The organism is Streptacidiphilus rugosus AM-16, assembly GCF_000744655.1.
Lineage (GTDB): Bacteria > Actinomycetota > Actinomycetes > Streptomycetales > Streptomycetaceae > Streptacidiphilus > Streptacidiphilus rugosus.
On record NZ_JQMJ01000003.1, the window covers coordinates 1 to 57671 of the forward strand.

Sequence of the window (57671 nt, forward strand, 5' to 3'; positions counted from 1 at the left end):
CCTGCAGTACCATCGGCGCTGTGAGGCTTAGCTTCCGGGTTCGGGATGTAACCGGGCGTTTCCCTCACGCTATGACCACCGAAACACGGTGAAACAAGCGGTGATCGCTGTCTCAGAACAGCACAGTGGACGCGTAGCAACTATGGACAAGCCCCTCGGCCTATTAGTACCGGTCAGCTCCACCCCTCACAGGGCTTCCACATCCGGCCTATCAACCCAGTCGTCTACTGGGAGCCTTACCCCATCCAAGTGGGGTGGGAGTACTCATCTCGAAGCAGGCTTCCCGCTTAGATGCTTTCAGCGGTTATCCCTCCCGAACGTAGCCAACCAGCCATGCCCTTGGCAGGACAACTGGCACACCAGAGGTTCGTCCGTCCCGGTCCTCTCGTACTAGGGACAGCCCTTCTCAATACTCCTGCGCGCGCAGCGGATAGGGACCGAACTGTCTCACGACGTTCTAAACCCAGCTCGCGTACCGCTTTAATGGGCGAACAGCCCAACCCTTGGGACCTACTCCAGCCCAGGATGCGACGAGCCGACATCGAGGTGCCAAACCATCCCGTCGATATGGACTCTTGGGGAAGATCAGCCTGTTATCCCCGGGGTACCTTTTATCCGTTGAGCGACGGCGCTTCCACAAGCCACCGCCGGATCACTAGTCCCTGCTTTCGCACCTGCTCGACCCGTCGGTCTCACAGTCAAGCTCCCTTGTGCACTTACACTCAACACCTGATTGCCAACCAGGCTGGAGGGAACCTTTGGCGCCTCCGTTACATTTTAGGAGGCAAACCGCCCCAGTTAAACTACCCACCAGACACTGTCCCTGATCCGGATCACGGACCCAGGTTAGACATCCAGCACGACCAGAGTGGTATTTCAACGTCGACTCCACAACAACTGGCGTTGCTGCTTCAAAGTCTCCCACCTATCCTACACAAGCCGAACCGAACACCAATATCAAGCTATAGTAAAGGTCCGGGGTCTTTCCGTCCTGCTGCGCGAAACGAGCATCTTTACTCGTAATGCAATTTCACCGGGCCTATGGTTGAGACAGTCGAGAAGTCGTTACGCCATTCGTGCAGGTCGGAACTTACCCGACAAGGAATTTCGCTACCTTAGGATGGTTATAGTTACCACCGCCGTTTACTGGCGCTTAAGTTCTCAGCTTCGCCCCACCGAAATGGAGCTAACCGGTCCCCTTAACGTTCCAGCACCGGGCAGGCGTCAGTCCGTATACATCGCCTTACGGCTTCGCACGGACCTGTGTTTTTAGTAAACAGTCGCTTCTCGCTGGTCTCTGCGGCCACCCCCAGCTCTGGCAGCAAGTGCCGTCACCAGGCGTGGCCCCCCTTCTCCCGAAGTTACGGGGGGCATTTTGCCGAGTTCCTTAACCATAGTTCACCCGAACGCCTCGGTATTCTCTACCTGACCACCTGAGTCGGTTTGGGGTACGGGCCGCCATGAAACTCGCTAGAGGCTTTTCTCGACAGCATAGGATCATCCACTTCACCACAATCGGCTCGGCATCAGGTCTCAGCCTATTGTGTGGCGGATTTGCCTACCACACGGCCTACACCCTTACCCCGGGACAACCACCGCCCGGGCTGGACTACCTTCCTGCGTCACCCCATCGCTCAGCTACTACCCTGTTGGGCCGGCGGCTCCACCACTCCCCTTTGTCCGAAGACTCCGGGGCGGCTTCACGGCCTTAGCATTCAGAGGTTCGCCGTTGGCGCTTCAAAGCGGGTACGGGAATATCAACCCGTTGTCCATCGACTACGCCTGTCGGCCTCGCCTTAGGTCCCGACTTACCCTGGGCAGATCAGCTTGACCCAGGAACCCTTGGTCAATCGGCGCAAGAGTTTCCCACTCTTGTATCGCTACTCATGCCTGCATTCTCACTCGTGAACCGTCCACCACTGGATTCCTCCGCGGCTTCACCCGGCACACGACGCTCCCCTACCCATCCATGCACCCGTTGGGGCTATAGCATGAATGACACGGCTTCGGCGGTGTACTTGAGCCCCGCTACATTGTCGGCGCGGAATCACTTGACCAGTGAGCTATTACGCACTCTTTAAAGGGTGGCTGCTTCTAAGCCAACCTCCTGGTTGTCTCTGCGACTCCACATCCTTTCCCACTTAGCACACGCTTAGGGGCCTTAGCCGGTGTTCTGGGCTGTTTCCCTCTCGACCATGGAGCTTATCCCCCACAGTCTCACTGCCGCGCTCTCACTTACCGGCATTCGGAGTTTGGCTAAGGTCAGTAACCCGGTGGGGCCCATCGCCTATCCAGTGCTCTACCTCCGGCAAGAAACACGCGACGCTGCACCTAAATGCATTTCGGGGAGAACCAGCTATCACGGAGTTTGATTGGCCTTTCACCCCTAACCACAGGTCATCCCCCAGGTTTTCAACCCTGGTGGGTTCGGTCCTCCACACGGTCTTACCCGCGCTTCAACCTGCCCATGGCTAGATCACTCCGCTTCGGGTCTTGGGCGCGCGACTCATTCGCCCTATTCGGACTCGCTTTCGCTACGGCTACCCCACACGGGTTAACCTCGCCACACACCGCAAACTCGCAGGCTCATTCTTCAAAAGGCACGCAGTCACACCGAAGTGCTCCCACGGCTTGTAGGCACACGGTTTCAGGTACTATTTCACTCCGCTCCCGCGGTACTTTTCACCATTCCCTCACGGTACTATCCGCTATCGGTCACCAGGGAATATTTAGGCTTAGCGGGTGGTCCCGCCAGATTCACACGGGATTTCTCGGGCCCCGTGCTACTTGGGAGTTGCATAAGCGAGCCGAGAACGTTTCGTCTACGGGGGTCTTACCCTCTACGCCGGACCTTTCGCATGTCCTTCGACTACACTCTCGGTTTCTGACTCGCCCAGCCGCCGGCAGACGACTGAAACACAATCCCACGACCCCATGATGGCAACCCCTGCCGGGTCTCACACCACCATGGTTTAGCCTCATCCGGTTTCGCTCGCCACTACTCCCGGAATCACGGTTGTTTTCTCTTCCTGCGGGTACTGAGATGTTTCACTTCCCCGCGTTCCCTCCACACTGCCTATGTGTTCAGCAGCGGGTGACAGCCCATGACGACTGCCGGGTTTCCCCATTCGGACACCCCCGGATCAAAGCTCGGTTGACAGCTCCCCGGGGCCTATCGCGGCCTCCCACGTCCTTCATCGGTTCCTGGTGCCAAGGCATCCACCGTGCGCCCTTAAAAACTTGGCCACAGATGCTCGCGTCCACTGTGCAGTTCTCAAACAACGACCAGAAGGTTCAGACTGTCACCAGCCCGTTCCCTCAGGACCCAACAACGTGCCCGACCCGCGAGAATCAGAAGAAGGAGCGTTCCACGCCGAAGCAGTACTAGCCCTTGCCTTCATCTCGCGTGCCGAATAGTCAACGTTCCACCCATGAGCAACCGTGCGAGACATGCGCTCGCAAGCGGCTATGTGCTCCTTAGAAAGGAGGTGATCCAGCCGCACCTTCCGGTACGGCTACCTTGTTACGACTTCGTCCCAATCGCTGGTCCCACCTTCGACAGCTCCCTCCCACAAGGGGTTAGGCCACCGGCTTCGGGTGTTACCGACTTTCGTGACGTGACGGGCGGTGTGTACAAGGCCCGGGAACGTATTCACCGCAGCAATGCTGATCTGCGATTACTAGCAACTCCGACTTCATGGGGTCGAGTTGCAGACCCCAATCCGAACTGAGACCGGCTTTTTGAGATTCGCTCCGCCTCACGGCATCGCAGCTCTTTGTACCGGCCATTGTAGCACGTGTGCAGCCCAAGACATAAGGGGCATGATGATTTGACGTCATCCCCACCTTCCTCCGAGTTGACCCCGGCAGTCTCCTGTGAGTCCCCGGCATAACCCGCTGGCAACACAGAACGAGGGTTGCGCTCGTTGCGGGACTTAACCCAACATCTCACGACACGAGCTGACGACAACCATGCACCACCTGTACACCGACCACAAGGGGGCGCCCATCTCTGGACGTTTCCGGTGTATGTCAAGCCTTGGTAAGGTTCTTCGCGTTGCGTCGAATTAAGCCACATGCTCCGCTGCTTGTGCGGGCCCCCGTCAATTCCTTTGAGTTTTAGCCTTGCGGCCGTACTCCCCAGGCGGGGCACTTAATGCGTTAGCTGCGGCGCGGACCACGTGGAATGTGACCCACACCTAGTGCCCAACGTTTACGGCGTGGACTACCAGGGTATCTAATCCTGTTCGCTCCCCACGCTTTCGCTCCTCAGCGTCAGTAATGGCCCAGAGATCCGCCTTCGCCACCGGTGTTCCTCCTGATATCTGCGCATTTCACCGCTACACCAGGAATTCCGATCTCCCCTACCACACTCTAGCCTGCCCGTATCGAATGCAGACCCGGGGTTAAGCCCCGGGCTTTCACATCCGACGCGACAAGCCGCCTACGAGCTCTTTACGCCCAATAATTCCGGACAACGCTCGCACCCTACGTATTACCGCGGCTGCTGGCACGTAGTTAGCCGGTGCTTCTTCTGCAGGTACCGTCACTTGCGCTTCTTCCCTGCTGAAAGAGGTTTACAACCCGAAGGCCTTCATCCCTCACGCGGCGTCGCTGCATCAGGCTTGCGCCCATTGTGCAATATTCCCCACTGCTGCCTCCCGTAGGAGTCTGGGCCGTGTCTCAGTCCCAGTGTGGCCGGTCGCCCTCTCAGGCCGGCTACCCGTCGTCGCCTTGGTAGGCCATCACCCCACCAACAAGCTGATAGGCCGCGGGCTCATCCTGCACCGCCGGAGCTTTCCACCCCGGAGCATGCGCTCCAGGGTCGTATCCGGTATTAGACCTCGTTTCCAAGGCTTGTCCCAGAGTGCAGGGCAGATTGCCCACGTGTTACTCACCCGTTCGCCACTGATCCACCCCGAAGGGCTTCACCGTTCGACTTGCATGTGTTAAGCACGCCGCCAGCGTTCGTCCTGAGCCAGGATCAAACTCTCCGTGAATGTATTCCCGTAATCGGGCATTCGCGTTGAGCGGCACGACATCCCACCGGAATAAGGGGGACTCGTGCACAGCATCCTCGCTGATTTTAAAACATCTCAAAAGTAACTGGCGTTGACTTTTGGCACGCTGTTGAGTTCTCAAGGAACGGACGCTTCCTTCGGCCCCGTTTCACCGGGCCCTCCGGGCGCTTCCTTCGTTTTCCAGCTTATCAGAACTTCCGGCCTTTGCTTTTCGCTCCGGCCCGTTCCGACGAGTGAAACTCTAGCTGATTTCCTCGGTGCGAACCAAATCCATCAACCAGACCCGAAAATGGCAGCACGAATTGCTCATTCGTACGATCAGATTCCTGGGGTTTGGCTGCCTCCAGACCCGCTCAGCGGGCGTGGCAACTCGGAGAACACTACGCATCCCCCAGGGCCGTGTCAACCCTCCCGGAGCGGGAACTCGCACCAGACGGCCTTGCCGCCGTCAGGGGTCCGGCGGGTGCCCCAGTTGGACGCGATCGTCGCGACGATCGCGAGGCCGCGGCCGGACTCGTCGGCCGGCAGGGCGCGCCTGCGGCGCGGGAGGTGGTCGTCGGCGTCCGTCACCTCGACCGTGAGGCGGCGGTCGGTGCGGCGGAGGCGGAGGCGCATAGGGGGGTGGCCGTGGGTGAGCGAATTGGAGACCAGTTCGCTCACGGCCAGGACGCCGTTGTCCTTCACGTCCTCGCCCACGCGCCAGCTGCTCAGCACCCCCGTCGTGAAGGCACGCGCGCTCGACGCCGCCTCCGCGCCGCCCAGGAGGTCGAGCGAGGCGCTGCGGAACAGCTCGGCGGCCTCGTTCTCCCGCTGGGGGAGCTGGAAGACGAGTGCGGCCACGTCGTCGTCGTGCTCGGGGGTGACCCCCATGGCGCGCAGCAGGCGGGAGCAGATGACGTCCGGGGTGCCCGCCGCGCCGGCCAGCGTTCCCGCCAGGGCGTCGAGGCCGAGGTCGATGTCCTGGTCGCGGCGCTCGACCAGGCCGTCGGTGTAGAGGACGCCGGTGGCGCCGGGGCCGAAGGGCAGGTTGGCGGAGGTGTGCATCCAGCCACCCGTGCCGAGCGGCGGCCCGCCGGGTTCATCCGGACGAGTGACGGTGCCGTCCGGATGGCGGACCATGAGCGGCAGGTGGCCGGCCGAGGCGTAGCTGAGGCACTGCTCGCTGGGGTCGAAGACGGCATAGACGCAGGTCGCGATCTGGGTGGCGTCGATCTCGGAGGCGAGGCCGTCGAGGAGCTGCAGGACCTCGTGCGGCGGAAGGTCCAGGCGCGCGTACGCGCGGACGGCGGTGCGGAGCTGGCCCATCACGGCGGCTGCGCGCATGCCGCGCCCCATCACGTCGCCGATCACCAGGGCGGTTCGTCCGCCGCCAAGGGTGATCACGTCGTACCAGTCGCCGCCGACGGCGGTGTCCGCGCCGCCCGGTTGGTAGGTGGCGGCGACCCGCAGGTCGTCCGGCTGCTCCAGCTTCTGCGGCAACAGGCTGCGCTGCAGGGTGACGGCGGCCTCGCGCTGGCGGCGTTCGCTCTCACGGAGCCGCTCGGTGACCCTGACCTGGTCGGTCACCTCGGCGCCGAAGACCAGCACGCCGCAGACGTCGGACGCGCCGGTGCTGCGCCGGAGGGAGGCGAAGCTGCCCAGGCCGAGGGAGGAGAGGCCCAGTGCGCCCCGTGTGGACGACGGCGAGGTGGACGTGGTGGCAGGAGCGGAGGCGGGCGAGGCGAGTGCGCCGGAACCCACGACAGCCGGGGCGTGGGCGTGTTCCGGGCTGGCGACGAGTCCTGCCGTGAGGTGGGCGAGCTGCTGGCCGAGGTCCTCCTGCTCACGCACCGGCGCGCACACGAAGGTGTAGTAGCGGGGCAGCTCGTTGACGCCGCCGCCCAGAGTCGCGTGCTGGACCTTCCTGGCCTTGATCGTGCGCGGACGGCCGGTCCGGTAGACCTGGTCCATCAGCGGCAGCAGTCCCAGTTCCTCCAGCTCGGGCATCACCTGGTGCGCGGGGACGCCCGTGGGGCGGGGTCCGAAGACCTCCGTGTAGGCGCGGCTGAGGTAGCCGAGGCGGTGTCCTGGCCCGTAGCCGATGGCGACGAGGGCGGGCAGGTGGCCCAGGACGTCCTGGACGGCAAGGTGCTGGTGGCCTGCGTGCTCGTGGGCGATCCGGGCCTCGGTGAGTTCTCGACCGGTCGGAACACCGAGGACCGCACCTGGGTCGCTCGCCGGCGTCGCGGAGGCGCGCCGCTGTCCACCGGGGAGCCGGGCGCTCCAGCGTGTGAGGTTCAACGGAGTCCTTCGGGCCGCGGGCAGGCTTCACGACTTTGGATACGGCACCGTTCGGTGTCGGTCCGGTGTGAGACCGGTCCAGTGTGGCTGAAACCTCGCTCACGGGGAATCAGCTGCCCTGGGGTGTCTCGAAGATCGGCAAATCCGGCCGGAACGGACACACAGCCTTCACAAGCCTGCTATGCGATACCGGGACGGACGGGGACGCCTGCGACAGACCCGGACAGCAGGCGCGAACGCGGACGCCGTGGGACCGACGGGGCGGCCTCGCCGGTTCAGGGCGTGTCGTCGAGCAACTGCTCGAATCCGGCGCGCGGCTCCTCCAGCTCCCCCAGCGAGACCATCTCCCTTCCGGTGAGCCCGGACAGCAGCCAGTCCGACAGCACCCGGGCCTTGCGCTCCCAGGTCGGCACCCGGCGCAGGTGCACCGCGCGGTGCAGCAGCCAGGCGGGCCTGCCGTGCAGGGAGCGGCCGCGCAGCTGGGCGACGCCCATGTGCAGACCGAGGGAGGTGAGCGAGCCCTTCAGTTCGTGCCGGTACTCGGCGAGCGGTTCGCCGCGGAGCGTCGCGACGAGGTTGTCGGCGAGCACGGTCGCCTGGCGGACGGCGTGCTGCGCGTTGGGGCGGCAGGTCTCGCCGGGGCGGGTGAGGTCGGGGACGGCGGCGCAGTCGCCTGCCGCGAAGACGTGCTGGGAGCCGAGCACCCGCAGCTGGATGTCGCAGCGCAGCCGGCCCTGGGCGTCGACGGGCAGCCGGGTCTGCTTCAGCACGGGGTTGGCGCGGACGCCGGCGGTCCAGACGAGGGTGCGTGCGGCGAAGCGGCTGCCGTCGGTGAGCTGCACGACGCCGTCCTCGGTGACGGCGGCGAGCCTGGTGCCGAGGCGGACGTCGACGGCGCGTTCGCGCAGCTCGACGGTGGTGCGTTCGGCAGCCTGGGGCTCGGTCTCGCGCAGGATCCGCTTCTCGGCCTCGACCAGCACCCAGCGCAGGTCCTCGGGGCGGATGTTGTGGTAGTGCCCGACGGCGTGCCTGGCCATGTCCTCCAGTTCGGCCAGCGCGCCCACGCCCGCGTAGCCGCCACCGACGAAGACGAAGGTCAGCGCGGCCTGCCGCACCTCGGGGTCGCGGGTCGAGGAGGCGGCGTCGAGCTGGGAGAGCACGTGGTTGCGCAGCTTCACGGCCTCGGCGACGCTGCGGAACCCTATGCCGTGGCGGGCCAGGCCGGGTACCGGCAGGATCCGCGAGACCGAACCGGGCGCGAGCACGATCAGGTCGTAAGGGAGCGTCAGTTCGGTGATGGGCGGACCGTAATGGACCGGTGAGGGCAGCGCGAGGTGCGCACGCCTGCCGGCCTGGTCGAGCGAGACCAGACGCCCCTGCACCACGCGCACCCCCGGCAGGGCGCGGCGCAGCGGCACGACGACATGGCGCGGGTCGATCGCACCGGCCGCGGCCTCGGCGAGAAACGGTTGATACGTCATGTAGGAGGTCGGGTCGACGAGCGTGACCTCGGCCTCGCCGGGGCGAAGCCGCGACCGCAGCCGGAGGGCGGCGTTGACGCCGACCTGGCCGCCGCCGATGAGCAGGATGCGCGCGGGAGGGAGCACGCCACTATTCGGCACCCGCCAGTGGCCCCTCGTCCATACTCCGTACCTGAATGAGTGGACAGGACCACTGCGGAGTTCCGGCCGACGACCGCCGTGGCACCAGGGACGCGCGTGTCCGAAGGGGAACGCGACTCCATTGATCTGCGCAGATGCCCTACGCTGCGCTGCGACCGTCGTGTGCGCACGGTCGGTGCGGAGGGGGCGAATCATTCCGGACTCCCCTGTTCCCGCCGATGTGCTGTCAACTATGGTCGTTGGATCTGTCAAACGGGGGAGGACGAACCTCATGGTTCAGCAGGAGCAGGTATTGCCGCGCTCAGCGGACGGCAGCATTCCCGTCCAGCGGGGGCCGGTGGCGAACGGGGCTTCCCGGGGGGCGGGGGCCAACCGGCTGCGGGTGGACGCACGAAGGAACCTGGAGTCGGTGCTGCGCGCGGCGCGCGAGGTCTTCGGCGAGCTGGGTTACGGCGCGCCGATGGAGGAGGTCGCCCGCCGTGCGGGTGTAGGGGTCGGCACCGTCTACCGGCGCTTCCCCAGCAAGGAGGTGCTGGTCCGGCGGATCGCCTCGGAGGAGGTGGTCTGGCTGACCGAGCAGGCACGGGAGGCACTGGCCGCGCAGAGCGAGGGGCCGGGCGCGTGGGACGCGCTGGCGGCGTTCCTGGCCAGGGCGGCGACGTCCGGCGCGGGCCGGCTGCTGCCGCCGGAGACCTTCCGACAGGCCGAGGCGATGGTGCGGGTGCCGGCGCAGCGCGGCGCGGTGACGGCGGCGGCCGCAACGTCCGCGGTGGCGTCGGCCGACGCGGCGACGGACGAGTACGGCGCGGACGCCGATCCGGCGAACCTGCTGGAGCTGCTGGCCCAGCTGGTGGGGTGCGCCCGCGAGGCCGGTGAGCTGCGTTCCGGGGTGATGGTGTCGGACGTCGTCCTGGTGCTGACGGCGTCCGTGCCGCCGCACACCTCCTCGGACGGCAGCGCGTCGGGGCGCCTGCTGCAGCTGCTGCTGGACGGCCTGCGCGCCGTCTGACCTCGGGCGGCTCCGCAGAGCCTTCGTCGGCGGGGAGCGCTGCGAGGCGCTCCCCACCGACGCTGGAGGTCCGTTCCGGTCGAGCCCGTCGAGCCCTTCCCGACCGCGGTCGAACTGGCGGACTGGCCGGAGGAACCCGAAGGGGTGGCCTCGTGGGAGTTCGCTCCGCCGGGCGACCCCGTGGTGTGGGAACCTGACCCGGTCGAGTGAGCGGAGTGGGGGTCCAGGTCATGCCCACAGAGGAACCGGACGCAACGGCGGCGGCTGCCGCCAAGGTGCCGCCGCAGGGCGGCGGCGGCGGTTCGGCACGTCACCGCGCGAGCGACGCGCCTCGTGAGCACGAGGACGGCGCCGCGACGACCCCGACCGTCCCGGCACCCGGCGGCCCGGTCGACGAGGAGACACCGGCCACGTCGGACGCGGAGTTGACCGCTGCCGTCCGTGCGGGTGACGACGCGGCGTACGAGGAGCTGTACCGCCGTCACGTCGTCGCCGTCCGCCGCTACGCGCGGACCTGCTGCCGCGACTCCTTCACCGCGGAGGACCTCGCGGGCGAGGTCTTCGCCCGGACACTGCAGGCGCTGCGCGCCGGCAAGGGTCCCGATGTCGCCGTCCGTGCCTACCTGCTGACGGCGGTGCGGAACATCGCCGCCTCCTGGAGCCGCAGCGACCGCCGCGAACAGCTCGTCGACGACTTCCAGCTCTTCGCCACCACCAACGCCGTCGTCGCGACGGTCGACGTCACCGACCCCGGCGCGGACACCCAGGCGATGGTCGCGGCCGACCAGTCGCTGATCGTCCGGGCCTTCCGCAATCTCGACGCCGACGACCGGCTGCTGCTGTGGCACACCGAGGTCGAGCAGGAGCCGCCGCGCGAGGTCGCGCTGCTGATCGGCAAGACGGCCAACGCGACGGCCGTCCAGGCGCACCGCGCGCGCGAGCGGCTCGCCACGGCGTTCCTGCAGGCGCACATCTCCGACACCCAGGCCTCGGCCTGCGAGCAGTACGCGAAGCGGCTCGGCGGTTTCGCACGCGGGCAGCTCGGCAAGCGCGCGTCCGCGGAGGTCCGGGCCCACCTCCAGGACTGCGACCGCTGCTCGGCGGCCTACCTGGAGCTGGTCGACCTCAACCACAGCCTGCGCGAGCTGCTGCCTTCGGGACTGCTGGTCTGGCTGGGCTCCGGCTACTTCACCGTCATCGCGGCCGGCCTGGCCGGCGCGGCCACGGCGGGCGCGGCCGGGGTGGCCGCGACGACGGGCGGCGGTACGGCGGCGGGAGGTGCGGCGGGCGGCGGCGCCGCAGGCGGGAGCGCGGCGGGCGGCGGTGCGGCGTCCGAGGGGATCGGGCTGCCGGTGAAGATCGGCATCGCGACGGCGGTGACGGTCGCGGCGGCGGTGGGGCTGGCCTTCGCGCTCACCGGCAACGACTTCAAGCCGAAGCCCGCTCCCCCGGCGGCGGCGAAGCCCGCTCCCGCGCCGGTGGTCCTGCCGACCCCGAGCCCCAGCCCGACCCCGACCCCCGCGCCGGCCGTGGCCGCGGTCGCGCCGAAGCCGACGCCGACCCCGAGGCCGGTCCCGGTGGTGGCGAAGCCGATCCCGAAGCCGACCCCCACGCCCACCCCGACACCGACGCCCACTCCCACGCCGACACCCACCCCGCCGCCACCGCCACCGCCTCCGGTGACGTACACGCTGGACACCCTGCCGTTCGCGGGCGCGGGCACGACCACCGGTCCGGCGATCGAGCCGGACGCGTTCAACTGGGTCTGGCAGCGGCCGGACGGGGTCGGCGTCGGCGGGACGCCGTACCGGCGCGGCGTCACCGTGGTCGCGCCCTCGACCACGGTGATCGACCTCAACCGGACCTGCCGGGTGTTCAACGGCTCGGTGGGCATCGACGATCTGACGCTCGGCTGGGGCGCGGCGCGCTTCACCGTCGAGGACGGATCGACGGGCGCGGTGCTGTGGCGCTCCGACCAACTGCACGGCGGCGACGCCGCCGAGTCCTTCAGCGTGCCGCTGACCGGCGTGACCTCGATCAAGCTGGTGGTCCACGGCAGCCACGGCCACTTCGGCGGCCAGGTGGCCGACTGGGCCGACGCCGGCTTCACCTGCTGAAACGCTGCCTACGCCGGGCCAGTTGCACGACCTGAGGAGCGCGGGGAACTGTGCGAGAACCCACCCGGTGCGGATGGCGCTGCGCGTTGAGGACCATCCGCATGCCGGTGGCCTGACGCGCAGTTCCCCGCGCCCCTGAGGTCGTGCACCTGGCCCTCCGGTGAGCAGTGCCGCGCCCACGCGCCGGAGGCGCACATGAGCAGAGCCTCGCGCCCCTGAGGCCGTCCGCGGTGCTCAGGACTGGGCGACCTGGCGGAGGGCGGCGAGGAAGGTTTCGGTTTCCTGGGCGCCCTGGACGGCGTACTTGCCGTCGAAGACGAAGGTCGGCACCGCGCTGACGCCGATCGCCCTGGCGTGCTCGAGTTCGCGCTGGGTCTCGGCGACGCCCTCCGCGGAGGGAAGGAAGGAATCCACGCGGGCGCGGTCCATGCCGGAGGCGACCGCGACGTCGGTCAGCGCGGCGAAGTCGGCGATGTCGACGCCGTCGGAGAAGTGCGCGGCGAGCAGCCGCTCCTTGAGTTCCGTCTGGACGGCCGCGCCGTACTCGCGCTCGGCGAGCCAGAGGAGGCGGTGGCCGTGGATCGTGTTGACGTGCAGCGCGGCGTCGAAGTCGTAGTCGATGCCCTCCTGCCGGCCGATCGCGGCGACTCTGTCGTCCATCGCGCGGGACTGCGGGCCGTAGCGCTCCTCCAGCCACGCGCGGTGCGGGCTCGGCTCGGTGGGCGCGTCGGGCACGAGCTGGTACGGGCGGTAGACGACCTCGACATCGCCCGCGCCGTCGAATGCGGCCAACGCACGGTCGAAACGGCGCTTGCCGATGTAGCACCAGGGGCAGGCGATGTCGCTGTAGATCTCGACCTTCATGAGGCACGGCTCCCATCCGTTGTCTGCGCGCTCAGAAATTGAAACACGCATGCCGTGCCCGAAATTCCGCCTCCGAGTCCGCACGCTGGGCGGGCGCGGGGCGGGGGAGACCGGAACGGGGCGGCCGCAGGCAGCGCGCAGCGCCAGGCGCGGGGTGCAGCGAACCCGGGGACCGCAGGCCACGCGCGCAGCGCTAGGCGCGGTGCGGGCCGGGGACGAGGAGGACCGGGCAGAGGGCGTGGAAGGTCAGCGCGGAGGCGACCGAGCCGAGGAGGAGGCGGGAGAAGCCGCCGTTGCCCCTCGTCCCCAGGACGAGGGTGTGCTGGCGGGCGGAGGCGCGGAGCAGCAGGGCGATCGGATCGCCAGCGATCACGTGCAGCATGGGGGTGCCCGGGTCCGGCACGCGGGCGGACGCCGAGACGACACCGCGCTGGACGACGTCGGCCATGCCGGCGAGGAGCCGGCCCACGCTGTCCTGGGCCACGTCCTCCAGGCCGGCCGAGACACCGGCCGGGGTCGGGTTGACCACCGCCAGGACCCGCAGCGGGACCGCGTGCGCCTGGGCCTCGGCGAGGGCGCGCTCCAGTGCCCACAGCGAGCCGTCCGAGCCGTCGACGCCCACCAGCACGCCGGGCGCGGCGTCCGCCGGCGGCGGCTCATGGGAGACGGGCAGTGTGCGCATGGCACCCATCATGGGCGTCACGCTCCCCGGCGGGCCGTCAGGACACGTGCGAGGCCGTCACCGCCGGGCGCGGGACCGCGGGCAGGCCCGTCCAGCACGAGCCCCGGCGGGCGTGCAGGCGGCGGAGCCAGAGCTCCATGGCGACCACGTCGGCCAGGCCGTCCAGCGGCGCCGGCTCGTCCGCGGCGGCCGCGCGCAGCGCCTCGCGGACCCGGGGGGCGTCGACGAGGCCCCAGTCCCCCAGCAGCGGGGCGGCGAAGAGCCGGTCGAGCGCCTCGGCGGACTGCCGCAGTCCGGCCCGGACGCTCTCCGCGGCGGCGTAGGGGTCGGGCGCCGCGGTCGTGCCCCAGCCCTCGGGGATCTCGCGGACGCCCGCGCCCGCGAGCACCGCGCGCAGGATGCCGTGCCGCGCGCCGGGCTGGATCCTGGCGCGGTCCGGTACGAGACGGCAGGCCCGGACGACCTGGTTGTCGAGGAACGGCGCGTGCAGCCGCTGTCCGTGGGCGTCCGGCGCGGACTCGACGACCTGGGCGAGCACCCGGAAGTCCGCCGCCCGGCGTTGCAGCGCATGGCGGGCACGGCGGGCGCCGGGGCGCTCGTCGGGCGCTCCGGCGCGGGCGGCGAGGTGGAGCCGTTGCGCGACGGCGGCGCGGGCGTCGTCCGTCAGCCACGGGGCCGCCGGTCCGGGCGTGCACCAGGCGAGCGCCCGGGCGGAGGCCTCCCCCGCGCTGCCGGGCAGGGTGTCGTCGGCGCGGTTGGCGACCAGCGCGGCGGCGGCGTCCTGGAGTCCGTCGACGTAGGCGGTCCTGGCCAGCCGGCGGGCGGCGCGGACGACGGCGACGGGGGTGCCGACGACCGCGCTGTCGGCCCGGGCGAGCGCCGCGACGGGCCGGAGCAGCGGGCTGCGGCGACGGTCGATCAGCACGTCGGCGAGCCGGGCGGGGTGACCGTCCAGGACGTGGCGGGCGCCGTGGCCGCTGATGTGGTCGGTGCCTGCGGCGGCCAGGCGGGCGCGCAGCCGCAGGGCGGCGACGAGCGCCGGTCCCGGTTCGTCGGTGAGCGGGCCGTCGAGCGGGTCGTCGGCGAGGCCTGCATAGGGCAGGGTCTCCTGACCGCCGGGGACGACCACGTGGTCGAGCCGGTCGGCGGCGGCTTCGGCGACCGTCCGGGCGCGCAGCAGCTCCGCCTCCTTGCCGGGGCTCAGCGGCGTGCCGGTCGCGCCCTCGGAGTCGGTGTAGGTGATGGCGAGCAACCCCGAGGGTTCCGCGACGGGCTCGCCGCCGACGCGCGCCCAGGAACCTCGGACCGCGCCGGTGCGGGGGCGGACGGCGGCCCCCTCCGGATCGCCGGGGCCGTGCCGGAGCGACCGGTAGCTGCGGGGGTCGCCCCAGCGTTCCTCGCTGAAGGTGCCGAGCACGGGGTGCCGGGCGGGCTGCGCAGGCGACTCGCCCGGGAAGGACTCGGTGACGGCGACGGTCCTCGCGCGTGCGCCGGACCGGGCGCCGACGCGCGCACCGCCCGCGCCGGGGATCCCGGCGGCGAGCAGCGCCAGCACGGTCGACGCGCTGCCGCCGGAGAGGTCCACGCTCACCGCCGGCCGGGGCAGCAGGCCTCCGGGCTCCTCCTCCCCCTCGCCCGGCTCACGGCCGTCGAACGACCGACCGGCCGCCTCGTCGATCCCCCGCCCGCTCGCGGCTCCGTCCCCCGCCACCTGCCGTGCGCGGCCGCTGTCGGCCCCGAACACCGCCTCCTGCGGGTCGTTCCACGCCGACGCGGCCGGACGCCGGGTGCCCGCGTCGGGTCGGGCCGGGTCCTTGCCGAAGAGGATCGACGTCCCCTCCGCCGCGCCCGCGCCCCCGAAGCGCCGCCTCGGGGGCGCGGGCGGAGCGGGCTGCGCGCTGAGGGCGCCGAGGCCGAAGGTGGTCGCCGGGGCGGGGGTGCGCACGCGGAGCCGGACGGATTCGAGCAGGGACCTGGTCACCTCGGCCGTCGCCGAGGCCTCGCTCATCTCGTAGGTGCCCACCCCGCCGGGGACCGCCTCGTACACGCCGACGTCCGGTATGCCCGCGCGCACGCTGAGGGCCTGGCCGGGTGGGACGCAGCGGACACCGGAGAACGCGCTCGTGTCGCCGACGCCCTCGGGCGCGTCGGGGAGAGCGAGACGGGCCGCCAGGTGGACGCGGTCGACGGGGGCGTCGATGAGGTCGGCGAGCGGGAGCGCGGCCGTCGCGTAGGCGGTGCCGCCGCACCAGGGCGTGTGGTAGACGGGGTGGACGCCGGCCAGATCCCCCAGCACGGCCACCCGCGCGCCCTGTTGCAGGACCACGACGTAGCTGCCGGGCCACAGCGTCAGGTGCCGCAGCGCTCCGCCGCTCGTCGCCAGCAGGGCCGTCCGCAGGGCCGAGTCCGCCGCGCCGCAGCGTCCCAGGACGACCAGGCGCGCGACCGCGCCGTCGTCCGGCGGCAGTCGACGCGGTCCCGGCGCGCCCGCGAAGCCGTCGCCCTCGGCCGTTCCCCGGGCGAATCCCTCCCCGAACCCGTCGGCGCCGTCACCGAGATCGGGGAAGCCCGCCTGGACGACATGACGCCACTGGCGGCGGTGCCGGTAGAGACTGACGCTGCGGATCTCGTCCGGACGCCAGTCACCCACCGCCCACAGCGGATCGGCTCCCGGCCAGAGCAGCCGTCCGCCGACCGGCCGCAGTGCCGCAGCATCGAGCGCGGCCGCGCCCCGAGCGCCGTTCCAGCCCACCAACCACCGCATCGTCGCCCCCACGCCAAAGGCAGCACGGTGCCGCACCGTCAGCTCACATGGTGCCAGCTCACGGAGCGATCGGCTGCGGTATGGGAGCAGGCAACTTCCGGAACACGGTGCTTTGTTGTCGGGTGGCGTCGCAGAAGGGCCGACGGTGCGGCGGCGAGCAGGAGGCGCGGGGTGAAGTGGAGCCCGGGCCATCCCCTCCTTGGTCCGGGCCCCGACCCCGGGACCGCGGACCCGGGGGCCCCGCGACATTCCTCGCGGCCCGGGAGGTGTCCGCACACCCCCCGGACCGGTCCGCCACCGCGCGGGGATGTACGGCGACGGCGTCCCCCGACCCGCCGGGTCCTCGACGGCAGGCCGACCCACGGCAACATGCAAGCGCCGGCTCCCCCTTCGGGGGAGGGGGCACGGCGGGGCGCACTGCCGCACGCGCCAGGGGCATAGGACAAGCCGGAACTGCCCCAACCGGTACCGGATCGCGCCAACTGGAACAAGACCCCTTAACCCTGGGCAGGCAGGGAACTACTCTGGGTGTACTGGACGTACGGCTGAGAGCAGTCCGCGGCAGCCCACAGCCGCTCTCAACAGGACGGACAGCCGGTACGGACGACCGGAGGCGGACCGCAGTGGGCTGCGGCGGCAGCAGGGCGCAGCGCGAGGGGGTGCAGCGGGGCATGACCATCAGTGGACGCGGACCGAACGACAAGCTGGGTTCGGTCCTGGTCCTCGCGGGCATCAGCAACGCCGGGCTGGCCCGGCGTGTCAACGACCTGGGCGCGCAGCGGGGTCTGACGTTCCGTTACGACAAGACCTCGGTCGCCCGGTGGGTCTCCAAGGGCATGGTTCCGCAGGGGCCGGTGCCGCATCTGATCGCCACCGCGATCGGCGGCAAGCTCGGGCGGACCGTCCCGCTGGAGGAGATCGGGCTCGGCAGCACCGATCCGACCCCGGAGATCGGCCTGGCCTTTCCCCGCGAGGTACCGGCCGCGGTCCGCAGCGCGACGGACCTGTGGCGGCTCGACCCCGAACGCGGGCGCAAGCCCGGTTCGCCGGGGGCCGGTTGGTGGGACAGCCTGGCCGGAACCTTCTCCGTGGCCGCGTACGCCACTCCCGTCTCCCGCTGGCTGATCACCCCCGTCGACGGCTCGGTCGCCCGCGAGGCCGCGGAGCCCGCCGAGCTGTCCCGCCTTTCGGGCCTGCCGGGGATACCGGGACCGAGCAGACAGGGTCTGCAGTCGGACGCCCACGAGCCGTCCGAGCTGGCCCGCGCGCTGGACGCCCAGGGCCGCCCGTACCGGGTGGGCCACGCGGACGCGGCCAAGCTGCGCCAGGCGGCGGAGGAGGCGCGCCGCTGGGACTCCCGCTACGGCGGCGGGGACTGGCGCTCCTCCATGGTCCCCGAGTGCCTGCGCCGTGACGCGGCGCCGCTGCTGCTCGCCAGCTACAGCGACGAGGTCGGCCGCGCGCTGTTCGGGGCGACCGCCGAACTCACCCGCCTGGCCGGGTGGATGGCGTTCGACACCGGCCAGCACGAGGCAGCGCAGCGCTACTACATCCAGGCGCTGAGGCTGGCCCGTGCGGCCGCGGACGTCCCGCTCGGCGGCTACGTGCTGGCCTCGATGAGCCTGCAGGCCACCTACCGGGGCGCGGCCGAGGAGGGGGTGGACCTCGCGCAGGCCGCCGTGGAGCGCAACCGCGGTCTGGCGACGGCGCGCACGATGAGCTTCTTCCGGCTGGTCGAGTCCCGCGCGCACGCACGGGCCGGCAACGCGGTGGCGTGCGCGGCGGCGCTGGCGGCGGCGGAGAGCTGGCTGGAGCGTGCCCGCTCGGGGGATCCCGACCCGGCCTGGATCGACTTCTACACCTGGGACCGGCTCGCGGCCGACGCGGCGGAGGGCTTCAGGGACCTCGGCATGCCGGGGAAGGTCAGGGAGTTCACCGAGCGGGCGCTGGCCCGCCCGACGGAGGAGTACGTGCGCTCGCACGGCCTGCGGCTGATCGTCTCGGCGATGGCGGAGCTGGACGAGGGCGAGCTGGAGCGCGCGGTGGCGGCCGGCAACCGGGCCCTGGACGTGGCCGGACGCATCTCCTCGCAGCGGACGCGGGAGTACCTGGGCGAGATGCTGAAGCGCCTGGACCGCTTCAAGGGGGAGCGGATCGCGGCGGAGCTGGTGGAACGCGCGAGGCTCACGTTGGCTGCCCCTGCGTAGAGTTGTTCTGTTCGGGGCAAGCCACCCACGCAGGTGGTTGACCGAAAGCGCAGGAGTGTCCGCAGTTCGTGGTGGTGCGCACCCGCCGGGCAGGGCCGCGAGTCGTCGGATTCTCGCGTCCCGAGCGGGTGTGACCGGTCGTTTCGTCGAGAGGGTGTTGTGGGCGGGTTCGACTGTGACGTCGTGGTGGTCGGCGGCGGGATCGTGGGTCTGAGCACGGCGTATGCCATCGCGCAGGCCGCGCCCGGCACGGACGTGATCGTGCTGGAGAAGGAAGCCCGGCTCTGCGTGCACCAGACGGGGCGGAACAGCGGTGTGATCCACAGCGGCCTCTACTACCGGCCGGGCTCGCTGAAGGCGAGGTTCGCGCTGGCGGGGGCGGCCGAGATGGTCGAGTTCTGCAAGGAGCACGGGCTCCCCCACGAGGTCACCGGCAAGCTCGTCGTCGCGGTCGACCGCTCCGAGCTGCCCCGGCTGCATGCGCTGGCGCAGCGCGGGCGGGAGCACGGGCTGCCGACACGGGAGCTGGGCGCGGCCCAGATCGCCGAGTACGAGCCGAACGTGCGCGGCGTCGCCGCCCTGCACGTGGGCACGACCGGGCTGGCCGACTACCCGGCCGTCGCCGCCGCCTACGCCAGGCTCTCCGGCGCGCGGGTGCGGACCGGGAACGCGGTGACCGCGATCGACCGGCGGGCGGACGGGGTCACCGTCACCACGACGCTCGGCGAGGTCCGCGCGCGGGTGCTGGTCAACTGCGCGGGGCTGCAGAGCGACCGGATCGCGAGGATGGCGGGGGACGAGCCGGGGCTGCGGATCGTGCCGTTCCGCGGCGAGTACGTGGAGCTCACCCCGCAGGCGGCCGCGCTGGTCCGCGGACTGGTCTATCCGGTCCCCGACCCGGCCTTCCCCTTCCTCGGCGTGCACCTGACCCGTGACCTGCACGGCGGCGTCCATGTCGGACCGAACGCCGTGCCCGCGCTCGCCCGCGAGGGCTACGACTGGCGCACCGTCAGCCCGCGTGACCTCGCCGAGACGGCGTCCTGGCGCGGCACCTGGTCGCTGGCGGCACGCCACTGGCGCGCGGAGACGGTCGAACTGCACCGCTCGCTCAGCACCCGCGCCTTCGTCAGGGACCTGCAGCGGCTCCTCCCGGCCGTCACCGCCCGCGACCTGCTGCCGGCTCCGGCCGGAGTCCGCGCGCAGGCGGTCGACCGTCAGGGCGCGCTGGTCGACGACTTCGCCTTCGCCGAGGGACCGCGCACGGTCCACGTCCTCAACGCGCCCTCCCCCGCCGCGACGGCCTCCCTCCCGATCGGCCGGGAGATCGCCGCCCGCGCGCTGGAGGCACTGAAGGCGGCCTGATCCCGGCGTCCCCGGGCTCCCCGGCCTCCGTGCCCGCACCCCGGCACCGGCCGGCCGGCTCATCGTCGGCGACGACGGCCGAGTCGCCCGCCGGGCGAGCCCATCACCCCGCGGACGCGCCTCGCCCGCCTCCGCCGGAACCGACGGCGGAGCGCCCGAGCGCCGCTGCCGCGGCACGGGCGCCGGCGGCGGCAGTGGGGGTCCAGTCGATCGGCCAAGTCTGACTCGTCGGCGACGACGGTCAGGTCGGCCACCCAGGCGAGCCCATCATCCCGCGGAGGCCTCGCTCCGGCCGGACCGCCGGGGCACGGCCGGGGTCGCGGCCCGTTCCGTAGACTTGAGCGCATTGTGAGCATCCAGACGACCACCGCCGCCCCCGACCCCGTCGACGCCCAGGCCGCCGCCCCGCGTCCGGGCAGCCCGTTCTCCGCCGAACTGCACGGGGAGAAGCGGATCCGCAGCTTCCACCCGCGCAAGGGCCGGATGAGCGCCGCCCAGCACGACGCGCTGGACCGCTCCTGGGACGCGTGGGGCATCCGCATCGACGGCAAGCGCCGGATCGATCTGGACACCTGGTTCGGGCGGACCGACGCGGAGGTCGTGCTGGAGATCGGCTTCGGGATGGGTGACGCCACCGCGACCATGGCCGCCGCCGAGCCCGGACGCTGCCTGCTCGCCGCCGACGTGCACACCCCCGGCCACGGCAACCTGCTGCGCCGGATCGAGTCCGACGGCCTCGACAACGTCAGGCTGGCAGAAGGCGACGCGGTCGTGCTGCTGCGGGATCAGCTGCCGCCCGCGAGCCTGGCCGGGCTGCGTATCTACTTCCCCGATCCGTGGCCCAAGGCCCGCCACCACAAGCGGCGGCTGATACAGCCGGACTTCGTGACGCTGGCCGTCTCCCGGCTGCGCGCCGGGGCGACGGTGCACTGCGCCACCGACTGGGAGCCCTACGCCGAGCAGATGCTCGAGGTGCTGTCCGGCTCCCCGGAGTTGGAGAACCTGCACGACGGCTACGCGCCGCGGCCGGACTGGCGGCCGGTGACCAAGTTCGAGCGGCAGGGGCTGGCCAAGGGCCACGTCGTGCACGATCTCCTGTTCCGGCGTCGCTGAGCCGCGGCCGGCGGCCGGGGCCGCAGCCAGGGCGGAAGTCCTTACCGGCCGGTCGGCCGCCCCGCTAAGGTCATGGGGTGAGCAGCGCGCAGCAGGAACCCTCGGCCGCCGACGCGGCCGGTCCGATACCCGAGCCCGAGCCCTCGTCCGCGCCGACGGCCCCGCCCCAGCCCGGAACCCGACCCGACCCGCAGGCCGCGCCGCAGTCCGAACCGCAGGCCGCACCGCAGGTCGAGGTGTCGCCCGCGGCGCAGGCCGAGGCCCGGTCGGACGTGCCGACGGAACCGCTGCCCGAGGGACTGCCGGCCGCGCCGCAGGCCGGCGGGGTGGACGCGCTGCCGTTCAAGCCGCCGACCAGCTTCCAGTACAAGGCCCGGCGCAACCTGCTCGAGTACCGCTGGCTGTGGTTCGTCGCCGTCGCGCTCGGGCTCGCCCTGTGCGGGTTCGCGATCCTCGGCATGGTGCAGAGCCAGACGGGCACCCCCGGCTTCCTGGTCGGCATCGGCCTGGCCGTGCTGCCCGTACCCCTGATCCTGTGCGGCTACTTCTGGCTGGACCGGGTCGAGCCCAAGCGCTGGCAGCTGCTGCTCTTCTGCTTCGCCTGGGGCGCATGCGCCGCGACGCTGATCGCCATCAAGGCCAACACCTGGGCCACGGACTACCTGATCGTCCGCCAGATAGGCGGCGGCCAGACGCTGGGCGCGAGCCTGGTGGCTCCGCTGGTCGAGGAGTCGGTCAAGGCCGCACCGCTGTTGATGATCTTCTTCTTCCGGCGTCGCGACTTCACCGGCATCGTCGACGGCGCCGTCTACGCCGGATTCACCGCCACCGGGTTCGCCTTCACCGAGAACATCCTCTACATCGGCCGGTCGGTGACGGACTCCGGCGGCGACGGCGGCACCGGAGTCGTCACGACCGTGATGACCTTCGTGATCCGGGAGGTCATGTCCCCCTTCGCGCACCCGCTCTTCACCTCGATGACGGCGGTGGGCTTCGGCATCGCGGCCATCAGCCGCAAGCGCTGGCAGCGCGTGTGCGCGCCGATCGCCGGCTGGATCTTCGCCATGCTGATGCACGGCACCTGGAACAGCTCGCCGGTGCTCGGCGGGGTCGGCTTCCTCGGCGTCTACTTCCTCTTCATGGTCCCGGTCTTCGCCCTGATGGTCTGGCTGCTGGTCTGGTCGCGCGGCAACGAGCTGACCGTCGTCGGCAAACAGCTCGCGGTCTACGTCACGGCGGGCTGGATCGGCCGACAGGTGCCGGTCGTGCTCTCGTCCATGCGGACCCGCAAGCAGGCGCGGGCGCTCTCCAGGTTCGAGCAGGGTCCGCACGGCGACAAGGCGATGCGCGAGTACCAGGGTTTCGCCACCTCCCTGGCGCTGCTCCGTGAGCGGGTCGCGCGCGGGCTCGCCGTGCCGGACTTCGCGGTGCGGGAGCAGGAACTGCTGCACCACCTGTGGGAGCGGAAGGACGTGGTGACCCCGATCTTCGCCCGCGTGGGCGAGCAGGAGCTGCTCCGCAGGAACCCGCCGGTCGCGACGGTCTGGGGCCGGGCCCCTGGCGCGGCGTACCCGGCGCCGTCGCCGTACGCCCATCCCTACCCGCAGCGGCCCGTCGGCTACCCGCAGCGGCCCGTGGCCTTCCCACAGCAGCCCGGGCCGTACGGGCAGCAGCCGGGGCCGTACGGGCAGCCGGGGTACCCGCAGCAGGGCTATCCGCAGGGGGGCGTGCCCCAGCAGGGGTATCCGCAGAACGGGTATCCCCAGCAGCAGCCCGGGCCGTACGGGCAGGCTCCGTACGGGTTCCCGCAGCAGCAACAGCCGTACCAGCAGCCGTACCCGCAGGCGTATCCCCAGGTCGGACCGCCGCAGGCACAGCCGGCGCCGCAACCGCAGCCCCCCTACCAGTACCCGGCCACCCGCCCGGCCGCCGCGGACTCCGAGGAAGTGCCCCCCTCCGACCAGTGACTTCGGCCGTACCGGAACCAATGCCGGGTCCTGCCGCGTTGTCCTGAATACCCGCACACCGCCGTGCGGCGACGCCGATACAGCGTCAGGAGGCAGCGCCAGTGACCGATGGCATCTATCGGATGGCCGTGACCAGCGGGCACGGTCACCAGGAGACTGTTGCCCTCGCCGAGCAGCAGCTCAGGCAGTGGCTGAAGGCGTTGCACTACGACGAGCCCGGCACCGGCAACGGCCGTCGCCTGGTCGGGCCGCAGGCCGTGCTGGACCAGGTCGCGCGCGGCAAGGCCGTGCAGGGGCGGCTGGCGCGCTGGCGGCTGCGCGAGTTCACCGTGCAGGGCATCTGGCAGACCTCGCTGACCGTGGCCTCGGCCAGGGACGGCCGCACCTGGGTCCAGCTGGACGCCGAGCAGCTGCCGGTCCGCGGTGAGGAGCCCGCGAAGGCCCCCGTCCCCGCGCTCGCGCGCGGGCTGCTGGACGTGCTGGACGCGGTCGAGGGCGAGCAGGCGGGCGCCGCCCGGGTGCACGGCCTGCCGAGCGTCATCGAGCGCCAGGACGTCGACGAGATCCTGGACGAGCTCTGCGACCCCGACCGCAGGCTCCCCATCGTGGTGGCCAGCACGCCCCTGCACGCCGACTTCGACGACTGGCTCAACGACACCGTCGACCCGCTGCTGCGCAGCTGCAGCGGCCTGGCCGTGCTCTACGCCCTCGCGCCCGGCGCGGAGCGCACCTTCAACGCGGCCCTGGAGCACCACCGGGTCTACGGCGGCGCGGTCCGCACCTACCTCCCCGGCCTGGATCCGGCGTGGGCGCCGGAGGCGGCCAGGCACCGGGTGATGTCGCGCTCCACGATCGAGGAGAACCTGCGGCGGGCCTCGGGCCTGCTGGCCTGGCTGCCGCGTCGGCTCGCCGTGCAGACGCCGCTGCCCGACCAGCTGGTCGGGCTTCCGCTGCTGCGGCCCGAGGGCCTGCCGGAGGCGGACGCGATCCTGCCGGGCGGCCTGCTGGTCGACCACGAGGAGGAAGAGGCCCACGAGCAGCGCGCCCGCGCCGAGGAGCTGCAGGAGGTCCGGCGCTGGCTCCGCGCGGCGGAGGAGCGCGAGTCGCAGCTGGCGGCGGAGTACGACGAGCAGTACAGCGAGCTGCGCGCGGCCCGCACGGAGCTGCGCTCGCTCGCGGGCCGGCCGGCCCGTCCCCAGGACGCCGAGCCGGGCACGTTCGCGGAGCTGCTGGACCGGCTGGGCGAGTTCCCGCTGCTGGAGTTCACCGGGGACGCGCGGCTGACCAAGGAGCTGGACGAGCAGACCGACCACCCCACCTGGGTCCGGATGACGTGGGACGCGCTGCTCGCCCTCTCCGACTACGCGGAGGCGGCCAAGGCGGGCACGTCGGGCGGCGACTTCCGCAGTTGGTGCGAGAACACGCCCCCCGACTGCCACCCCTTCCCGCCGCGCAAGGTCATCCGCGGCGAGTCCCGCACGGTGAGCACGAACGCGAAGTGGAAGCGGGAACGGCTTCTTCCCGTCCCGACGGCGGTGGACCCTTCGGGTCGGGTCTTCATGGGCGCGCATCTGCGGATAGGCGGCGGCGGAACGGCGCCTCGACTGCACTATCACGACGACTGTTCGGGTACGGGCCGGGTCTATATCGGATATGTCGGCCTGCATCTTCACAACACGCGCACAAATTGAGTGACGGAGGTTCAGTTCCATGGCCCGGATTCCCTCTTCGGTGACAGCCGCCTCGGGTCTGGTGGGCGGCTTCGCTGTCGCACGGGCGACGAAGCGGAGGGAGCTCGGCGGGGTGGCGCTGGCCGCGGCAGGCGGCGTGGCGGCCCTGCAGTGGCGCGGCGCGGCGGGGCCCAGGACGGCGGCCGCGCTGGGCGGCCTCTACGTGGCCGCGTTCGCGGGCTCCCACCCCCTGGCGAAGAAGATCGGCGCCTGGCCCTCGGTCCTCACCGTGGCCACGGGCGTCGCCCTCGCGTCCTGGAGCCTGGCGGACCGCAAGGCGTAGCCCCTCCCGGCCAAGGGCCGTTGCACCACCAAGGGCGCGAGGAACTGCGCGCCTCCGGCACGCGGGCGGGAGACCTCAGAACAAAGGGTTGGCCGCACTACCTCAGGGGCGCGGGGAACTGCGCGGCTCTGCCGCGCGGGCGCGACACCTCACATCACAGGGTCAGTTGCACTGTCCAGGGGCGCGAGGCTCTGCTTGATCAACTGCGTGGCTCAGAGCTCGACGCCGTGGGCGGTGAGCCACTCCGTGGGGTCGACCGGGTCGCCGCCGGAGGGGCGGACCTCGAGGTGGAGGTGGGGGCCGGTGGAGTTGCCCGTGGAGCCGACGCGGCCGATCGGCTGGCCGCCGGTCACCGAGCCCGCGCCGACCGCGATGGCGGAGAGGTGGCAGTACCAGATCTCCGTGCCGTCCGGCAGCGTCTCGATGACGCGGTAGCCGTAGGAGCCCGCCCAGCCGGCCGAGGTGACGACGCCCGCGCCCACGGCGCGGACCGGCGTGCCCGCCGGGGCCGGGAAGTCCAGGCCGGTGTGCAGGTGGGACCAGTAGGAGCCGGACTGCCCGTACGCGGTCGTGCTGACGCCGGGGACCGGAAGGGTGAGGGTCTCCGTCGTACGGACCCGCTCGACCGCCGCGGCCTTCGCCGAGGCCGCCGTCGCGGCCTCCCTGCGGGCCGTGGTCTCGGCGTCGGCGCGCTGCTGCGTCGCCTGCGCGCGGATGCGGTCGGCCAGCGCCGTGCCCGCGTCGGCGGCCGGCGCCGCCGTGGCGTGCTCGTCGAGGAGGAGGGAGCCGGAAGGGCCGGTGTGCTCGGGACGGTCGGCCGCGAGGGCCGGGCCGGCGAGGCCGATCACGCTGCTCGCGCCGACAGCCATGGCCGCCAGGCCCAGCGCCGCGCCACGCTGCCGCGGCAGGGCGCTCGTCGCCTGCTGCGCCGTCGAGGGCTCGGCGACGGTCTCGACCGGGTATGACGCCATAACTGGCGTGCTCCTTTCCGTCCCTTCGCCGACCGGGTTAGCTGACGGGTTCGGAGAGGGAGGTCTCCTACGGCCGCGAGGCCGATGCACCCCAGGTACCTGGGTCCCCGGTTCCATGTGGATTAGGCGATCCGCACGACGTCGTCCGACGGTCGAACGACTGTAGCCGCGCGTACTGTTATGGAAAGTTAATACTAAAGCCGTCTGAATCCAAGTGGTTCCTTAGGGGCAGTTGGGACGGCCGTGGACCCCGCTGAACCTTCGTCACCGAACGGTGCGTTCCTGACCAGCGCACCGACCGAGGAAGCCAGCACCTTCTGCAGCAGGCTGTAGGCCAGGATCGGCAGCAGGACGGCCGGGTTCCCCGGCAGCCGCGTGGCCGCGACGACCGCTCCGGCGCTGCTGTTGTTCATCCCGGAGGCGTAGGTGAGCGCGATCGCGTCCGCGCGCGGGACGCCGAGCCTGCCGGCCAGCACCCACCCGCTGAGGAAGGAGCCGCCGCACATGGCCGCCGCCGCGACGACGACCAGGACCAGGTAGTCGGGGTCGGGTCGCTCCACCACCTGCCGCAGCGCGCCGCAGGCGTTGGTGTAGCTGAGCAGCACCACCACGGCGAGGCCGGCGGCCCTGACCAGCGGCAGCACCGGCCCGAGCCGCGCGCCCAGCAGACGCCCCGTCAGCAGGCCCGCCGCGCACGGCAGCACGACCGCCAGCACCGCGAAGGCGCTGCACGCGTGCTCGGCGACGGCGTGCAGGTCCGCCGCGTAGGGCCCGGAGGCCAGGAACCCGCCCAGATGCAGCCCGAGCGGGATGGTGAGCGGGCTCAGCAGGGTGCTGCCGACGACCAGGCCGAGGGTCAGCGTGGCATTGCCCTCGCTCCCCTGGGCGAAGACGGTGGCTCCGGCGGCGACGGGCATGGCGCCGACCAGGGCGAGGCCGACGAGCAGGCTCTGCGCCTCGTGGACGTTGTGCCAGCCGTCGGCCGCGAGGGCGCCGACGCCGAGCAGGAGCGTCGGCAGCAGGGCGTTGGAGGCGATGCCGACCAGCAGCGCCCGGGGATGCCGCAGCAGCGCGGGCAGGGCCTCGGACCTGGCGGTCAGGCCGGCGTTGAAGACCATCAGGGCGAGGAGTCCCGCCTGGAGCGGAAAGGCGGCCCCGTCGAACCGCGCGAGCGTCACCCCGCGCAGGGCCTGTCCCGGCCCGGGCCGGGCCGCGGCGAGAACGTAGGCGAGCAGCATGATCCAGAGCAGCCGCCGTTGGACGGCGGCGGCCAGGGTCCCGAGAAGCTTCATCGGACACCGCCCGTCGTGCATGCATCGTGTACGGATGGCGGCATCACATCAGGTACGAACCCGGAACACCTCACCGAAATGGGCAGATTCATGACTTCGAGTGGAATCGGTCATGATCGGGAAGCGGGGTACAGCCAGTCCACGAGTCGGTTGGTGAGGGCGTCGACGGAGAGCGAGCGGGCGTTGGCGAAGCTGCCGTCCTGCGTCGTGGCCCTGACCCGGCCGTCGGGGTCCAGCACGACCAGCGCGGGGATGCCGCTGCGCTTCAGGTCGATCCAGCGCGCGGCCAGCGCGCTGTTGCGGTCGAAGTGGCCGACGTCGACGGTGACCAGGTGGTAGTTCCTCGCCAGCACCAGCCACGCCCCTGGCGTGGCCGAACGCTGGGCGAGCACCTGGCAGTCGGCGCACCAGTCGGCGCCGAACTCGACCAGCACCGGCCGCCCGTCCTTCCGCGAGGCCGCCTGCGCGGCGGCGACCGCGGCGGGCGCGTCCGCGTGCGGGTCGTAGCCGGTGGGCACGGGCCCGGCGGAGACGCTGGGCACGGCGACGAACGGCTGCGAGTAGCGCGGCGCGAGCCCGCCGGCCCGCCCGTTCACCTGGACGCAGGCGGCGAGCGTCAGCAGCGGCAGCAGCCCCACCAGCAGGGCTCGTAGTGATCGCACGTGACCCAGTGCAACATCGCCCCGCGAGGTCGCCGGCCCCGACGCGCCGAACAGGTGGTGGCAACACCTCAGGGGCGCGAGGCTCTGCCGATCTCCGGCTCCGCCGGGTGGGCGCGACAAACCCCCAGCCTTCGGCCGGGAGGTGTCCCCTCCGACGAGCGGATGGTCCTCGACATGCCGGGCCGTCCGCGCCGGGTGGATGCTCGCGCCCGCAGTCGATCAAGCAGAGCCTCGCGCCCCTGATCGTGCGACTAGTTCATGGAGAGGTAGGCCAGGCTGCCCAGGCCCGCGACGAAGCAGTAGACGGCGAACGGCGTCAGCGTCCTGGTCTCGAAGTACTTCGTCAGGAAGCGGACCGCGACGTAGCCCGCCACGAACGCCGCGACGCCGCCGGCCAGGATCTGGCCGTGGATGCCGTGGCCCTGCGCGCCCGCCAGGGAGGGGAGCTTGAGCAGGGCCGCGCCGCCGATCGCCGGGGTGGCCAGCAGGAAGGCGAAGCGGGCCGAGTCCTCGTGACGCAGGCCCTTGAAGATGCCCGCGCTCATGGTCACGCCGGAACGGCTGATGCCGGGGAGGAGCGCGAGGATCTGGGCCGCGCCGACGACCAGCGCGCTGCCCCAGCCGAGCTTCACGATGCGGCGGTCGGAGAGCACGTCCGGGTGCAGGTCCTCGTCACCGGGCAGGGGCTGGGGGTCGGTGGCGCGGCGACGGCCGGTGCCGCCGCGCTTGAGGCGCTCGGCGACGAAGAGGACGATCCCGTTGAGGGTCAGGAAGATCGCCGCGGGGATCGGCTTGCCCAGGTGCTCGCGGAACAGCTTGTCGAACGCGATGCCCGCGACGCCGACCGGGATCGTGGCGACGATCAGCAGCCAGGCCAGCTTCTGGTTGGCGGTCTCGATCCGCCGCTCGCGCACGGAGCTGAAGAGACCCTGCAGCACCCGCGCCCAGTCCCGCCAGAAGTAGACGACCAGCGCGACGGCCGTCGCCAGGTGCAGCGCGACCAGGACGCTCAGGTAGGGAGACTCGGCCGCGGAGACGTTGAGGTCGTTCTTGTAGGGGGCGCCCAGCAGCGCCGGCAGCAGGATGCTGTGGCCCAGGCTGGAGACCGGGAACAGCTCGGTGACGCCCTGGAGCAGGCCGACGCCGATCGCTTCGGGATAGGTGAGCACGGACGACATCGACGACCTTGGGCTGCTGGGAGGGACGGGGCCAGCCCGAAAGTACTACAAACGTGTAGACGCCTACAGGCGATGTGACGGCTGTTCATACAGCGGTCGCGTGAAGTTCACCAGCCATCCCCCGCCCGTCCTCCCCACGGCAGGAAGAGCCTCGGGGAAGCGCCGAAGGGGCGCCGAAGCGCCCCTTCGGTTCAGGGAGTTCACGCCGCCGCGGTCAGCTCCGCCCGGAGCGGGACCGAGCCCGCCACGACCCTGGAGGGCGCCGGCACGACGTTGTCCGCCGCCGCCGGCAGGACGCGGCGCAGGCGCCACGCGGCCACCGTGACCGCCACGCAGCACAGGGCGAGCGCGAGCAGGTACAGCGTCGACAGGCCGGCGCCGACCAGCAGCACGCCCACCGCCGGGCCGAGCGCGATGGCGATCTGCTTCACCAGGGCGAACGCCGCGTTGTAGGTGCCGAGCAGCCGGGCCGGGGCCAGGTCGGCGACGACCGGGCCGAGCGTCGGCGCCAGCAGCGCCTCGCCCACGCCGAACAGGACGTACGTCGTCATCATCGAGCCGACCGCCATGGCGGAGCCGCCGTGGAAGAGGCCCGCGACGCCCGCGAAGATCCACGCCGCCAGCCAGACCAGGCCGGTCGCCGCGATCGCGGTGGTCCGGCGGCGACGCGAGGTCAGCCGGACGACGAACATCTGCAGCACGACGATGGCGAAGGTGTTCGCCCCGAGGCCGAAGCCCAGCGCGGACGGGGAGATCCCGACCGTGCTCGTCGCATAGGCGGCGACGCCGCTCTCGAACTGGCCGTAGCAGGCGAAGAAGATCAGCCCGGCCAGCACGCAGAGCTTGACCATCGCGCCGTCGCCCAGCAGGGTGCGGAAGTCCGAGCGGCCCTGGGCCCCGGCCGCGGCCGGCTCGGTCGCCGGGGCGACCTGCGCGGGCAGCCGGACCGTGCCGGTCACCGCCGCGAGCACCAGGAACATCAGCGCCTCGATGCCGAACAGCAGGGTCAGGCTGGCCGGACGGGAGACGTCGACGATCTGTCCGCCGATCATCGCGCCCACGCCCATGCCGAGGTTGACGAGCGTGAACTGCAGCGCGAAGGCGTGCGAACGGGTCGCCCTGGTGGAACTGCGGACCACCATGGTGGCCAGCGCCGGCTGGCAGGTGGTGACACCCGCGCCGAACAGGAAGGCGGCCGACAGGATCGTCCACTCCGTCGTCGCCAGCCCGAAGGACAGCGCGCCGAGGGCGGTCAGCACCGCGCCCGCGACCAGCACCGGGCGCGGCCCGTAGCGGTCGATGCCGCGGCCGCCGATCGGCAGCACGGCCAGCGCGGCGGCGGCGAACAGCGTGAAGACCAGCCAGGCGGTCATCGAGCCCAGCCCGCGCACCTGCTCCACGTACACGAACATGTACGGCAGCGTGAAGCCGCTGCCGAAGGCGCTCAGCGCGTTGCCCACCTGGACCCGGCGCAGCGCCCCCCGCATCGTCAGCTCTCCGGTCGTCGTCATCTCGCGCACCGCCCTTCTCCTCTTCGCCGGCTCCCCCGGCTCATGCTTCTCTCTTCGTATCGATCGAAAGAGTACACTACTAAAGTCTTCGGTGCGAAACTTTTAAGAGCGCAAGCCTTGAGCATGAGACACTGTCGCCATGACCGACCCGTCCCAGGAGCCGCCGCAAGAGCTCGCGATCAGCGAGCAGGTCGCGGTGTACCAGCGCGAGTTCCCGAACGTGGATCCGCAGGTCGAGACCATCGTCTCGACGCTCAGCCGCCTCTCGCGGCGGATGTCGGTCGCCTACGGGCGGCACCTCAACGACCTCGGCATCTCCTCCCCGGACTGGGAGGTGCTCAAGGCCCTGATCGTCGCCGGCGAGCCCTACCGGCTCGGACCGGGCGAGCTGGCCAAGCGGATCGGGCTGACGCCGGCCGCCATGACGCACCGGGTCGACCGGATGGCCGCGGCCGGGCTGGTCACCCGCAGCCGCGACGAGAACAACAGGGTGCGGGTGAACATCGAGCTCACCGAGCTCGGCAGGGAGAAGTGGCTGGAGTCCATGCGGATGGCGGCCGTCTTCGAGGAGAGCCTGCTGCAGGACGCCGCCCCCGAGGAGCGGTCCGAGCTGGCCGCCGCGCTGGGGCGGATGCTGCGCCGGGTCGAGGAGGACCAGCCGGACGCCCAGGGGCGCGTCGAGGACCTCGACGGAGCATGAGCGTCACCGGCGGACGCGCGGGGTGAACGCGGAGAGGGGGCCGGGGAGTCGATCGACTCCCCGGCCCCCTCTCCGCGTCCGCGGGGACGCGTCAGGACATCCCCGGGACGGCTCAGGAGGACAGGCCGTTGGCCTTCAGCCAGGCGTCCGCCACCGCCAGCGGGTCCGCACCGGAGGCGCCGACCTGGGAGTCGAGGTCCATCAGCGCCGCGGTGGTCAGCTTCGCCGAGACCGCGTTCAGCGCGTCCGCCGCGCCCGAGGGCAGCGTCTTGGCCGCCAGCGGCACCACGTTCTGGAAGCCGAAGAGGCTCTTGTCGTCGGTCAGCGTGACCCAACCGTTCTTCTTGATCGACGAGTCGGTGGTGAAGATGTCGGCGACCTGGACGTCGCCGTTCTTCAGCGCCGCCTCGGAGAGCGCGCCGCCCGCGTCCAGGGCCTTGAAGGCCTTGAACTTCAGGCCGTACTTGCCCTGCAGGCCGACCAGGCCCTGCTCGCGGGTCTGGAACTCGGGCGCACCGCCGATGGTCAGGCTGCTCGCGATCTTCGACAGCGAGCTGATCGTCGAGGCGGCGGTCAGGTTGTACTTCTTCGCCGTCGGACCGTCGACGGTCAGCGAGTCCTTGTCCTCGGCCGCCGACGGCGTCAGCAGCTGCAGGTTGGGGGCCAGCTTGGCGGAGGTCTGGGCGTCCGTGTCGGCCACGCTGGTCGCGGTGGCCTTCGGGTCCAGGTAGGAGAGCAGCGAGCCGTTGTACTCCGGCATGAGGCCGATCTGGCCGCTCTTCATCAGGCCGTAGGAGATCTCGCGGCTGCCGATGTTGGCGTGGTACTTCACGGTGAAGCCCTTGGCCTTCAGCGCCTCGCCGTAGATGTCGGCCAGGATCGTGCTCTCGGCGAAGTTGTTGCTGCCGATCGTGATCGTGCCCGCGGCACCCGCAGTGGTCGGAGCCACCAGTGGGTTGCTGCTGTTCGAGCTGCTGGAAGAACCGCACGCGGAGAGGGTCACAGCGGTGGCGGAGGCGACGAGCACGGCCGCCACGCGGGTGCGACTGGAGGTGGAGGTGAAAGAGGAGGTCACTGTTCCATTCCGGCATCTTGGAAGCGTTCGCTGACGCGACGATCGGATTCTCTGTACTGACTCACAGATGATCAAAACCATTGGCGGAGAGGCGAGTCAACGCCCTTCTGGTCACGATCCTCCCCCCGTGACCGACCGATAGTGGGCCCGCGATGGCCGAAACAGGAAGCCCAACCCGGTCTTTGTAGCGCAATGTTCACAACCGACTCTGACAAACCCCCCGGGGAACCGGTAGTCTCGCCCGCGGTCACGGGTTCGGGGGGCGGGCTCAGGTTCGACCCGTTCGGAAGAGCAATTCGTCAACACGTAGGCTCGCAGGGGCAGTAGGAGTTCCTCTTGTCCTCCCTGGACACCTTGGCCGACAGGCTCGGACGCCGTCTGGCCCGACTGCCGTTCCGGCGCAAACTCAATGTGCTGATCGCGGTCCCGCTCGCCATGATCTCCGTGCTCATCGCCGTCTACGTGAACGGCCAGGTCAGCCAGGCCCAGGCCGCGGCGCACGAGGCCGGGCTGCTGGAGGCCAGCGGCACCGTCGCCGAGCTCGTCGACGACCTGCAGCAGGAGCAGGGCCAGGCCATCCTCTACTTCGAGAGCTACTCGGACTCTCCGAAGGACAAGGACCGCATCCTGTCCGGCTACATGGCCGCCCAGCACGCGACCGACCGTCAGGTGGAGAAGGTCAGGGCCGCGTTCGGGTCGACCCTGCCGCCGGACATCGCCGACCTGCTGAACGGCATGAGCGCGGCGCTGGACACCCCGCGCACCGCCGTCGCGGACGGCAAGCTGCCGACCGACAACATCGACACCGCCTACAACCCGCTGACCGAGGCGCTGCTCAACGGGCTCCACCTGACCGCACCGCAGCAGGACCAGACCACCGCCCGGCTGGCCGACCAGCTGGAGGACCTGCTCTGGGTGAACGCGGCGCACGCCCAGTTCGAGACCGCGCTGCTGTCCGCGCAGACCGGGAACGCCGACGCGCTCTCGCAGTTCAGCGCGACCGAGGGCGCCTACCGGCTCTACCGCTTCCAGCTGACGCGGTTCGGCCAGATCTCCAACAGCCAGGCGCACGCGGCGCTGCTCGCAAAGATCGACTTCAACGGCGACGAGGCGGCGCTGGACGCCGCCCACGCCGATCTCCAGCTGCGCGCCAGCGGCCTGGGCGACAGCACCCGGCTGACCAAGGCGCAGGGCTGGCAGCGGGCCATGGCCCTGCAGCCCTCCGTGGTGGCCGAGTCCCAGCGGCGTCTGTCGATCACCCGTCAGCTGGTCCCCGAGATCGCCGCCGAGGCGCACGCCGCCTCGGTCCGCGCCTGGTGGCAGGCGTCCCTGCTGCTGGGCCTGGCCGCGCTGATGTTCTTCGGCTGGGTGGCGCTGCTGGCGCTGATCCGCCGCTCGATCCTCGGTCCGCTGCAGCGGGTGACCGAGGCGGCCCGGCGCGTCTCCGAGCTCTCCGCGCAGGAACTGGCCAGGGTCGCCGACGAGGACTCTCCCGACGGCATGGACGGCACGCCCAACCTGGAGGACCTGCCGATCCTGGCCGAGGACGAGATCGGCGAGCTCGCCAAGGCGTTCAACCAGGTCCAGCAGACGGCAGGCGCGCTGCTGGAGCGGCAGGTGCTGAGCCGGCGCAACATCGCCGAGATGTTCGGCAACGTCGGCCGCCGCGTCGCCAACCTGACCGGTCGCCAGCTGACCCTGATCGACTCCGTCGAACGCGGCGAGACCGACCCCGAACTCCTGGACCAGCTCTACCGGATCGACCACATCGCGGTGCGCCTGCAGCGCAACGCCGACTCGCTGATGCTGCTGGCCGGCATCAGGGACACCGAACTGGACGGCCGCCCGGCCGAGCTCACCCACGTCGTGCGCGCCGCGCTCGGCCAGATCGAGGGTTTCGAGCGGGTCCGTCTGGCCGCGGAGGCCGACGCGACGGTCTCGCCCGACGTCGTCGGCGACATGGTGCTGATGCTCGCCGAGCTGCTGGAGAACGCGGTCTCCTTCTCCCCCGCTCACAGCGAGGTCGCGGTGACCATCCGCGAGCAGGGCGGCCAGGCCGTCCTGGAGATCGTCGACCACGGTCTGGGCATGAGCTCGGAGCGTCTGGCCGAGGAGAACGCGCGGCTGGTGCGCCGCGAGCGCCTCGACCTGGCCCCGACGCGAGTGCTCGGACTCTTCGTGGTCGGCGCGCTGGCGCGCCGCTGGGGCATCCAGGTGACCCTGGCCCGCACCCCCGGGGGCGGCGTCACCAGCAGGGTGGCGATCCCGACGGATCTGGTCACCCCGACCACGCCACGGGCCGGCCGCACCTGGTCCCCGAACGGCGCGCTCACCTCCGGGCGCGGCGAGCCGGCCACCCCGGCCCTGCCCCCCGCCAACGCGCCCGCCCCGGCGGCCGCCGTGGTGGCCGCCGCGGCGGCGGCCGTGGCCCTGCCGACCCGCGAGGCTGGCGTCGACCGCGGCGGCTGGCGCGAGCCGGTCCTGGAGCCCAGCGCGGACCTCTTCGCCCCGCGGCGCGAGCCCGAGGCGCGCCACGCGCGTCCGGTCGAACCCACCACCCCGGCGCTGCCCCCCACCCGGGTCACCCGCGAACTGCCGACCGGCCCGGCCCCGGCCGCGACCTCGGCGGGCCTGCCGCTGCGCAAGCCGCTCGCCGCGCCGACGCCGGAACCCGCCCCTGCAGCCTCTCCCGAGCCCGGGCGGGGCGACGAGTCCAGGGGGCCGCTGCGGCGGCGCGTACGCGGAGCGACCCTCCGCGAGGGCCTCGGCGCGGGCGAGCGGATCGCCCCTGTCCCGGCCGACCCCGAAGAGGTCAGATCCGCCCTGGAGGAGTTCGAGGACGCGGTGAACCGCGCCGAGCTCGAAAGCACCCAGGGCATGCGCGTCATCCCCGAGAACCCCGGCTCCACCGGCACCACCGGCAACCCCAAGCAAACGGAAGGAGTGGGACAGTGACCACCGAGCCCACCGTGCAGGACCTGCAGAGCGCCGCGGCGGACTTCACCTGGCTGCTGGGCCGCTTCGCCACCGAGACGGCAGGCGTGGTCGACGCCATCGCGGTCTCCTCCGACGGTCTCCTGATCGCCGTGTCCCGGCTGCGCGACCACGCCGACTCCGAACGGCTCGCGGCCATCGTCTCCGGCATCACCAGCCTGGCCGCGGGTGCCTCCGGCAACTACGGCCTGGGCGGCCTGAACAAGGTCATCATCGACCTGGAGGGCGGCCATCTGCTGGTCTGCTCGATCGGCAACGGCTGCGTGCTCGGTGTGGTGGCCTCCAAGGAGGCCAAGCTCGGCAACATCGCCTACGAGATGACGCTGTTCGCCAACCGCGCCGGCGCCGCGCTCAGCCCGCAGCTGATCATGGAGTTGAAGAACGGCGTCGGGGCGTGAGCGTCCCCGGGCGCGGCGAGGCGGTCATCCGCCCGCTGCGGCCGTACGTCATGGCGGACGACGACGAGGCGGGGAGGCCGGTGAAGCCCGGCGCCCCCGCGCCGGGGGAGCCGCAGCGGCGGAGTCTGGCCGTCCGGCCGTTCCTGGTCACCGCGGGGCGCGTCAGCGACGACGCGAAACTCCCGTTGGAGACGCAGGTGGTGGCCACGAACGAGGGTCTCGGCGCGCTGCCGACGCTCACCTTCGAACAGCACGACATCATCGCGGCCTGCCGCGAACCGCTGTCGCTCGCGGAGCTCGCGGCGCGGCTGCACCTGCACCTGAACGTGGTGCGCGTGGTCGCAGGCGACCTGCGCTCCGCCCGCCAGCTGACCGTCCACGCACCCCAGGCCGGCACCGCCCACGATCTCTCCGTCCTGCGCCGGGTGATCGAGGGGCTTCGCGCCGTCCCCGACTCACGAGGCCTCACGCGTGACAACAACCGCCCTGCATAACTCCTCCACGTCCGGCTCGGGCCGCCCGCCGCTGCCGGTCAAAATGGTGATCGCGGGCGGCTTCGGCGTGGGCAAGACCACGACCGTGGCGTCCATCTCGGAGATCGAGCCCCTGACGACGGAGGCCTCGATCACCGAGGTCGCGGCCGGCGTCGACGACCTGACGCACACTCCGCACAAGACCACCACGACGGTGGCGATGGACTTCGGCTGCATCACGCTGGACCCGACCCTGAAGCTGTACCTGTTCGGCACTCCCGGTCAGGACCGCTTCGGGTTCATGTGGGACGACCTGGTGGCCGGCGCGCTGGGCGGGCTGGTGATCGTGGACACCCGGCGTCTGGACGACTGCTTCGCGGCGGTGGACTACTTCGAGAACAAGGGCCTGCCGTTCGCGGTCGGGATCAACGTCTTCGACGGCAACCTCGACCACGACCTGGACGAGGTCCGCTGGGCGCTGGACATCCCCGACGCGGTCCCCCTCGTCCTCTTCGACGCGCGCGAACGCGGCAGCGTCCGCGACGCGTTGCTCGTCGTCCTCGAACTGGCTCTGGAACGCGCCGAGGCGTGACGCCGGAGCAGGCAGCCGGTTGCACTCCCTCGCGCAGTTCCCCGCGCCCCTGAGGGAGTGCAGCGCACCCCTGGACCATGGGTGCGCGTCTAGCGGGAGCGCCGCACGCCGGGGGAGACGAGGAGCCGGGTGAGGAGCCAGAAGAAGGCCAGGGTGGCCAGCGCGAGGCCGGCGACCAGGACCGCGCCGCCGACGACCTTGTCGTAGCGGACCTGGGAGAGTCCGTCGACGATGTAGCGGCCGAGCCCGCCGAAGGAGACGTACGCCGCGATCGTCGCCGTCGAGACGATCTGGATCGCCGCCGAGCGGATGCCGCTCAGGATGAGCGGGAGCGCGACCGGCAGCTCCACCTGCCAGAGGACGCGCGCCGTGGGGAGCCCCATGCCGCGCGCGGCGTCGACCAGCGCGGGGTCGACGCCGCGCATCGCCTCGTAGGTCGTCACCAGGATCGGCGGGACCGCCAGGGCCACCAGCGGGACCATGACCGGGGTCAGCCCGAGCCCCATCATGATGGTCAGCAGGACCAGCAGGCCGAAGGACGGCAGCGCACGCGCCGCCGTGGCCAGCGCGGCGAGCGCGTTGCCGCCGCGGCCGGTGTGGCCGGTCAGCAGGCCGATCGGGAGGCCGATCAGCATCGCGATGGCCAGCGCCAGCAGCGAGTACTCGACGTGCTCGGCCAGCCTGGTCGGTATGCCGTCGGAGCCCGACCAGCGGCTCGGGTCGTTGAAGAAGGTCTGGGCGAAGCCGATCAGGTTCACGCGGAGGTCGCCTTCCTCGCCCACGGCGTCAGCAGCCGCCGGGCCAGCACCAGCAGGGCGTCCAGCAGCACGCCGAGGACGGCGATGGTGAGCACCGCGTCCCAGGCGAGCAGCGGACGGTGGTAGTTCATGGCGTCGGAGAGCAGGTTGCCCAGCGCGCCCTGGTTGCCGATCAGCACGCCGATGCTGACCAGGCTGACGCTGGAGACCGTCGCCACCCGCAGGCCCGCGATGATCGCCGGTACCGCGATCGGCAGTTCCACCTGGAGGTAGCGGCGCAGCGTGCCGAAGCCCATCGCGGTCGCGGCGGCCCGGGTCTCCTCGGAGACCGAGCGCATCCCGTCGACGATCGCCGGGACCAGCACCACCAGGGTGTAGATGGTCAGCGGGATCTCGACCGTGATCGGGGTCTCACCGGTGACGTCGATCAGGAAGACGAAGAACGCCAGCGAGGGGATCGCGTAGAAGACGGTGGCCACGCCGAGCACCGGCGGGTAGAGCCAGCGGAAGCGGGCGCAGAGGAGGCCGAGCGGCAGCGCCAGCAGGAGGCCCCACAGGACGGGCAGCAGAGTGAGGTGGAACTGCCACCCCACCAGACCCCACCAGCTGTTCTGCAGGTCGCTGGGGACCTGGAAGAACCGGTCGAAGAAGCTCACGCCAGGACGCCCCGCTCGGCGTGCGCGCTGCGGATCGCGGAGGCGATGGTCTCCTGCGCGGCCACGCCGATCGCGCGGCCCTCGGCGTCGACCGCGACCGCCCACCCGGTCGGCGAGAGGACCGCCGAGTCCAGCGCGGCGCGCAGCGAGTCCCGGCCGAGGGTGAAGGCGTGGCCGTGCGGCAGCAGTTCGTGACGGAGGCCGTCGGCGCGGTCCGCGGCGTGGGCCCACCCGAGCGGGCGGCCCTCCTTGTCGGTGACCAGCACGTAGGGGGTCTGCGGGATGCTGTGCGCCCGGATCTGCTCGGCCGTGCTGTCTTCGGCGACGATCGGCTCCGGGGTCAGTTCGAGACCGGCCGAGGTGAAGAAGGACAGATGTCTGATGCCGCGGTCGGCGCCGAGGAAGTCCTCGACGAACGCGTCCGCCGGCGCGGAGAGCAGCTCCGGCGGCGGGGCGAACTGGGCCAGGTGGCCGCCCTCGCGCAGCACCGCGACCTGGTCGCCGAGCTTGATGGCCTCGTCGATGTCGTGGGTGACGAAAACGATGGTTTTGCCCAGGTCTGCCTGTATTCGCAGGAGTTCGTCCTGGAGGCCCTTGCGCACGATCGGGTCGACGGCGGAGAAGGGCTCGTCCATCAGCAGCACCGGCGGGTCCGCGGCCAGGGCGCGGGCGACGCCGACGCGCTGCTGCTGACCGCCGGAGAGCTGGTAGGGATAGCGCCGGGCCAGGGCGGGGTCGAGGCCGACCCGCTCCATCAGCTCCATCGCGCGCTGCCGCGAGCGGCCCCGGTCCCAGCCGATCAGCCGGGGCACGGTGGCGATGTTCTCGATGATGGTCCGGTGCGGGAAGAGACCCGCGTGCTGGATCACATAGCCCATGGAACGGCGGAGCGCGTTGACCGGGCGCTCACGGACGTCCTGGCCGTCCAGCAGGATCCGGCCATCGCTCGGCTCCACCATCCGGTTGATCATCCGGAGGGTGGTCGTCTTGCCGCAGCCGGACGGCCCCACCAGCACGGTGATCGATCTGTCGGGTATCTCCAGCGTGAGCCGGTCGACCGCGGTGGTCCCGTCGGGATACCGCTTGGTGACGGCGTCGATCACAATCACGAGTGCGTAGCGCCCTTCGGGCTTCGGTACCGGCTTGATAACGACCCCTCATCTTCCTGTGGGGGCGCTCACAGCGTCAATCCGCGCATGTTCGGGCTTCGTTACAAAGGGCCCACTTGTGACCCCCGCCGTTCCGTTCGCGCCCGTCCCTGTGGCAGAGTCGGCCCCTATACCCCGGATAAGAGGGACCGACACCGGTTTCTCATGGACCCCACACCGAGGCTTGCTACATTGCGCAGCCACGTGCCGGGACCGCCGCTTCAGAGGATGTGACAGTGACCGAGATTCGCGCCGAAGGCCAGGGCCGACGTCGGGGCTCGACCGCGTCCTCCGCGATGGGTTCCGCGCCCGGTGGTCGTGCCGCCGCACGCAAGAATCGCAAGAAGAGTCACAAAGGCCTCAAGATCACGGGCATCGTCGTGCTGGCGCTGGTCGTGATCGTCGGCGCGGGCGGCTGGTACGTCTGGAACAAGCTGAACGGCAACATCACCTCGTCCGACCTGTACTCCGGCAGCGGCAGCGGCGGCTCCGAGAAGGTCGACGCCTTCGGGCGCAGCCCGATCAACATCCTCATGATCGGCTCCGACGAGCGGAAGACGGCCGCCGACTGCAACCTCGGCGGCGACTGCGGCAGCCCCGGCGCGCGCGCCGACGTCGAGATGGTCCTGCACGTCTCCGCGGACCGCTCGAACGCGACGGTGATGAGCATCCCGCGCGACCTGGAGACGACCATCCCGCAGTGCAAGTCCACCAAGGACGCGGCCAGCCAGGCCGAGCACACGGACATGATCAACAGCGCGCTGAACTGGGGCCCCGGCTGCAGCGTCGCGGCGGTCCAGCAGCTCACCGGCATTCACATCGACCACTTCATGAAGATCACCTTCGACGGCGTCGTGAACATGTCCGACGCGGTCGGCGGCGTCCAGATCTGCGTGAACAAGAACGTCTACGACCCCTACTCGCACCTGAAGCTCGCGGCCGGCACGCACACCCTCAAGGGCGTCTCCGCCCTGGAGTTCGTCCGCACCCGGCACGGCTTCGGCGACGGCAGCGACCTGGGCCGCACCTACGCGCAGCACCTCTTCCTCGGGGAGATGGTGAAGAAGATCAAGAGCTCCGGCACGCTCACCGACGTGGGCGCGATGTGGAACCTCGCCAACGCCGCCACCAAGGCGCTGGCCGTCGACACCGGCCTCGGCAGCATCGACAAGCTGATCGGCCTCGGGGACGAGCTCAAGAAGTTCTCGACGGACAACATCACCTTCCTCACCATGCAGACGCAGCCGGACCCGGCCAACAACGCCCGCGTGGTGATAGCCCCCGGCGCGAAGTCGCTGTTCGACGCGATCGCCAACGACCAGTCGCTGAGCGAGATCACCAGCAAGGCCAAGGGCGGCAGCGCCTCCAGCCCCACTGCGACGGCCGCGCCGGTCAACACCGCCGACATCGCGGTGAAGGTCGAGAACGGCACCGGCATCTCCGGCCGGGCCGGCACGGTCTCTCAGGCCCTGATCGCGAGCGGCTACAGCCAGCGCACGGTCGCGCTGAGCGGCCCGTCCGCCGCGACGACGAGCCTCAGCTACCCGGCCGGCAAGGCGGCCGAGGCGCAGGCGGTCGCCAAGACGCTGGGGCTGAAGTCCACGGTGGTCAAGCAGGGCACGAGCAGCAGCATCGTCCTGCTGATAGGCGCCGACTGGCCCTCCGGCTCCACGTTCCCCGGCGGAGGCGCTTCGCCGGCCCCGGCCAACACCCAGGCCGCGCTGAACAACGCCCACAGCCAGACCGCGGGCCAGGGCGGCTGCGCGCAGGTCAGCACCTTCGACACGGTCTCCCTGCCCGGCTACGGCGGGATGACCCCGACCCGCGCCTACGCGCTGAGCCCCAAGGTCCCGAACTCGGCCCCCTGATCCGGGCCACCTGCCCCGGGCCACCTGACGGGGGCCCTGCCCCGGGGCGGCCCGGAGAGACCACCGACTAGCATGCTCGCGTGACAGCGGGTGAGCAGCGGGGACGGCGTCGGGATCTCGACGTCCTGGGCGTGATCGCGCTCGGCGGCGGGATCGGCAGTATCGCCCGCTACGGGCTGGCCAAAGGCATCCCCACGCCCGCGGGGGGCTTCCCCTGGGCCACCTTCCTCACCAACGTGGTGGGCTGCGCGGTGCTGGGCGGACTCATGTACCTGGTCCTGGACATCTGGCCGCCCTCCCGCTACCGGCGGCCCTTCTTCGGCGTCGGCGTCTGCGGTGGCTTCACCACCTTCTCCACGGCCATGCTGGAGTCACGCGGCCTGCTCGCCTCCGGCCACGGCGCCACGGCCGGGGCGTACCTGCTCGCCAGCGTCGTGAGCGGTCTGGCGGCGGTCTGGGCGGGCGCGGGCGCGGTCCAGCTGGTCGCGAAGGGACGGAAGCCATGAACGGTCCCGCTCTGCGGATGACGGTCTACCTGCGCGAGAGCGCGCAGTGGCAGCACCGGCCGGTCTACACCGAGATCGTCCACCGCGCGCACGCGGCGGGCCTGGCGGGCGCGGGCGTCTTCCGCGGCTTCGAGGGCTTCGGCCGCAGTCGTCGTGTCCACACGACGCGGCTGCTGGACCTGGCGGAGGACCTGCCGATGGCCGTGGTCCTGGTCGACGAGGAGCCGAAGATCCGCGCCTTCGTCCCGCTGGTGCGGGAGGTCGTGGGCGAGGGGAACGGACTGATCACGCTCGATCCTGTGGAGGTCGTGACCTGATGGCGGTCCTGCTGGTCTTCCTCGGCGGCATGCTGGGAGCTCCGCTGAGGTATCTGACGGACCGGGCGGTGCAGGCACGGCACGACAGCGTCTTCCCGTGGGGGACGTTCGTGGTGAACGTGGTGGGCTCGTTCGTCCTCGGCGGCCTGGCCGCGGGCGCGGCGAGACACGGGTGGCCGCAGGAGGTGAGCCTGTTCGTCGGCACGGGCGTCTGCGGGGGGCTGACGACGTTCTCCACCTTCGGGTACGAAACCGTCCGCCTGATCGGAACCCGCTCGCTGACCGAGGCCGGCCTCAACGTCCTCGGCTCCCTCGCGACCGGCCTCGCGGCGTCGGCGGCGGGCTTCGCGCTGGTCACGACGCTCTAGCTGCAGGGGCGTGGGGAACTGCGCGGGCGACCAACGGCGTGCGGACGGCCCTGCGCGACGAGGACCGCCCGCATGTCGGTGGCTTGTCGCGCAGTTCCCCACGCCCCTGGGGGTTGCCGCTAGCCCTTGCGCCTTTTCTGGAGGAGGACGGGCAGGAAGGACAGGGCCACGACCACCGCGACCAGCGGCAGCAGGTAGTTGTCGACGCCGGGGACCGCCGCGCCGAGCCAGAAGCCGAGAAGGATCAAGCTCTGGGACCAGAGCACCCCGCCCACCACCTGCCAGACGGTGAAGGTCTTCACGGGGACCTCCAGGACCCCGGCCACCGGGCCGACGACCGTGCGGACCAGCGGGACGAACTTGCTGATGACGATCGCCTTCCGCTGCCCGTAGCGGTTCAGCAGATCCTCACCCCTGGCCACGACCGACTTCAGCTTCGCGCTGCGCGAGCGCGCCAGCATCGCGCGGCCGCCGCGGCGGCCGATGTAGTAGCCGACCTGGGCGCCGAGGCAGGTGCCGACCGCCGCGCCGAGCATGACCTGCCAGAGCGAAAGGCTCGTCCCGCCGTGCGCCGCGCCCGTCGCGCAGAGGACCCCCGCGGGGAACAGCAGGGTGTCGCCCGGCAGGAAGAAGCCCACGATCAGCAGGCCGGACTCGGCGAAGGTCACGACCAGCACGGCGAGCGCGCCGAACGCGGACAGCAGCGAGGACCCGTTCATCGGGTTCACCGCCGCGAGCAGGTTGGTCAACACTTCTGCACCGTAGCCCGACAAAGGGGGCGATACATCAGCCCACGGTCCCGATCCGGCGGCCGACCTCATCCTCGGGAAGGAGTTCCTTCCCCTGGCCCGCCTCCGGGCTTGGATGCGGCCCCGGGGGTGCCTCCTCCCCCGGGGCCGCTGTCGTCCCGATCCGCCTGGATACCGGCGGGATCAGGAGCTGCGTCGGCGCACGGCGATCCGCGACGCCGGCCCGACGCCGATCAGGGGCGGTCCCGTTCCGCCGTCGGGGTTGTCCACAGGGGTTGTGGACAACCCTGCTCCCGGCCGCGCCGGGCCGGCGCTCGGCCGGTGCCGTCGCAGGGCCCGCCGGTGGGACGGCGGGCAGCCGGTCCCGTGACGTTCCGCATCCCCCGCGGGCGGCGGTCGGGGCGGCTGGGGCTCCGCTCCGTGGTGACATCAACTCGACTCCGAACGGCCCCATCTGACATCTCGCCACCCTCTCCCCGTCCGAGCCGTGGGCTCGGACCGCCCGGCGTCCGCCGAAGCGGTCCCGCAGCCGCAGAGAAGCCCGCGGCCACGGGCGGCGCCGGGATGTCCCCAGGTGCCGCTCCACCGCCGCGACCTGTGGATCACGATGCCTCAGCGGAAACGGACAGACCTGTGCAACACGCGCAATCCTCCGAAAATCTTCAAAGCTGATCGGGTGCCTCGATCCCGAGAAGGCCCATCCCCAGCTCCAGGGTCCGCGCGCTCAGGGAGCACAGCAGCAGCCGGTTGGCCCGCACACCGGCGTCCTCGGCCTTGAGCACCGGACACTCCTCCCAGAAGGTCGCGAACGCGGAGGCGAGGGCGTACAGGTAGGCGCAGAGCCGGTGCGGCTCGCAGGTGTCCGCGACCGCCGCCACCGCCGCACCGAACTCGTCCAGCAGCAGCGCCAGCGTCCGCTCCGCGGGAGCCAGCGGCAGGTCGAGCGCGGGCGCCGGGGCCGCCGCACCCGGCTCGGCGCCCGCCTTCCGCAGCACCGAGCGCATCCGGGCGTGGGCGTACTGCAGGTAGGTCGCCGTGTCGCCGTTGAGCGAGACCATCCGGTCCAGGTCGAAGACGTAGTCCTTCACCCGGTTGTTGGACAGGTCCGCGTACTTCAGCGCGCCGATGCCGACCTGCCGCGCCCGCCGCGCCAGCTCCTGTTCGGGCAGGTCCGGGTTCTTCGACGCGACGATCTCCCGCGCCCTGGCCGTGGCCTCGTCCATCACGTCCTGCAGCCGCACGGTGTCCCCGGCCCGGGTACGGAAAGGCCGCCCGTCGGCGCCGAGGATGGTGCCGAAGGGGAGGTGCCGCGCCTCCACCGTGTCCGGCAGCCAGCCGGCCCGCCGCGCGGTGTCGAAGACCATCCGGAAGTGCAGGCCCTGCCGCGCGTCCACGAGGTAGAGCAGCCGCCGGGCCGCGAGCCCGCCGACCCGGTCCCTGATCGCCGCCAGGTCGGTGGCGGCGTAGCCGTAGCCGCCGTCGCCCTTCCGGACCATGAGCGGCGCCGTTCCCTCGGGCCGGTCCTCGGGGAACACGCAGAGGGCGCCGTTCGACTCCTCCGCCAGACCGCTCTCCTCCAGCTCCGCGCAGATCCGCGGCAGCATCGGGTTGTAGTGGCTCTCCCCCACCGCGTCCGCCGCTTCCAGCAGCACGCCGAGCTCGGCGTAGACCTGCTGGAAGTGCTCGGTCGACACGGCGACCAGCCGCTGCCACGCGGCGACGGTCTCCTGGTCCCCCGCCTGGAGGGCGACGACCCGGAGCCGGGCCCGTTCGGCGAAGGCAGGGTCCGCGTCGAACCGGGCCCGCGCCCGCTGGTACCGGTCCGAGAGCACGGCGATCTCCGCGATGCCGTCCTCGCCCCCTTCGCCTTGCCCGTGCTCGGGCTCGGGCCGCTCGACGAGGTCCTGGATGAGCATGCCGAAGCCGGTGCCCCAGTCCCCGACGTGGTTCCGCCGGACGACGCCCTCGCCGAGGAAGGCGAGCACCCGTACCAGGGCGTCGCCGATCGCCGTCGACCGGAGATGGCCGATGTGCATCTCCTTGGCGATGTTGGGCGAGCTGTAGTCGACCACGGTGACGCCCGGCGCCGCGACCCGCCCGACCCCGAGCCGGGGATCGGCGGCCCGGGCCGCGACGTTGGCGAGGACGGCCCGGTCGCCGACGGTGATGTTGAGGAAACCGGGGCCCGAGGCCCGGCAGTCGCTGACGAGGCCGTCCGCCGGCAGGGCCGCCGCGATCTCGGATGCCAGCGCGGCGGGGTTCAGCCCCCGGCCCTTGGCGAGCGCGAGGACGCCGTTGGCCTGGAAGTCGGCCCGGTCGCTCCGCCGGAGCTGGGGCGCCGCCCCCGCCATCGCCGCCGTCAGGCGTCGCTCGACCGCCGCCGCGAGGGACTCGACGGAGGGAGCGACGACGGATGCGGGGGCGATGATGTCCATGCCGCATTGTCCTGACCGCGGCGGCGCGGTCGCATCCCATTTTCGCGGGTCAGCGGCGTGGCCGGACCACCGCCGTGAAGACCGCCTCGGCGCAGAGCGTCCCGTGCGCGTCGGTGATCCTGACGGGGACCTCCAGCTCGATCCGCTCGCCCGCCAGCGCCGCCCGCCGGCAGGCGGCGTGGCGGGCCGGTTCCACCCGGGCCGAGGCGGCGAAGGGCCCGGCGGCGGCCTTCGCACGGGCGGTGTAGCTGATCCTGCCGTCCCTGGCGACCACGTAGAGCCGGTCGAAGACGTCCATCAGACCGTTCACCGCCGCGCCCATCCCGGCGAACTCGGCCAGGGTGAACAGCACCGGCCCGGCGACGTCGCCGTTGTGGTTGAGGTGACGCGGCTCGGGGGCCAGGGTGAGCTCGCGCGACCCGGGCGGGGAGTCCTTGCGGTCGACGCCCATGAACTGCGTCAGGCCGAGCTCCCGCATGTCCGCCGCCTCGGTCATGAGTCTCCCCCTGCGCGCCCGAGTGAATAGAACCAGTTCTACTTCCTCCCCGGTCTGTCTAGCCCGCCCGTCCACAGAGTGCAAGAGCCGCGACGCCCCCGCACACTGAACCCATGGACGAACTCACGCTCGTCGGCCAGTCCCAGCTGGAGCAGGCCCGGCAGTCGCCGCACGGCCGGGCGGCGCGCCTGCTGCTGCACCAGAACATGCTGCGGCAGTCCTTGATCGCGCTGACCCAGGGCTCCGTGCTGGGCGAGCACGAGTCGCCGCACGCCGCCAGCCTGCTGGTCCTGGCCGGGCAGGTGCAGGTCAGCACCGAGTCGGGCGGGATGGTGGCCCTGGGCGCCGGCGAGCTCGCGGAGGTGCCGCAGGAGCGCCACGACCTGATGGCGCTCAGCGACGCCGTGGTCCTGCTGACCACCGTCACCGGGATCTGACGGTCCCTCTGCCGGGCCCGGACCACCCGTCATCCCAAGGCGCGCCGCAGGAAGTCGAGCTGGTGCAGGATCAGGTTCTCGGCCGCGGACTCGTCCGTCACCCGGTGCGCGGCGCCGCTCAGCAGCAGCGTCTCGTGCGGGCGGCCCGCCGTGAGCAGGGCGCTGGAGAGACGCAGCGTGCCGGCGGGGAAGACGTTGTCGTCGCCCAGGCCGTGCATCAGCAGCAGCGGGCGACGCAGGTTCGGCGCGTCCCTCAGCAGGTCACAGGCCTCGTAGGCCTCGGGGTTGGTGTCCGGGTGGCCCAGGAAGCGCTCCCGCCAGTGGGCGTCGTAGAGCCGCTGGTCGGTGAGCCCGGCTCCGGCGGCCGCCGCATGGAAGACGTCGGGCCTGCGCAGCACCGCCGCCTCGGCCAGCGAGCCGCTGTAGGACCAGCCCCGCATCGCGACCCGGTCCAGGTCCATCCCGTACTCGGGGTGCTCCGCGGCGACCGCGTGCAGGGCGTCGACCTGGTCGTCCAACGCGGGACCGAGAACGTCGCCGTGGACCTCCCGCTCCCAGCGCGGCCCGCGGCCGGGAGTTCCCCGGCCGTCGACGACCAGCACCACGAAGCCCTGCTCGGCGAACCACTGGGACAGGTGGGCGGCCCAGCCCCGGTCCGCCTTCACCCGCTGCATGGCCGGTCCGGCGTAGGGGTCCAGCAGCACCGGCAGCCGCTCGCCCGGTGCGTGCCAGGACGGCAGGTGGACGGCGACGCAGAGGCGGCGTTCGCCGACCCTGAGCAGGGTCCGGTGGAGCGGGAGCGCGGGCGTCTCGGCGCGGCTCGGCACCTCGTCCGAGCGGACCAGCGTGCCGCCGCCCAGCACGCCGCGGTGGACGCCCGGCTCGTGCGTCAGCTGCCGGGGCCCGGCCGCGGCGCTCCAGCGCCACAGGTGGGTGGAGCAGGGATCCGCCTCGGGGACGGCGGTGAACAGCACGTCGTCGCCGTCGACGCCGAGCACCTCGCTCAGGTTCTGCCCCGGCGGCGTCACCGCCTCGCCGTCGACGGCGAGGTGACGGGTGTCGCCGGCGTCCAGGTGCGTCAGCAGCGCGCCGGAGGCGGTCCTGGCCGGGAGGCCGGGGACGAGCTGGACCCAGGCCGCGTCGCGCTGCTCGCGCAGCAGCGCGGTCGACCCGTTGCCGGGGTCGACGCCGAGGATCCTGACCGTCCGCTGGTCGCGGCTCTGGACGGCGGCGAAGGGGCCGTGCGCGTCCCACCCAGCCGCCGTCAGGTACTCGAACGCCGCACGGTCCCAGGCGACGTCGACCCTGCCCTCCCCGGCCACGGGGACCACGTGCAGGCTGACGTCCGCGTTGGCGGTGCCCACCGCCGGATAGCGCACCGCGCGGGGGCGGACGGCGGGGTTCGCCGGGTCCGCGACGTACCAGACCGCGACGCGGGCCAGGTCGACCCTGGTCACCAGCAGCCGCTCCCCGTCCGGGGCCCACCAGTGGCCCGCGTAGCGGCCCATGGACTCCGACGCGACGTGCTCGGCGACGCCGTAGGAGACCTCGGCGCCGTCGTCCGCGCCGGGCTCCGCCACCGCGTGGTCGCCGCTCCCGTCGACGTCGACGACGCGCAGCGCGCGACCGCTCAGATAGGCGATCCACCGCCCGGTCGGGTCCGGCACGGGCTCGGCGACGGGCCCGGCGACGGGCAGCCGCCGCGGCGCCGCGGCGGCGTCGGTTCCGACCACCCACAGGTCCCCTGCCAGGGCGAAGGCGGCCAACCGCCCGCTCTCGTCGGTCGCGTACGCGTCGATACCGCCCGATGCGCCGAGCGCGCCGGGGTCGGCGACCAGCCGCTCGGTGCCGTCGGCGAGATCCCTGGCCCACAGACAGGCGGCGTGGTCGGTGCCGTGGCGACCGCGCAGGAAAAGCACGGTCTTTCCGTCGGCGGTGACGCTCAACTGCCCGGGTTCACCGAGACTGAACCGGCGGGTCCGGGCGAGCTGACGCGGTACGGACGGGATGGAGTCGTCGGACGGCATCGAGGGGGAGAGGGGGAGGGAGGGCATGACGGCAGCCTGACACACCCTCACCTCCCCCGGCCCGGCCATATTTCGGCCCCCGGGCTTCCCCTCCCGGGCAGGGACCGTGACCCGGCCCCTCCCGGCAGCTCTGGGCCCCGCCGGGTTCTCCCTCCCCGGCGCCCGGCCGTGCAGACGGTCCCCTGCCAGGCATCCCGAGTCGCCGGCCGGGCTTCCCCTCCCGGCACGGGCCATGAATCCCGCAGCCGCGGAAGTCTCCGGGCGGGCGGGAGTGGACCGGCCCTGCGACATCGCCCGGGGACGTCGCAGGGCTGGGCGGTGCGGTTACTTCTGGGTGGGGTCGTTGGCCGCGTCGGAGTCCGCCGCGTCGGCGGCCGACTGGGCGGCGTCGACCTTGGCCTGTTCCTGCTGCAGCGACTCCGTCGCACCGGCCGTCGGCGTCGAGGAGGCGGCCGGGACGGACCCGGCGGCACCGCTGCCGCCGGCGCCGCCGCCGCAGGCGGTGACGCCCAGCAGGGCGGTCGCGGCCAGTACTCCGGCGGCGAGCCGCCTCGTCATGCGATGGGCGCGCATGGTCAGCCGGCTCCCTTGCCGTTGTCGTTCGCCGCGCACCAGGTCTTCACGTTCTGCAGGTCGGTCTGCCGCTGGGTGATCGTGCCGACCATCGCCTTGCGGGTGTTGAGCCGGTCCTGCAGGTAGGTGGCGACGGCGGTGTGCCCGAGCTTGTTGGCGTCGTCGACGCGCTGCTGCAGGCGCGCGATCGATCCGCGGGTGTCGGCGCCCGCGTGCAGCCGGTCCAGCGCGCGCTCCAGGCGGCGCTCCAGCTTGGGCACGCGCACGCAGAGCGCGTGGGCGCCGTCGCCCTTGGGGGCGTGCGCGGCCGGGCTCGCCGCGCCGCCGTTCGCGGCGTACGCGGGACCGGCGGCCAGCAGGCTGCCGGCGAGGGCGAGCCCGGCGACCGCGATGCGGACTCGCTTCGGCTTGATCGGGGACATGGTGTTCTCCATCCGTGCTCCGTGGACGGACGGGCCACCTGGCGGCCCGTCCGCTCGGGGAGCGTAGGAAGCCACTTTGTGGAATCTCTGTGGTCGGCCACAGGGACTCGCGTCGCGCTTGCCGCAACTCCTACGAAACCGTACTATCCATAATCGTGAAGTCCGATACCGAAGAATCGCCGCTGCTGGCGCTCCAGCGCGCCACGCACGCGACGCTGCACCTGCTCGCCACCGAGCTGGTCGACCTCGACCTCACCCCGTCCGAGATCAACGCCCTGGCCAACCTCGCCGACGGCGGGGGGCGGACCGTCTCCCAGCTAGGCGCGGCCGCCGGGGTCCGGCCGACCACGCTGACCGGCGTCCTGGACCGCCTCGAACGCCGCGGCCACATCACCCGCGCGACCCGGGCCGGCGACCGCCGTTCCGTCCTGATCGAGCTGACGCCTTCCGGGCGCGCCACCGCGGACACCATCACGCAGACGGTCGCCGAGCTGGAGCGTCGCGCGCTCACGGGCCTGCCGCCCGAGGCCGTCGCCGGCTTCCACGCCGTGCTGCGCGCGCTGACGGAGGCCTCACGATGACGACGACCTTCTCCGCACTCCTGGCCGAGGTCCTGGCCGCGCCGGGCGCGGACCGCTTCGGCCACCGCCAGCACGTCCAGCTCACCTGGCTCGCGGTGGACCGCCTCGGGCCCGCCGCCGCACTGGAACTCGTCGACGCGGGCATCCGCGAGGCCGCGCGGGCGGGCGGAGCGCCAGGGAAGTACCACGCGACAATGACCCGCGCCTGGCTCGAACTCGTCGCCCACCACGCGGCGGCGACGCGCGGTGAGGACTTCGAGGACTTCCTGCGGGCCGCGCCCGAGCTGCTCGACAAGGGCCTGCTGAACCGCTTCTACTCCGCCGAACTGCTCGGCAGCCCCGCCGCCCGGGCCTCCTGGGTGGCGCCGGACCTCGCCCCGCTGCCCTGAGCGCGGCGGTGGGTCACTCCGGGTCGGGCGGGTAGCTCATCGGCTCGGCGACCGGGCCGGGGAACCGCCAACGGGTCATCGACTCCGCGAACGCGCCCTCGAACCAGCCGCAGACACGGCTCGGCGTCACCGCGAAGACCGGCGAGCCGCCGACCTCGATCGCGGCCGGCTCTCCGGTGCGCGGCAGCACGTACTTGGCGGTGTAGGCGGCGTCCACCTCGGCCGGGCGGCCTGCGGCGGGGACGGCCTCTGCGACCCCCTGGAGCGCGACGAGCTCGGCCGCGCTCTCCAGATGGACGGCCACCCTGGGGTTCGCGGCGAGATTCCGCGCCTTCACCGTGCCCGCACCGGTGCTGAACCAGAGTCGGTCGCCGACCCAGACGCCCCACACCGGCATCGCGTGCGGCCGGCCCGACGTCGAGGCGGTGGCGATCCAGTAGGTGCGCGCGGACACCAGACGCGTCCGCACCTCGGGCCAGCTGATCACGATGCGCTCACTCATGGCGTCGAGTCTGCCCCGGCCGCCCGGGCTTGCCAGCGGGGGCCCGCCGGTGATAGCCAGTCATACCGAAATGCGATCATCCGCTTGATCGCCGCCGATCCCCGCCGACGACCCTTCCGACCTGCCGAGGCCCCCGTGTCGAACCGCCGCCGTCCCAAGCGCCGCCCCTACCTCCCTCTGGTCGCCGCGGCCGCGGTGCTGGTCATCGGCGGCGGGGCCTTCGCGCTGTCCCAGCAGGGCGGGAACGGGGCGAGCCCGACCGGCTCGGCCGCCGCGCCGGCCGGCGACGCCATGGCCGCGGGCGGCGGGACGCCGAGCACCGGGCCCGCACCGAGCGGCTCGGCCTCGGCCTCCGCCTCGGCCTCCGCGTCCGCCTCCGCTTCCACGTCGGCGAAGGCCTCCGGCAAGGCGAGCCCCGGCGCGAGCAGCAGCGGCGCGGCCGCCGCGACGCACGGCACCACGACCACCGCCGGCGGCTCCGCCGGCCTGCCCGCGACCCGCGTCTTCACCGGGCTCGCCTTCGACACCTGCACCGCCCCTGGGCTCTCCACCATGAACGCCTGGCGCGCCGCCTCGCCCTACGGCGCGGCCGCCGTCTACATCGGCGGGGCGAACCGCGGCTGCGCCCAGCCGCAGCTCACCGCCTCCTGGGTGGCCCAGGTCCACGCCTCGGGCTGGCAGCTGATCCCGCTCTACGTCGGCGCCCAGCCGCCGTGCCAGACCTCCGGCAACCCCGAGCGCATCTCCGCGTCCAACGCGTCCTCCCTGGGTGCGGGCGACGGCGCGGACGCGGCGCACCACGCCGCCGCCCTCGGCATGGTCCGCGGTAGCGCGCTCTACCTGGACATGGAGCAGTACGACACGACCAACGCCTCCTGCGTGCAGGCCGTGCAGACCTACGTCCAGGCGTGGGACCGGGCCGCGCACGCGGCCGGCTACTGGGCGGGCTTCTACGGCTTCAGCAAGTCCAGCGCCGGCGCGATCGCCTCCGCGAAGGCGGCCGGGGCGGCCGACCTTCCCGACGCCTTCTGGTACGCCCGCTACGACGGGAACGCCGACACCACGACCGGCTTCCCCTGGTCGGGCTCGCTGTGGAGCGGCCACCGCCGGGGCCACCAGTACGCCGTCAACCTGCACGAGACCTACGGCGGCGCCTCGCTGACCGTCGACCACGACGCCTGGGACGCCCCGGTCGCGGTCGTCGGCTGACGCGCTCCACGGGGGCATGCGTTTCTCTGCCCAACCGGTCATATAATCCAGACCGGTCAGGCAGAAACGGCAGAGGCTCAGCGGGGTCCGGCCACGCCGACCAGATAGGCCGCGTATTCGTCCAGCGCCGCGGCGGCCTGCGCGTCGTCGCGGTCGATGAGCCAGTTCAGGGTCAGCCCGTCCATCAGGCTGAGCCCGTAGCGGGCCAGGACCGGCACCGGGACGGTCCAGGAGATGCCCGCGAGGCCCGCGATGGCCTCCAGGTACGCGCGGTAGACCGCGAGGTAGTGCTGGTACTGGCGGCGCGCCACCTCGGTCAGGCCGGGCTGGCGCAGCGCGTACTGGGTGAGCTCGTAGGTGACCATCTGCTCCGCGGGCCGCGCCCGCACCTGCTCCCAGTAGCCGTGCAGGGTGGCCCGGATGATCTCCTCCGGGCCGGCCTCGGCCTGGTCCGGTTCCGCCGTCGTCGGCGGCAGCGCGCGCTCGGTGATGCTCTCGATGACGCTCTGGAGCAGCTCTTCCTTCGAACGGAAGCAGTAGTGGAACACCCCGAGCGGAACGCCGGCCTCCGCCGCGATCGCCCTGGTCGTCGCCTTGGCCACGCCGTCGCGGACCATCACCCTGATCGCCGCGTCGACCAACTGCTCGCGGCGCTCGTCGGCTGACAGGCGGGTCATGGGGCGCTCCGTCGGTTCGGCCGGTGGTTCACGTGTGCGGGTCCGCAGGAGGCCAAGCTATCTCGTCGCCCGGCCAAGTCAAGCCTCTTGGACTCTTGACTTGGACAGTTGACCAGGTTCAACCTTCCGTGGAGTTGTCGATCCCGAGGAGAGGTTCCGGGCATGAGCGGCGTGTGGCGCAACTGGGCAGGGAACGAGGAGGCCTCCCCGGTACGCGTGCTGCGTCTGGCGGACGGGCAGGAGGTCGCGTCCGCGGTGCGGAACGCGGTCCGCGACGGGCTGCGGGTCAAGGCCGTCGGGGCGGGCCACTCGTTCAGTCCGACCGCCGTCGCCCCCGACGTGCAGCTCCGGATGGACCGGATGGACGCGCTGCGCTCGGTCGACCGGGAGACCGGCCTGGTCACGGTCGACGCCGGCATGCCGCTGTGGAAGCTGAACCCGCTGCTCGCCGAGCACGGCCTCGCCCTGGAGAACATGGGCGACATCGACCGGCAGACCGTCTCCGGTGCGATCTCCACCGGCACGCACGGCAGCGGCGTCCGCTTCGGCGGCATCGCGACCCAGGTCCGGGCGCTGGAACTGGTGCTCGCCGACGGCTCGCTGGTCCACTGCTCGCCCGACGAGCGGCCCGAGCTGTTCGCCGCCGCCCGCGTGGGCCTGGGCGCGCTCGGCATCCTCACCGCGGTCACGCTGCAGTGCGTGCCCGCCTTCGCCCTGCACGCCAGGGACGTCGCCATGCCGGTCGCCGAGGTGTTCGGCCGGGTGCGGGAGTTCGCGGACGAGAACGACCACTTCGAGTTCTTCTGGTTCCCGCACAGCGAGACCGCACTGACGCGGCGCTTCCGCCGGCTGCCGGCCGACACGACCGAGCTGAGGCCGATCGGCGCGGTCACCCGCAAGGTGGACGAGATCGTGAGCGGCCTCGGCTTCGAGGCGCTCAACCGCGTCGGCACCCGCATCCCGGCGCTCGTCCCGCCGATCGCCCGCTTCGCGGCGAAGGCGATGTCCGCACGCGAGTGGACCGACCTGTCCTTCCGTGTCTTCGCCTCGCCGCGCGACGTCCGGTTCCATGAAGGCGAGTTCGCCATTCCGCGGGAGCACGCCGTGGACGCCCTCAGGGAGATCAGGCGCTGGATCGACGCCCAGGGCGAGCGGGTCTCCTTCCCGCTGGAGGTGCGCTTCACCGGCGCCGACGACATCTGGCTGTCCACCGCCGAGGGCCGCGAGAGCTGCTACATCGCCTTCCACCAGTACCACCGGATGCCCTACCGGCGGTACTTCGACGCCTGCGAGAGCATCCTCGGCTCCTTCGGCGGCCGCCCGCACTGGGGCAAGATGCACAACCTGGACGCCGCGCGACTGCGGCCGCGCTACCGGCACTTCGACGCCTTCGTGGGCGTGCGCGACGCGGTGGACCCGACCGGAGTCTTCGCCAATCCGTATCTGGACCGGGTGTTGGGCCCCGCGAAGGGCTGACCGACGGGCGGTCGGCGGCGGGGACGGGTACGGACGGTCCGCTAACGTGGCGGCAGGGCACTGTGCCGCGTCGGAGATTCGGGTGGGTCGACGCGCGGATTGGAGTGCCCTGTGTCCGTCGATCCCTCGCTCGATCCCGCCCTCGACCCGGCCACCCGCGCGGCGCGCCGGGACGCGTCCGCCGGGTCCACCGTTCCCCTGCCTCCGGACGCGGGCGGCGCGCCGCGGGCGGGCCTGCGCGGCGTGCTGGACGTCGCGGGGGCCGGACTGCCCGTGGTCTCCTTCCTCGCCCGGCTCCCCGTCGCGCTCTGCCCGACCGGAACGCTGCTGCTCAGCACCGCGCGCAGCGGCATCGGCACGGCCGGCCTGGTCGCCGGGGCGCTCTGGCTCGGCCAGGCGGTCGGCGGCCCGGCCATCGGCCGGATCGCCGACCGCACCGGGCAGCGGCGCATCGTGCTCGCCACCGCCCCGTTCACCGCGGTGCTGCTGGGCGGCCTCGCCGGCCTCGCCCTGCACCGCGGTCCGCTGGCCGCCCAGATCCTCACCGCGCTGGTCGCCGGGCTGACTCTGCCGCAGGTGGGGCCGCTGTCCCGGAGTCGCTGGATCGCCCTCGTCGAGCGGCTGCCCCAGGGTCGGGGCGCCGAAGGACTGGTGGGGCGCGCGCTGTCGCTCGACGCCGTGCTCGACGAGGTCAGCTTCGTCGCCGGGCCCGCGCTGGCCGGGCTGCTCGCCTTCGCCGTCAGCCCGGCCGCCGGTCTGCTGCTGGCCGCGGCGCTGATCGCGGTCTTCGGCTGCTGGTTCGCGCTGCACCCGAGCGCGAGCGCGCTGACCACGAGGCGCGCCGCCGGGCCGGCTCCCGACGCCGGTCCCGCCGTCCGGCCCCGCGTCCTGACGCCCGTGTTCGCCGGACTGCTCGTCCTGATGCTGCTGCAGGGCGCCGTCTTCGGCGCGACCAACGCCGGGGTGAACGCCATGGCGGCCGGTGACGCGGGCGCCGCCGGACCGGTCTGGGCCGTGATGGGCGTGACCAGCGCGGCCGCCGGACTGCTCATCGGCTCGCGGTTCGCCGGACTGAGCCTGCTGAAGCGGCTTCAGGGCGCCCTGCTGCTCCAGGCCCTGGTGTCGCTGCCGCTGCTGACCGGGATCGGGCTCGGCGGCGTCGCGCTCACCCTCGCGGCGATGGGCCTGGCCGTCGCACCCAGCCTGATCAGCGTCTTCGGGCTGGCGGAGCGGAGCGCCGCGCAGGAGCGGATGGGCGAGACCATGGCGCTGCTGAGCAGCGCGCTCATCGTCGGCCAGGGCCTCGGCGCACCGCTCGCCGGCCGACTGGCCGCCGCGCAGGGCGCGACCGTGGCCTTCCGCATCAGCTGCGGCGCGGCCGTCCTCGCGATCGTGACGGCGCTGCTGCTCGGGCGGCTCGCCCGGCGCGGGCCGGACGGCGATCAGCGCTGACGGCCGGGCCCCGCACCTGACAGGCTGGGGAGCGACCAGAACCCTCCCCAGCCGAGGAGCCGTCCGGATGGCGACGACGTCCCCTGCCAGCCCCCTCTTCCCCGCCCTGCTCACCGCGGGGCAACGGCCCGCCCTGCGGTTCGGGGAGCGGTCGCTCGACTACGGCGAGCTGTGCGCGGCCGCCACGGCGACGGCCTCGCGGCTCGCAGGGGCGGACCGGGTCGCGCTGTGGGCGACGCCCACCCTGGAGACGGCGGTCGGCGTGGTCGCCGCCCTGCTGGCCGGGGTGCCGGTCGTGCCGGTCAACCCGGGCAGCGGGGCCCGCGAGCTGACGCACATCGTCAGCGACAGCGCACCCGCCCTGGTCCTCGCGGCGGCCGACGCGGAGCTCCCCGAAGCGCTGGGCGACCTCCCCCGGGTCGCCCCGGACGCCACGGCGGAGGCCCTGCCGGTCCACGCGATCCCGCTGCCGGAGGAGCCGGACGAAGAGACAGCCGCGCTCGTCGTCTACACCTCCGGCACCACGGGGCCGCCCAAGGGCGTCGTGCTCTCACGGCGGGCGGTCCGCGCCACCCTCGACGCCCTCGCCGAGGCCTGGGACTGGACCGGGGAGGACGTGCTGGTCCACGGGCTGCCGCTGTTCCACGTGCACGGGCTGGTCCTCGGCGTCCTCGGTCCGCTGCGCCTGGGCGGCAGCCTCCGGCATCTCGGCCGCTTCGACGTCGGCGGCGTGCGGGCCGCGCTCGGCGACGACGCGACGATGCTCTTCGGCGTGCCGACCATGTACCACCGGATCGCCGAAGCGCTCCCCGCGGACCCGGAGTTGGCGAAGGCGCTGGCAGGGGCCCGGCTGCTGGTCTCCGGCTCGGCGGCGCTGTCCCGCAGGGACCACGAGGCCATCACCGCGGCGACCGGCCGCACGGTCGTCGAACGGTACGGGATGACCGAGACGCTGATGAACACGAGCGTCCGTCCCGGCCACCCGCAGCGGCCGGGCAGCGTCGGCACCCCGCTGCCCGGCGTGGAGCTGCGCCTGGTCGACGAGGAGGGGCGGCCCTTCGCCGCGCCCGATCCGGAGACCGTCGGCGAGATCCAGGTCCGCGGGCCGAACCTGTTCACCGAGTACCTGGGCCGTCCCGAGGCCACCGCCGCCGCCTTCGACCAGGGCTGGTTCCGCACCGGGGACATGGCGACCGTGGACGCGGAGGGCGCGGTGCGGATCGTGGGCCGCAAGTCGACCGATCTGATCAAGAGCGGCGGATACAAGATCGGCGCGGGCGAGATCGAGAACGTCCTGCTCGAACACCTCGCCGTCGCGGACGCGGCCGTCACCGGCGAGCCGGACCCCGATCTCGGCGAGCGGATCGTCGCCTGGATCGTCCCCGCCGACCCGGCCGCGCCCCCGAGTCTCGAACAGCTCGCCGACCATGTGGCACGGCATCTGGCTCCGCACAAGCGGCCGCGCGCGCTGCACCTGCTGGCGGCCCTGCCGCGCAACGACATGGGAAAGGTGACCAAGCGGGCCCTGCGGGGCTGAGCGGGGGACCCGCGCCCGCGGACGAAGATCACGTCGATGCTCGGACTCCCGTTCGTTTTTCCGCGCTGGCGTGTCCGCGTGCACAGCCGCTCGCATGACCGGAAGCTGAAACCATGAGCGACAGCACCCCCGCCCCGCGCGGGCACGGCTCCGAGCACCACGCGCACGTCGTCGTCGTGCACCACCCGGTCGATGCCACCCCGCCGTTCCGCCGGGTGGAC

The 57671-nt window shown here is 72.0% G+C and carries 47 protein-coding genes, 3 rRNA genes and 1 riboswitch (1 of these 51 running past the window's edge); of the genes, 25 read left to right on the forward strand and 25 right to left on the reverse strand.

Translation table 11 applies throughout. The features are described 5' to 3' along the window. The 5 genes from rrf to BS83_RS03395 form a co-directional block, all read right to left on the reverse strand. Positions 1-83 (reverse strand): 5S ribosomal RNA (rrf, locus tag BS83_RS03375); the annotation flags it as partial. Positions 84-142: 59 nt separating this feature from the next. Beyond that, positions 143-3246 (reverse strand): 23S ribosomal RNA (locus BS83_RS03380). Between the two features lie 235 nt (positions 3247-3481). Then, positions 3482-5000: ribosomal RNA gene (locus BS83_RS03385) — 16S ribosomal RNA — on the reverse strand. Between the two features lie 423 nt (positions 5001-5423). Then, the gene (locus BS83_RS03390; RefSeq protein ID WP_408640978.1) at positions 5424-7130 is read right to left on the reverse strand and encodes an ATP-binding SpoIIE family protein phosphatase; all 1707 of its coding nucleotides are present in this window, start codon (positions 7128-7130) and stop codon (positions 5424-5426) included. A 446-nt stretch (positions 7131-7576) separates the two neighbouring features. Continuing rightward, a complete protein-coding gene (locus BS83_RS03395) occupies positions 7577-8908 on the reverse strand; it encodes an NAD(P)/FAD-dependent oxidoreductase (protein WP_051942557.1) in 1332 nt (443 codons plus the stop codon). Positions 8909-9194: 286 nt separating this feature from the next. Between BS83_RS03395 and BS83_RS03400 the strand changes: the two genes are divergently transcribed. Next, on the forward strand, positions 9195-9932 hold the full coding sequence (locus BS83_RS03400; protein ID WP_063774083.1) for a helix-turn-helix domain-containing protein: 738 nt from the start codon (positions 9195-9197) through the stop codon (positions 9930-9932). A gap of 230 nt (positions 9933-10162) precedes the next feature. Further along, on the forward strand, positions 10163-12049 hold the full coding sequence (locus BS83_RS48210) for a sigma-70 family RNA polymerase sigma factor (protein ID WP_084713220.1): 1887 nt from the start codon (positions 10163-10165) through the stop codon (positions 12047-12049). Positions 12050-12283: 234 nt separating this feature from the next. On the opposite strand, the gene BS83_RS03410 is transcribed toward BS83_RS48210, so the two are convergent. From BS83_RS03410 to BS83_RS03420, 3 genes are all read right to left on the reverse strand, one after another. Then, complete coding sequence (locus BS83_RS03410) at positions 12284-12913, reverse strand: DsbA family oxidoreductase (RefSeq protein WP_037600855.1); 630 nt, start codon at positions 12911-12913, stop codon at positions 12284-12286. 193 nt (positions 12914-13106) lie between these two features. Continuing rightward, positions 13107-13595, reverse strand: a complete 489-nt coding sequence (locus BS83_RS03415; RefSeq protein WP_051942558.1) for a universal stress protein — start codon at positions 13593-13595, stop codon at positions 13107-13109. Between the two features lie 37 nt (positions 13596-13632). Continuing rightward, positions 13633-16347 (reverse strand): asparagine synthase-related protein, encoded by a 2715-nt coding sequence (locus BS83_RS03420; RefSeq protein ID WP_063774084.1) that lies wholly within the window; start codon positions 16345-16347, stop codon positions 13633-13635. A gap of 683 nt (positions 16348-17030) precedes the next feature. On the opposite strand from BS83_RS03420, the gene BS83_RS03425 reads away from it, so the two are divergent. From BS83_RS03425 to BS83_RS03450, 6 genes are all read left to right on the forward strand, one after another. Further along, positions 17031-18566, forward strand: a complete 1536-nt coding sequence (locus BS83_RS03425) for a hypothetical protein (RefSeq protein WP_037602399.1) — start codon at positions 17031-17033, stop codon at positions 18564-18566. A 159-nt stretch (positions 18567-18725) separates the two neighbouring features. Further along, positions 18726-19928, forward strand: a complete 1203-nt coding sequence (gene lhgO / locus BS83_RS03430) for an L-2-hydroxyglutarate oxidase (protein WP_037600859.1) — start codon at positions 18726-18728, stop codon at positions 19926-19928. A gap of 348 nt (positions 19929-20276) precedes the next feature. Next, positions 20277-21041: a tRNA (guanosine(46)-N7)-methyltransferase TrmB gene (trmB, locus tag BS83_RS03435; RefSeq protein ID WP_332262310.1), complete on the forward strand. Its 765-nt coding sequence runs from the start codon at positions 20277-20279 to the stop codon at positions 21039-21041. A gap of 77 nt (positions 21042-21118) precedes the next feature. Next, complete coding sequence (locus BS83_RS03440; RefSeq protein ID WP_063774085.1) at positions 21119-23008, forward strand: PrsW family intramembrane metalloprotease; 1890 nt, start codon at positions 21119-21121, stop codon at positions 23006-23008. 101 nt (positions 23009-23109) lie between these two features. Next, on the forward strand, positions 23110-24699 hold the full coding sequence (locus BS83_RS03445) for a hypothetical protein (protein WP_051942560.1): 1590 nt from the start codon (positions 23110-23112) through the stop codon (positions 24697-24699). 19 nt (positions 24700-24718) lie between these two features. Then, entirely contained in the window at positions 24719-25021 is a 303-nt protein-coding gene (locus tag BS83_RS03450) for a hypothetical protein (protein WP_037600864.1), read from the forward strand. A gap of 212 nt (positions 25022-25233) precedes the next feature. On the opposite strand, the gene BS83_RS03455 is transcribed toward BS83_RS03450, so the two are convergent. The 5 genes from BS83_RS03455 to BS83_RS03475 form a co-directional block, all read right to left on the reverse strand. Then, positions 25234-25992 carry a M23 family metallopeptidase gene (locus tag BS83_RS03455; protein ID WP_051942561.1) on the reverse strand — a complete coding sequence of 253 codons (759 nt, stop codon included), beginning with the start codon at positions 25990-25992 and terminating at the stop codon, positions 25234-25236. A gap of 11 nt (positions 25993-26003) precedes the next feature. Further along, a riboswitch (cyclic di-AMP (ydaO/yuaA leader) is annotated at positions 26004-26131 on the reverse strand. A 55-nt stretch (positions 26132-26186) separates the two neighbouring features. Continuing rightward, the gene (locus BS83_RS03460; RefSeq protein ID WP_051942562.1) at positions 26187-27284 is read right to left on the reverse strand and encodes a bile acid:sodium symporter family protein; all 1098 of its coding nucleotides are present in this window, start codon (positions 27282-27284) and stop codon (positions 26187-26189) included. Positions 27285-27394: 110 nt separating this feature from the next. After that, on the reverse strand, positions 27395-27946 hold the full coding sequence (locus BS83_RS43520; protein ID WP_198035136.1) for a thioredoxin family protein: 552 nt from the start codon (positions 27944-27946) through the stop codon (positions 27395-27397). A gap of 251 nt (positions 27947-28197) precedes the next feature. After that, positions 28198-29124 carry an undecaprenyl-diphosphate phosphatase gene (locus BS83_RS03470; RefSeq protein WP_037600866.1) on the reverse strand — a complete coding sequence of 309 codons (927 nt, stop codon included), beginning with the start codon at positions 29122-29124 and terminating at the stop codon, positions 28198-28200. A gap of 200 nt (positions 29125-29324) precedes the next feature. Beyond that, positions 29325-30635, reverse strand: a complete 1311-nt coding sequence (locus tag BS83_RS03475) for an MFS transporter (RefSeq protein ID WP_037602417.1) — start codon at positions 30633-30635, stop codon at positions 29325-29327. Between the two features lie 139 nt (positions 30636-30774). Here BS83_RS03475 and BS83_RS03480 point away from each other — a divergent pair, with 139 nt between their 5' ends. Further along, positions 30775-31335, forward strand: coding sequence for a MarR family winged helix-turn-helix transcriptional regulator (locus BS83_RS03480; protein WP_037600869.1), 561 nt, complete (start codon positions 30775-30777; stop codon positions 31333-31335). A gap of 112 nt (positions 31336-31447) precedes the next feature. On the opposite strand, the gene BS83_RS03485 is transcribed toward BS83_RS03480, so the two are convergent. Then, on the reverse strand, positions 31448-32410 hold the full coding sequence (locus tag BS83_RS03485) for an ABC transporter substrate-binding protein (protein ID WP_037600871.1): 963 nt from the start codon (positions 32408-32410) through the stop codon (positions 31448-31450). A 336-nt stretch (positions 32411-32746) separates the two neighbouring features. Between BS83_RS03485 and BS83_RS03490 the strand changes: the two genes are divergently transcribed. From BS83_RS03490 to BS83_RS03505, 4 genes are read left to right on the forward strand one after another with little or no spacing between them, the layout of a single operon-like run. Then, on the forward strand, positions 32747-35365 hold the full coding sequence (locus tag BS83_RS03490; RefSeq protein ID WP_051942564.1) for an ATP-binding protein: 2619 nt from the start codon (positions 32747-32749) through the stop codon (positions 35363-35365). Then, entirely contained in the window at positions 35362-35802 is a 441-nt protein-coding gene (locus BS83_RS03495; RefSeq protein WP_037600873.1) for a roadblock/LC7 domain-containing protein, read from the forward strand. Before BS83_RS03490 ends, BS83_RS03495 begins: the two co-directional genes overlap by 4 nt. 50 nt (positions 35803-35852) lie before the next feature. Next, a complete protein-coding gene (locus BS83_RS03500) occupies positions 35853-36296 on the forward strand; it encodes a DUF742 domain-containing protein (protein ID WP_037602422.1) in 444 nt (147 codons plus the stop codon). Positions 36297-36339: 43 nt separating this feature from the next. Further along, positions 36340-36867, forward strand: coding sequence for a GTP-binding protein (locus BS83_RS03505; RefSeq protein ID WP_084713117.1), 528 nt, complete (start codon positions 36340-36342; stop codon positions 36865-36867). An 89-nt stretch (positions 36868-36956) separates the two neighbouring features. On the opposite strand, the gene BS83_RS03510 is transcribed toward BS83_RS03505, so the two are convergent. From BS83_RS03510 to BS83_RS03520, 3 genes are read right to left on the reverse strand one after another with little or no spacing between them, the layout of a single operon-like run. Then, positions 36957-37625, reverse strand: a complete 669-nt coding sequence (locus tag BS83_RS03510) for an ABC transporter permease (RefSeq protein WP_037602426.1) — start codon at positions 37623-37625, stop codon at positions 36957-36959. Next, entirely contained in the window at positions 37622-38281 is a 660-nt protein-coding gene (locus BS83_RS03515) for an ABC transporter permease (protein ID WP_051942566.1), read from the reverse strand. Before BS83_RS03515 ends, BS83_RS03510 begins: the two co-directional genes overlap by 4 nt. Further along, positions 38278-39390, reverse strand: coding sequence for an ABC transporter ATP-binding protein (locus tag BS83_RS03520; RefSeq protein ID WP_037600874.1), 1113 nt, complete (start codon positions 39388-39390; stop codon positions 38278-38280). Before BS83_RS03520 ends, BS83_RS03515 begins: the two co-directional genes overlap by 4 nt. Before the next feature lie 275 nt (positions 39391-39665). Between BS83_RS03520 and BS83_RS03525 the strand changes: the two genes are divergently transcribed. The 4 genes from BS83_RS03525 (at position 39666) to crcB (ending at position 42488) form a co-directional block, all read left to right on the forward strand. Beyond that, entirely contained in the window at positions 39666-41297 is a 1632-nt protein-coding gene (locus BS83_RS03525) for an LCP family protein (RefSeq protein WP_232248034.1), read from the forward strand. An 80-nt stretch (positions 41298-41377) separates the two neighbouring features. After that, the gene (locus BS83_RS03530; RefSeq protein ID WP_084713118.1) at positions 41378-41803 is read left to right on the forward strand and encodes a fluoride efflux transporter FluC; all 426 of its coding nucleotides are present in this window, start codon (positions 41378-41380) and stop codon (positions 41801-41803) included. After that, positions 41800-42120, forward strand: a complete 321-nt coding sequence (locus tag BS83_RS03535; RefSeq protein WP_037600876.1) for a DUF190 domain-containing protein — start codon at positions 41800-41802, stop codon at positions 42118-42120. The genes BS83_RS03530 and BS83_RS03535 overlap by 4 nt, the downstream gene beginning before the upstream one ends. Next, positions 42120-42488: a fluoride efflux transporter CrcB gene (gene crcB / locus BS83_RS03540; protein ID WP_037600878.1), complete on the forward strand. Its 369-nt coding sequence runs from the start codon at positions 42120-42122 to the stop codon at positions 42486-42488. The genes BS83_RS03535 and crcB overlap by 1 nt, the downstream gene beginning before the upstream one ends. A 119-nt stretch (positions 42489-42607) precedes the next feature. On the opposite strand, the gene BS83_RS03545 is transcribed toward crcB, so the two are convergent. From BS83_RS03545 to BS83_RS03555, 3 genes are all read right to left on the reverse strand, one after another. Continuing rightward, positions 42608-43240 (reverse strand): DedA family protein, encoded by a 633-nt coding sequence (locus BS83_RS03545; RefSeq protein ID WP_408640960.1) that lies wholly within the window; start codon positions 43238-43240, stop codon positions 42608-42610. 659 nt (positions 43241-43899) lie between these two features. Further along, a complete protein-coding gene (gene argS, locus BS83_RS03550; protein WP_051942568.1) occupies positions 43900-45672 on the reverse strand; it encodes an arginine--tRNA ligase in 1773 nt (590 codons plus the stop codon). Positions 45673-45721: 49 nt separating this feature from the next. Continuing rightward, positions 45722-46168, reverse strand: coding sequence for a PaaI family thioesterase (locus tag BS83_RS03555; RefSeq protein ID WP_037600880.1), 447 nt, complete (start codon positions 46166-46168; stop codon positions 45722-45724). Between the two features lie 113 nt (positions 46169-46281). Here BS83_RS03555 and BS83_RS03560 point away from each other — a divergent pair, with 113 nt between their 5' ends. Next, positions 46282-46605: a cupin domain-containing protein gene (locus BS83_RS03560; protein WP_037600882.1), complete on the forward strand. Its 324-nt coding sequence runs from the start codon at positions 46282-46284 to the stop codon at positions 46603-46605. 29 nt (positions 46606-46634) lie between these two features. Here the strand turns inward: BS83_RS03560 and BS83_RS03565 are convergent, their stop codons facing one another. From BS83_RS03565 to BS83_RS03575, 3 genes are all read right to left on the reverse strand, one after another. Continuing rightward, the gene (locus tag BS83_RS03565; RefSeq protein ID WP_037600885.1) at positions 46635-48659 is read right to left on the reverse strand and encodes a prolyl oligopeptidase family serine peptidase; all 2025 of its coding nucleotides are present in this window, start codon (positions 48657-48659) and stop codon (positions 46635-46637) included. 297 nt (positions 48660-48956) lie between these two features. Beyond that, positions 48957-49205, reverse strand: a complete 249-nt coding sequence (locus tag BS83_RS03570; protein WP_037600888.1) for a hypothetical protein — start codon at positions 49203-49205, stop codon at positions 48957-48959. Between the two features lie 2 nt (positions 49206-49207). Then, a complete protein-coding gene (locus BS83_RS03575; RefSeq protein WP_232248035.1) occupies positions 49208-49639 on the reverse strand; it encodes a hypothetical protein in 432 nt (143 codons plus the stop codon). 143 nt (positions 49640-49782) lie between these two features. Here BS83_RS03575 and BS83_RS03580 point away from each other — a divergent pair, with 143 nt between their 5' ends. Beyond that, complete coding sequence (locus BS83_RS03580) at positions 49783-50208, forward strand: MarR family winged helix-turn-helix transcriptional regulator (RefSeq protein WP_037600891.1); 426 nt, start codon at positions 49783-49785, stop codon at positions 50206-50208. Beyond that, positions 50205-50597, forward strand: a complete 393-nt coding sequence (locus BS83_RS03585) for a hypothetical protein (protein WP_037600894.1) — start codon at positions 50205-50207, stop codon at positions 50595-50597. Before BS83_RS03580 ends, BS83_RS03585 begins: the two co-directional genes overlap by 4 nt. A 13-nt stretch (positions 50598-50610) precedes the next feature. On the opposite strand, the gene BS83_RS41340 is transcribed toward BS83_RS03585, so the two are convergent. Next, positions 50611-51099 (reverse strand): pyridoxamine 5'-phosphate oxidase family protein, encoded by a 489-nt coding sequence (locus BS83_RS41340; protein ID WP_084713120.1) that lies wholly within the window; start codon positions 51097-51099, stop codon positions 50611-50613. Positions 51100-51234: 135 nt separating this feature from the next. On the opposite strand from BS83_RS41340, the gene BS83_RS03595 reads away from it, so the two are divergent. Beyond that, positions 51235-52308, forward strand: a complete 1074-nt coding sequence (locus BS83_RS03595) for a glycoside hydrolase domain-containing protein (RefSeq protein WP_232248036.1) — start codon at positions 51235-51237, stop codon at positions 52306-52308. Positions 52309-52385: 77 nt separating this feature from the next. On the opposite strand, the gene BS83_RS03600 is transcribed toward BS83_RS03595, so the two are convergent. After that, entirely contained in the window at positions 52386-52985 is a 600-nt protein-coding gene (locus tag BS83_RS03600; RefSeq protein ID WP_037600897.1) for a TetR/AcrR family transcriptional regulator, read from the reverse strand. Between the two features lie 162 nt (positions 52986-53147). On the opposite strand from BS83_RS03600, the gene BS83_RS03605 reads away from it, so the two are divergent. The 4 genes from BS83_RS03605 to BS83_RS03620 all read left to right on the forward strand — a co-directional run. After that, positions 53148-54461, forward strand: coding sequence for a D-arabinono-1,4-lactone oxidase (locus BS83_RS03605; protein ID WP_037600901.1), 1314 nt, complete (start codon positions 53148-53150; stop codon positions 54459-54461). Positions 54462-54572: 111 nt separating this feature from the next. Continuing rightward, entirely contained in the window at positions 54573-55913 is a 1341-nt protein-coding gene (locus BS83_RS03610; RefSeq protein WP_051942570.1) for an MFS transporter, read from the forward strand. A 67-nt stretch (positions 55914-55980) separates the two neighbouring features. Next, complete coding sequence (locus tag BS83_RS03615; RefSeq protein ID WP_037600904.1) at positions 55981-57450, forward strand: acyl-CoA synthetase; 1470 nt, start codon at positions 55981-55983, stop codon at positions 57448-57450. Between the two features lie 113 nt (positions 57451-57563). Then, positions 57564-57671 carry the start of a hypothetical protein gene (locus BS83_RS03620; protein WP_232248037.1) on the forward strand. Its footprint extends 141 nt past the window's final position, so the window shows 108 of its 249 coding nt (coding positions 1-108); its start codon is at positions 57564-57566; its stop codon lies off the right edge, out of view.

Excerpts from the sequence above, each read along its gene's own strand:
- BS83_RS03505 (WP_084713117.1), top strand. The coding sequence starts at position 36,340 with ATGGTGATCGCGGGCGGCTTCGGCGTGGGCAAGACCACGACCGTGGCG.
- BS83_RS03600 (WP_037600897.1), bottom strand. The coding sequence starts at position 52,985 with ATGACCCGCCTGTCAGCCGACGAGCGCCGCGAGCAGTTGGTCGACGCG.
- BS83_RS03585 (WP_037600894.1), top strand. The coding sequence starts at position 50,205 with ATGACGACGACCTTCTCCGCACTCCTGGCCGAGGTCCTGGCCGCGCCG.
- BS83_RS03570 (WP_037600888.1), bottom strand. The coding sequence starts at position 49,205 with ATGCGCGCCCATCGCATGACGAGGCGGCTCGCCGCCGGAGTACTGGCC.
- BS83_RS03555 (WP_037600880.1), bottom strand. The coding sequence starts at position 46,168 with ATGACCGAGGCGGCGGACATGCGGGAGCTCGGCCTGACGCAGTTCATG.
- BS83_RS03425 (WP_037602399.1), top strand. The coding sequence starts at position 17,031 with ATGACCATCAGTGGACGCGGACCGAACGACAAGCTGGGTTCGGTCCTG.
- BS83_RS03410 (WP_037600855.1), bottom strand. The coding sequence starts at position 12,913 with ATGAAGGTCGAGATCTACAGCGACATCGCCTGCCCCTGGTGCTACATC.
- BS83_RS41340 (WP_084713120.1), bottom strand. The coding sequence starts at position 51,099 with ATGAGTGAGCGCATCGTGATCAGCTGGCCCGAGGTGCGGACGCGTCTG.
- BS83_RS03605 (WP_037600901.1), top strand. The coding sequence starts at position 53,148 with ATGAGCGGCGTGTGGCGCAACTGGGCAGGGAACGAGGAGGCCTCCCCG.
- BS83_RS03470 (WP_037600866.1), bottom strand. The coding sequence starts at position 29,124 with ATGTCGTCCGTGCTCACCTATCCCGAAGCGATCGGCGTCGGCCTGCTC.
- BS83_RS03560 (WP_037600882.1), top strand. The coding sequence starts at position 46,282 with ATGGACGAACTCACGCTCGTCGGCCAGTCCCAGCTGGAGCAGGCCCGG.
- BS83_RS03615 (WP_037600904.1), top strand. The coding sequence starts at position 55,981 with ATGGCGACGACGTCCCCTGCCAGCCCCCTCTTCCCCGCCCTGCTCACC.
- BS83_RS48210 (WP_084713220.1), top strand. The coding sequence starts at position 10,163 with ATGCCCACAGAGGAACCGGACGCAACGGCGGCGGCTGCCGCCAAGGTG.
- BS83_RS03475 (WP_037602417.1), bottom strand. The coding sequence starts at position 30,635 with ATGACGACGACCGGAGAGCTGACGATGCGGGGGGCGCTGCGCCGGGTC.
- argS (WP_051942568.1), bottom strand. The coding sequence starts at position 45,672 with ATGGACATCATCGCCCCCGCATCCGTCGTCGCTCCCTCCGTCGAGTCC.
- BS83_RS03480 (WP_037600869.1), top strand. The coding sequence starts at position 30,775 with ATGACCGACCCGTCCCAGGAGCCGCCGCAAGAGCTCGCGATCAGCGAG.
- BS83_RS03575 (WP_232248035.1), bottom strand. The coding sequence starts at position 49,639 with ATGGAGAACACCATGTCCCCGATCAAGCCGAAGCGAGTCCGCATCGCG.
- BS83_RS03535 (WP_037600876.1), top strand. The coding sequence starts at position 41,800 with ATGAACGGTCCCGCTCTGCGGATGACGGTCTACCTGCGCGAGAGCGCG.
- BS83_RS03450 (WP_037600864.1), top strand. The coding sequence starts at position 24,719 with ATGGCCCGGATTCCCTCTTCGGTGACAGCCGCCTCGGGTCTGGTGGGC.
- BS83_RS03455 (WP_051942561.1), bottom strand. The coding sequence starts at position 25,992 with ATGGCGTCATACCCGGTCGAGACCGTCGCCGAGCCCTCGACGGCGCAG.
- BS83_RS03400 (WP_063774083.1), top strand. The coding sequence starts at position 9,195 with ATGGTTCAGCAGGAGCAGGTATTGCCGCGCTCAGCGGACGGCAGCATT.
- BS83_RS03415 (WP_051942558.1), bottom strand. The coding sequence starts at position 13,595 with ATGCGCACACTGCCCGTCTCCCATGAGCCGCCGCCGGCGGACGCCGCG.
- crcB (WP_037600878.1), top strand. The coding sequence starts at position 42,120 with ATGGCGGTCCTGCTGGTCTTCCTCGGCGGCATGCTGGGAGCTCCGCTG.
- BS83_RS03460 (WP_051942562.1), bottom strand. The coding sequence starts at position 27,284 with ATGAAGCTTCTCGGGACCCTGGCCGCCGCCGTCCAACGGCGGCTGCTC.
- BS83_RS03500 (WP_037602422.1), top strand. The coding sequence starts at position 35,853 with ATGGCGGACGACGACGAGGCGGGGAGGCCGGTGAAGCCCGGCGCCCCC.
- BS83_RS03565 (WP_037600885.1), bottom strand. The coding sequence starts at position 48,659 with ATGCCCTCCCTCCCCCTCTCCCCCTCGATGCCGTCCGACGACTCCATC.